Annotated in this window: 48 protein-coding genes, 2 tRNA genes, 2 pseudogenes and 1 riboswitch; of the genes and pseudogenes, 13 read left to right on the plus strand and 39 right to left on the minus strand. The window is 63.7% G+C overall.

The window, feature by feature from the left end; genetic code table 11:
- Positions 1-3,421, minus strand: a 3,421-nt coding sequence (locus AC1D14_RS19125) for an nSTAND1 domain-containing NTPase (protein ID WP_476969020.1), incomplete at its 3' end; no start/stop codon positions are given.
- Positions 3,422-4,006: 585 nt separating this feature from the next.
- Here AC1D14_RS19125 and AC1D14_RS19130 point away from each other — a divergent pair.
- A complete protein-coding gene (locus AC1D14_RS19130; protein ID WP_476969021.1) occupies positions 4,007-5,176 on the plus strand; it encodes a patatin-like phospholipase family protein in 1,170 nt (389 codons plus the stop codon).
- A gap of 18 nt (positions 5,177-5,194) precedes the next feature.
- Positions 5,195-5,584, plus strand: a complete 390-nt coding sequence (locus AC1D14_RS19135; protein ID WP_230119605.1) for a hypothetical protein — start codon at positions 5,195-5,197, stop codon at positions 5,582-5,584.
- Positions 5,585-5,900: 316 nt separating this feature from the next.
- Here the strand turns inward: AC1D14_RS19135 and AC1D14_RS19140 are convergent, their stop codons facing one another.
- Positions 5,901-6,650 (minus strand): hypothetical protein, encoded by a 750-nt coding sequence (locus AC1D14_RS19140; protein ID WP_476969022.1) that lies wholly within the window; start codon positions 6,648-6,650, stop codon positions 5,901-5,903.
- A 932-nt stretch (positions 6,651-7,582) separates the two neighbouring features.
- Positions 7,583-7,840 (minus strand): GNAT family N-acetyltransferase, encoded by a 258-nt coding sequence (locus AC1D14_RS19145; RefSeq protein ID WP_354962164.1) that lies wholly within the window; start codon positions 7,838-7,840, stop codon positions 7,583-7,585.
- A gap of 17 nt (positions 7,841-7,857) precedes the next feature.
- On the opposite strand from AC1D14_RS19145, the gene AC1D14_RS19150 reads away from it, so the two are divergent.
- Positions 7,858-8,043, plus strand: coding sequence for a hypothetical protein (locus tag AC1D14_RS19150; protein ID WP_230119607.1), 186 nt, complete (start codon positions 7,858-7,860; stop codon positions 8,041-8,043).
- 28 nt (positions 8,044-8,071) lie between these two features.
- Here AC1D14_RS19150 and AC1D14_RS19155 read toward each other — a convergent pair whose 3' ends face one another.
- Together AC1D14_RS19155 and AC1D14_RS19160 are read right to left on the minus strand one after the other, a co-directional pair.
- On the minus strand, positions 8,072-8,380 hold the full coding sequence (locus AC1D14_RS19155; RefSeq protein WP_230119608.1) for a hypothetical protein: 309 nt from the start codon (positions 8,378-8,380) through the stop codon (positions 8,072-8,074).
- 600 nt (positions 8,381-8,980) lie between these two features.
- Positions 8,981-9,346, minus strand: a complete 366-nt coding sequence (locus AC1D14_RS19160; protein WP_354962162.1) for a WD40 repeat domain-containing protein — start codon at positions 9,344-9,346, stop codon at positions 8,981-8,983.
- A gap of 152 nt (positions 9,347-9,498) precedes the next feature.
- On the opposite strand from AC1D14_RS19160, the gene AC1D14_RS19165 reads away from it, so the two are divergent.
- Positions 9,499-10,008: a hypothetical protein gene (locus AC1D14_RS19165; protein WP_230119609.1), complete on the plus strand. Its 510-nt coding sequence runs from the start codon at positions 9,499-9,501 to the stop codon at positions 10,006-10,008.
- 437 nt (positions 10,009-10,445) lie between these two features.
- Here AC1D14_RS19165 and AC1D14_RS19170 read toward each other — a convergent pair.
- The 11 genes and pseudogenes from AC1D14_RS19170 to AC1D14_RS19220 all read right to left on the minus strand — a co-directional run.
- Positions 10,446-11,184: pseudogene (locus AC1D14_RS19170) on the minus strand (IS3 family transposase); the annotation flags it as partial.
- Between the two features lie 477 nt (positions 11,185-11,661).
- The gene (locus AC1D14_RS19175) at positions 11,662-12,177 is read right to left on the minus strand and encodes a hypothetical protein (RefSeq protein ID WP_476969023.1); all 516 of its coding nucleotides are present in this window, start codon (positions 12,175-12,177) and stop codon (positions 11,662-11,664) included.
- Positions 12,123-12,704, minus strand: coding sequence for a hypothetical protein (locus tag AC1D14_RS19180; RefSeq protein ID WP_476969024.1), 582 nt, complete (start codon positions 12,702-12,704; stop codon positions 12,123-12,125). Before AC1D14_RS19180 ends, AC1D14_RS19175 begins: the two co-directional genes overlap by 55 nt.
- A gap of 11 nt (positions 12,705-12,715) precedes the next feature.
- Complete coding sequence (locus AC1D14_RS19185; RefSeq protein ID WP_476969025.1) at positions 12,716-13,123, minus strand: hypothetical protein; 408 nt, start codon at positions 13,121-13,123, stop codon at positions 12,716-12,718.
- Between the two features lie 541 nt (positions 13,124-13,664).
- On the minus strand, positions 13,665-14,639 hold the full coding sequence (nrdF, locus tag AC1D14_RS19190; protein ID WP_024368367.1) for a class 1b ribonucleoside-diphosphate reductase subunit beta: 975 nt from the start codon (positions 14,637-14,639) through the stop codon (positions 13,665-13,667).
- A gap of 90 nt (positions 14,640-14,729) precedes the next feature.
- Positions 14,730-16,895, minus strand: a complete 2,166-nt coding sequence (gene nrdE / locus AC1D14_RS19195; RefSeq protein WP_476881399.1) for a class 1b ribonucleoside-diphosphate reductase subunit alpha — start codon at positions 16,893-16,895, stop codon at positions 14,730-14,732.
- A gap of 26 nt (positions 16,896-16,921) precedes the next feature.
- Entirely contained in the window at positions 16,922-17,350 is a 429-nt protein-coding gene (gene nrdI / locus AC1D14_RS19200) for a class Ib ribonucleoside-diphosphate reductase assembly flavoprotein NrdI (protein ID WP_230119642.1), read from the minus strand.
- A gap of 111 nt (positions 17,351-17,461) precedes the next feature.
- Positions 17,462-17,707: a glutaredoxin-like protein NrdH gene (nrdH, locus tag AC1D14_RS19205; protein WP_056625338.1), complete on the minus strand. Its 246-nt coding sequence runs from the start codon at positions 17,705-17,707 to the stop codon at positions 17,462-17,464.
- A gap of 468 nt (positions 17,708-18,175) precedes the next feature.
- Entirely contained in the window at positions 18,176-19,501 is a 1,326-nt protein-coding gene (locus tag AC1D14_RS19210) for a class I SAM-dependent methyltransferase (RefSeq protein ID WP_230119613.1), read from the minus strand.
- Positions 19,498-20,223 carry a DUF1365 domain-containing protein gene (locus AC1D14_RS19215; RefSeq protein ID WP_476969026.1) on the minus strand — a complete coding sequence of 242 codons (726 nt, stop codon included), beginning with the start codon at positions 20,221-20,223 and terminating at the stop codon, positions 19,498-19,500. Before AC1D14_RS19215 ends, AC1D14_RS19210 begins: the two co-directional genes overlap by 4 nt.
- A complete protein-coding gene (locus AC1D14_RS19220) occupies positions 20,220-21,578 on the minus strand; it encodes an NAD(P)/FAD-dependent oxidoreductase (protein ID WP_230119615.1) in 1,359 nt (452 codons plus the stop codon). Before AC1D14_RS19220 ends, AC1D14_RS19215 begins: the two co-directional genes overlap by 4 nt.
- 124 nt (positions 21,579-21,702) lie before the next feature.
- Between AC1D14_RS19220 and AC1D14_RS19225 the strand changes: the two genes are divergently transcribed.
- Together AC1D14_RS19225 and AC1D14_RS19230 are read left to right on the plus strand one after the other, a co-directional pair.
- Entirely contained in the window at positions 21,703-22,620 is a 918-nt protein-coding gene (locus tag AC1D14_RS19225; protein ID WP_230119616.1) for a LysR family transcriptional regulator, read from the plus strand.
- Positions 22,621-22,665: 45 nt separating this feature from the next.
- Positions 22,666-23,175 (plus strand): DUF2004 domain-containing protein, encoded by a 510-nt coding sequence (locus AC1D14_RS19230; protein WP_476969027.1) that lies wholly within the window; start codon positions 22,666-22,668, stop codon positions 23,173-23,175.
- 145 nt (positions 23,176-23,320) lie between these two features.
- Here AC1D14_RS19230 and metE read toward each other — a convergent pair whose 3' ends face one another.
- Positions 23,321-25,651, minus strand: coding sequence for a 5-methyltetrahydropteroyltriglutamate--homocysteine S-methyltransferase (metE, locus tag AC1D14_RS19235; RefSeq protein ID WP_476969028.1), 2,331 nt, complete (start codon positions 25,649-25,651; stop codon positions 23,321-23,323).
- 62 nt (positions 25,652-25,713) lie between these two features.
- Positions 25,714-26,679, minus strand: coding sequence for a methylenetetrahydrofolate reductase (locus AC1D14_RS19240; RefSeq protein WP_230119619.1), 966 nt, complete (start codon positions 26,677-26,679; stop codon positions 25,714-25,716).
- A 516-nt stretch (positions 26,680-27,195) separates the two neighbouring features.
- Between AC1D14_RS19240 and AC1D14_RS19245 the strand changes: the two genes are divergently transcribed.
- Positions 27,196-27,393, plus strand: a complete 198-nt coding sequence (locus AC1D14_RS19245; RefSeq protein WP_230119620.1) for a hypothetical protein — start codon at positions 27,196-27,198, stop codon at positions 27,391-27,393.
- Positions 27,394-27,428: 35 nt separating this feature from the next.
- Here the strand turns inward: AC1D14_RS19245 and AC1D14_RS19250 are convergent, their stop codons facing one another.
- From AC1D14_RS19250 to AC1D14_RS19265, 4 genes are all read right to left on the minus strand, one after another.
- Positions 27,429-28,682, minus strand: a complete 1,254-nt coding sequence (locus tag AC1D14_RS19250) for an ROK family transcriptional regulator (protein ID WP_230119621.1) — start codon at positions 28,680-28,682, stop codon at positions 27,429-27,431.
- Positions 28,683-28,804: 122 nt separating this feature from the next.
- On the minus strand, positions 28,805-29,950 hold the full coding sequence (locus AC1D14_RS19255; RefSeq protein WP_476969029.1) for a class I SAM-dependent methyltransferase: 1,146 nt from the start codon (positions 29,948-29,950) through the stop codon (positions 28,805-28,807).
- Between the two features lie 679 nt (positions 29,951-30,629).
- Positions 30,630-30,932, minus strand: coding sequence for a DUF4193 domain-containing protein (locus tag AC1D14_RS19260; protein ID WP_230119623.1), 303 nt, complete (start codon positions 30,930-30,932; stop codon positions 30,630-30,632).
- Between the two features lie 167 nt (positions 30,933-31,099).
- Positions 31,100-31,450: a zinc ribbon domain-containing protein YjdM gene (locus AC1D14_RS19265; protein ID WP_476969030.1), complete on the minus strand. Its 351-nt coding sequence runs from the start codon at positions 31,448-31,450 to the stop codon at positions 31,100-31,102.
- A gap of 130 nt (positions 31,451-31,580) precedes the next feature.
- On the opposite strand from AC1D14_RS19265, the gene AC1D14_RS19270 reads away from it, so the two are divergent.
- From AC1D14_RS19270 to AC1D14_RS19280, 3 genes are all read left to right on the plus strand, one after another.
- Complete coding sequence (locus tag AC1D14_RS19270) at positions 31,581-32,153, plus strand: hypothetical protein (protein ID WP_476969031.1); 573 nt, start codon at positions 31,581-31,583, stop codon at positions 32,151-32,153.
- Between the two features lie 283 nt (positions 32,154-32,436).
- Complete coding sequence (locus AC1D14_RS19275) at positions 32,437-32,697, plus strand: helix-turn-helix transcriptional regulator (RefSeq protein WP_230119626.1); 261 nt, start codon at positions 32,437-32,439, stop codon at positions 32,695-32,697.
- Positions 32,694-33,944, plus strand: coding sequence for a type II toxin-antitoxin system HipA family toxin (locus AC1D14_RS19280; RefSeq protein ID WP_230119627.1), 1,251 nt, complete (start codon positions 32,694-32,696; stop codon positions 33,942-33,944). Before AC1D14_RS19275 ends, AC1D14_RS19280 begins: the two co-directional genes overlap by 4 nt.
- Positions 33,945-34,108: 164 nt before the next feature.
- Here the strand turns inward: AC1D14_RS19280 and AC1D14_RS19285 are convergent, their stop codons facing one another.
- On the minus strand, positions 34,109-34,603 hold the full coding sequence (locus AC1D14_RS19285) for a DUF805 domain-containing protein (RefSeq protein WP_230119628.1): 495 nt from the start codon (positions 34,601-34,603) through the stop codon (positions 34,109-34,111).
- A 256-nt stretch (positions 34,604-34,859) separates the two neighbouring features.
- Positions 34,860-34,935, minus strand: a tRNA-Ala gene (locus tag AC1D14_RS19290).
- A gap of 258 nt (positions 34,936-35,193) precedes the next feature.
- On the opposite strand from AC1D14_RS19290, the gene AC1D14_RS19295 reads away from it, so the two are divergent.
- Together AC1D14_RS19295 and AC1D14_RS19300 are read left to right on the plus strand one after the other, a co-directional pair.
- Positions 35,194-35,976, plus strand: coding sequence for a glycoside hydrolase family 16 protein (locus AC1D14_RS19295; protein ID WP_230119629.1), 783 nt, complete (start codon positions 35,194-35,196; stop codon positions 35,974-35,976).
- Between the two features lie 99 nt (positions 35,977-36,075).
- Entirely contained in the window at positions 36,076-37,212 is a 1,137-nt protein-coding gene (locus AC1D14_RS19300; protein ID WP_476969032.1) for a cytochrome P450, read from the plus strand.
- 87 nt (positions 37,213-37,299) lie between these two features.
- Here the strand turns inward: AC1D14_RS19300 and AC1D14_RS19305 are convergent, their stop codons facing one another.
- From AC1D14_RS19305 to AC1D14_RS19370, 14 genes are all read right to left on the minus strand, one after another.
- Positions 37,300-37,710 carry a hypothetical protein gene (locus AC1D14_RS19305; protein WP_476969033.1) on the minus strand — a complete coding sequence of 137 codons (411 nt, stop codon included), beginning with the start codon at positions 37,708-37,710 and terminating at the stop codon, positions 37,300-37,302.
- A gap of 961 nt (positions 37,711-38,671) precedes the next feature.
- Positions 38,672-38,860, minus strand: coding sequence for a hypothetical protein (locus tag AC1D14_RS19310; protein WP_230119632.1), 189 nt, complete (start codon positions 38,858-38,860; stop codon positions 38,672-38,674).
- 415 nt (positions 38,861-39,275) lie between these two features.
- Positions 39,276-39,348: transfer RNA gene (locus AC1D14_RS19315), tRNA-Ala, on the minus strand.
- 142 nt (positions 39,349-39,490) lie between these two features.
- On the minus strand, positions 39,491-39,892 hold the full coding sequence (rsfS, locus tag AC1D14_RS19320) for a ribosome silencing factor (RefSeq protein WP_230119633.1): 402 nt from the start codon (positions 39,890-39,892) through the stop codon (positions 39,491-39,493).
- 44 nt (positions 39,893-39,936) lie between these two features.
- Positions 39,937-41,331, minus strand: coding sequence for a hypothetical protein (locus AC1D14_RS19325; RefSeq protein WP_476969034.1), 1,395 nt, complete (start codon positions 41,329-41,331; stop codon positions 39,937-39,939).
- Positions 41,332-41,339: 8 nt separating this feature from the next.
- Positions 41,340-42,011: a nicotinate-nucleotide adenylyltransferase gene (gene nadD / locus AC1D14_RS19330; protein WP_476875678.1), complete on the minus strand. Its 672-nt coding sequence runs from the start codon at positions 42,009-42,011 to the stop codon at positions 41,340-41,342.
- Position 42,012: 1 nt separating this feature from the next.
- The gene (locus tag AC1D14_RS19335; protein ID WP_230119636.1) at positions 42,013-42,237 is read right to left on the minus strand and encodes a hypothetical protein; all 225 of its coding nucleotides are present in this window, start codon (positions 42,235-42,237) and stop codon (positions 42,013-42,015) included.
- Between the two features lie 100 nt (positions 42,238-42,337).
- Positions 42,338-43,687, minus strand: a complete 1,350-nt coding sequence (locus tag AC1D14_RS19340; RefSeq protein WP_230119637.1) for a glutamate-5-semialdehyde dehydrogenase — start codon at positions 43,685-43,687, stop codon at positions 42,338-42,340.
- 26 nt (positions 43,688-43,713) lie between these two features.
- Positions 43,714-44,811: a glutamate 5-kinase gene (gene proB, locus AC1D14_RS19345; RefSeq protein WP_230119643.1), complete on the minus strand. Its 1,098-nt coding sequence runs from the start codon at positions 44,809-44,811 to the stop codon at positions 43,714-43,716.
- A 64-nt stretch (positions 44,812-44,875) separates the two neighbouring features.
- Positions 44,876-46,465, minus strand: coding sequence for a GTPase ObgE (obgE, locus tag AC1D14_RS19350; protein WP_230119638.1), 1,590 nt, complete (start codon positions 46,463-46,465; stop codon positions 44,876-44,878).
- Positions 46,466-46,582: 117 nt separating this feature from the next.
- Positions 46,583-46,846 (minus strand): 50S ribosomal protein L27, encoded by a 264-nt coding sequence (gene rpmA / locus AC1D14_RS19355; RefSeq protein WP_003803426.1) that lies wholly within the window; start codon positions 46,844-46,846, stop codon positions 46,583-46,585.
- A gap of 60 nt (positions 46,847-46,906) precedes the next feature.
- The gene (gene rplU, locus AC1D14_RS19360) at positions 46,907-47,215 is read right to left on the minus strand and encodes a 50S ribosomal protein L21 (RefSeq protein ID WP_230119644.1); all 309 of its coding nucleotides are present in this window, start codon (positions 47,213-47,215) and stop codon (positions 46,907-46,909) included.
- Between the two features lie 329 nt (positions 47,216-47,544).
- Positions 47,545-49,098: a bifunctional hydroxymethylpyrimidine kinase/phosphomethylpyrimidine kinase gene (thiD, locus tag AC1D14_RS19365; protein WP_230119639.1), complete on the minus strand. Its 1,554-nt coding sequence runs from the start codon at positions 49,096-49,098 to the stop codon at positions 47,545-47,547.
- A riboswitch (TPP riboswitch) is annotated at positions 49,081-49,178 on the minus strand. (Overlaps the previous gene by 18 nt.)
- 78 nt (positions 49,179-49,256) lie before the next feature.
- Positions 49,257-52,658, minus strand: a complete 3,402-nt coding sequence (locus tag AC1D14_RS19370; protein ID WP_476969035.1) for an Rne/Rng family ribonuclease — start codon at positions 52,656-52,658, stop codon at positions 49,257-49,259.
- Between the two features lie 465 nt (positions 52,659-53,123).
- On the opposite strand from AC1D14_RS19370, the gene AC1D14_RS19375 reads away from it, so the two are divergent.
- Positions 53,124-53,807, plus strand: a complete 684-nt coding sequence (locus AC1D14_RS19375) for a vitamin K epoxide reductase family protein (protein ID WP_230119641.1) — start codon at positions 53,124-53,126, stop codon at positions 53,805-53,807.
- A gap of 86 nt (positions 53,808-53,893) precedes the next feature.
- Here the strand turns inward: AC1D14_RS19375 and AC1D14_RS19380 are convergent.
- Positions 53,894-54,182, minus strand: a pseudogene (locus tag AC1D14_RS19380) (IS30 family transposase); the annotation flags it as partial.

Genomic DNA, 54,182 nt, shown 5'->3' on the forward strand with positions numbered 1-54,182 from the left:
ACGCAACACTCGTCACCGCATCCCTGTGTCCGGTCAACGGTTTGCCAAGGGCCCGGCCCGTCTCCGCCTCCCAACGCCTTATCGTGCCATCGGTACTGCCGGAAACGATCCGGTGCCCATCGGGGCTGAACGCAACACTCGTCACCGCATCCCTGTGTCCGGTCAACGGTTTGCCAAGGGCCCGGCCCGTCTCCGCCTCCCAACGCCTTATCGTGCCATCGGTACTGCCGGAAACGATCCGGTGCCCATCGGGGCTGAACGCGACACTCGTCACCGCATCCCTGTGTCCGGTCAACGGTTTGCCGAGGGCCCGGCCCGTCTCCGGGTCCCACACCCGAACCGTGCCGTCATTAGCCCCCGAAAGAATCCGGTGGCCGTCGGGGCTGAACGCGACACTCGTCACCGCACCACGCTTGTTTCCGGTCATCGGCTCGCCGAGGGCCCGGCCCGTCGCAGCGTCCCACAGCCGCAATATGCCGTCATTAGCCCCCGAAAGGATCCGGCGGCCGTCGGGGCTGAACGCGACACTCGTCACCGCACCACGCTTGTTTCCGGTCATCGGCTTGCCGAGGGCCCGGCCGGTCTCCGGGTCCCACACCCTAACCGTGCCGTCATTACCCCCCGAAAGGATCCGGCGCCCGTCGGGGCCGAACGCGACACTCGTCACCGCATCCTTGTGTCCGGTCATCGGCTCGCCGAGAGCCCCGCCCGTCGCAGCATCCCACACCCGAACCGTGCCGTCATTACCCCCCGAAAGGATCCGGCGCCCGTCGGGGCCGAACACGACACTCGTCACCACCCCCGTGTGTCCGGTCATCGGCTCCCCGAGAGCCCGGCCCGTCGCAGCATCCCACTCCCGAACCGTGCCGTCATTACCCCCCGAAAGGATCCGGCCCCCGTCGGGGCCGAACGCGACACTGGTCACCACCCCCGTGTGTCCGGTCATCGGCTCCCCGAGAGCCCGGCCCGTCGCAGCATCCCACAGCCGCAATGTGCCGTCATTACCCCCCGAAAGGATCCGGCGCCCGTCGGGGCCGAACGCGACACTCGTCACCACCCCCGTGTGTCCGGTCATCGGCTCCCCGAGAGCCCGGCCCGTCGCAGCATCCCACAGCCGCAATGTGCCGTCGGCACCGCTGGCGACTATCCGGTTGCCGTCCGGGCTGAACGCTGTACTACTGATTTTGGTCGCCGTTTCTATGATTTTTTGCAGTTCACGGTTCATATTAACGGCGCTTAGTAATGCGCTTTCGCCTCCCGCTGTCGAGGCAATCGCTTGCGCGGCGAGGATGCGCTTTAGACCGTTTGCATCGCCGCCGCCGCGGGTCCCTTCGAGCATGGACAGCCCTTCCGATACAAGCCGAAGAGCAGTGGCCTCGCGGTCGCGCGCGGTGGCCTCGCGCTCTGCAAAGGAGGCCCACACGAAGCCAGCCGCGGCGACCATGGTGATAACGACCGCTGATGATAGGACGATCTTGAGTATGCGAGATCGTTTCCGTAAATCCGCGGCGTGCGTTGCGGCCACTTCCTGCTTGTCGCGGGCCGCCCGTAATTCGGCATCCTGCCGTTTCTTCTCAGTTGCGAGCCGTTCCTCTTCCCGGCTTCGGGAGGCGCGGAGGAACTCGCGGGCAGGGTCCAGCCGTTCCCGGAATCCTGGTCTTCCGAAGAGTGTCTCGGCACGAGTCAGCCTTTCTCCTTCGAAGAGCCACGCCTCATTGCGGCCGCTGCGTTCCCAAGCGGCTGCGGCGCGTTCGAGGTTGTCGGCCTCCTTGAGGTCCTCCTGCTCGCTGGCCAGCCACCCGGCCAGATCCTGCCATTGGCGCAGCAGGCTCTCCAGAGCTACTTCGATCACGGTCTCCCCGAGGCGCTCGTCCCCGACCAACAAACGCCGGGCCACCATGGCATCTATGAGTGGCCGGGCGTCGTTCGGTAGATCGGACAGGCGGGCGATCCGGCGAACCGGCTGGTCGTTGTCTGGGTTGATGGTCGCCAGCCAGGGAATGAACGCAGATTTCAGCAGCTCCAGCTGGCCCCGCCGCACTGCAGGGCCCGGCGACAGCAGGGTGTCGATCTCGTGTTGCACCACCTGCTGCATTCCACCCATCGCATGGTATTCGGCAAGACGGAGATCCCCGTCGCCGCCGTAGTCCTGGTACAGGCGTGCCAGGGTCAGCGAGAGCAACGGAAGGGTGTCCGCGCCCTGAATGCTTTCTTCCAGCAGCCGGTCCACTAAAACAGTCTCTACTTCCAGTGGTCTCCCCGCGCCGGTGGCACGGGCTGCCGGGCCAAGGATGACCTCCCTAAACCGTGCGACCGGCATAGGTTTGAGCTCGTCGAAGACGACGCTCTTAAGCCCGGCCAGCTCAGGTGCGGTCTGCAATGGTTCGTAGAAGTCCGAACGGACCGTTGCGGCAACAATTAACGCCGGCACGGTCCCGACTTCGTGGTCCAGCAGACCGGCAAGCAGATCAAGGAACCGGTGCGCCTGGGGGCCGGCATCGGCACTGAAGAGCTCCTCGGCCTGGTCCAGCGGTAGGACCAGGGTGGGCGGCGACGCCCCGACCGGCACCTCCAGCAGCCGTTCGGCGGCCGCCTGCCGGGCTTCGGCCAGCCACTCCTTCAGTTGTGCCGTGTCGACGCGAGTGCACGCATCCTTGATAGCTCCCAGGGTGGGGGTGTCCAGTCCCAGACGGATGCGACTGGCATGGACCGCGCAGGCGAGGCCGCGGTCCCCGGTGAGCGGGTTGCGCTCGGGGCGCACGGTGTTCAGCACCAGGAACTGCCGGTCCTCACGCCGCAGCCGCGGCACCAGCCCCGCCCGCAGGAACGAGGACTTGCCCGCACCCGACGGACCCAGGATCACGAACAGCGACTCGACACCGGAGCTGCGCATGGTGCGCAGTGCATCCAAACCGCGCACGATCTGTCCGTCCCGGCCGAAGAATACCGCCGCGTCGGCTTCCTCGAACGGTTCCCACCCCCGAAAGGGGGACCGCCCAGCATCCTGCGGCGGCGGCCAGGCGAAGTGCTCGGCCCCGATCCCTGCACGGCGCAGCCCCTGGTGCAGCCGCCGGAGGCCGTCCGTGAGAAAAACAACAGGACTGCATTGACCGTCAATTGGAATTTCGGTGGTGGGTCCGTTGCCGAAGAGGTCGCAGCGCTGCCATTCGCCGGTGACGCCTTCCTCCTCCAGAGGCTCTAGCCGGGCACACAGAATCAGCTTTCCCAGATTCTCCGCGGTCCGGTACTCGGCCATGCATTCGCGGGAGGCCTCCCAGCTGGCAGAGAGCAGGCAGATCACCACCTCGCACCGCTCATTGGCCCGGAGCAGGGCCTCCTTCCACCGCTCACCGGGCGAAATACCCGTCACTGGATCAAGGTCCAGGAATATCTCGTCCGCAAGACCAGGGTCCTGCCGCACCAACCACCGCTTTAACGCAACCGCCTGCCAAGTGTCCCGGCTGGAATGACTCAAGAAAACACGTGACATGCCTGCACCGTAATCCACTGCTGTAAAGACGAACGGCTTCGCATCAGAAACGTCCTATGATCCGGCCGGCACCGCTGTAGAACCACACGCCGACGAGGTTGGCGCCGGCCGCCTTGTGCTGCGTACACAATGTCTCCTGCCCGTGGAAGCGAATCACCCAGCCACCCGAAGTTCACTGCCGCAGCTCCGCGGCCCCTCGGGCCAGCCTCCGTCCCGTCGGTCCGAGTATCAACGATCCGGCGGCTGCCTATAGTCAATAGTCCTCCCCGCGTGTCACGCGCTTCAAGGGTCATGGATCCGCACAATGGAGCATCTCCGGACGCCAAAGTACGCTTCCAATTGGAAGGACCGGAGCCGGCTTCGTGGAGTCTAGCCTGTAACGAACGCACCTTCGCGGATCGGCAGCCCCAGCCCTGAGGACGGTTTCCGCCCGATGGTCAAGCGCACGGCCCTGACTACCAAACCGTGTCCAGCTAGCATGGTGTTACGCAGCTCGACATGAGAAGAGGCGTCCAGATGCCTTATCGCATACTGAACCGGGACGAGCACTTCCGCTGTGATGGCAGGCCCAAGCGCATTCTTGCACTTGACGGTGGCGGGTTGCGGGGCGTGTTGAGCCTCGGAATACTGGAAAAGATAGAGGACCTCTTGCGGGAACGCCACGGCAGCGGTGATGACTTTCGTCTTTGCCATTACTTTGACCTGATAGCGGGCACGTCCACCGGGGCGATCATCGCGGCGGCTCTCGCCCAGGGCTTGAGCGTCGGCGAACTCACTGAGAAGTATTTCAGCCTCGGGTGGCGGGTGTTTGAGAAAAGCCGGTTGCGCCAAGTTCTTCTCCGCGCCAGGTACGACGAGCAGGCCCTGGTTGCGGAGTTGAAGGATGTCTTCGGTACGGACACCACCTTGGGCGGCTCCGAGCTGCTGACCGGATTACTGGTGGTCATCAAGCGCTTGGACAGCGGCAGTCCGTGGCCGGTGAGTAACAATCCCAGCGGCAAGTATTTTGTTGCCGGGGCCAGCGGCAGGATGGGTAACCGGGACTATCCTCTCTGGCAGGTTGTCCGGGCCTCCACGGCTGCGCCGTCCTTTTTCGAACCGGAAACCATCACCATCACGGGCGGACGCAATGTGAGCCCGGTGACCGGCAGCTTCGTCGACGGTGGTGTCAGTCCCTTCAACAATCCTGCCCTGCAGGCGCTCATGTACGCCTCTTTGGAGGGCTACCGCGTGGGCTGGGAGACCGGTGCCGAGAAGCTGCTGCTGGTATCGGTCGGCACAGGCGCGGCGGATCCTGCCGTCAGCCAGGCAAAGCTGACCGCAAGTCACGCCGTGCGGGCGCTGAAGTCCGTGCTGCAGGACTGTGCCGTGCTGCAGGAGACGATGCTGCAGTGGATGTCCGCCAGCCCTACCGCGAGGATGATCGACCGGGAATTGGGGGAGCTGGAGGGTGATCTTCTAAACGGTGCCCCGTTGATGAGTTACCTGCGTTATAACGTGGACCTGCGTCCGGCGAGTGTCCGCAGCCTGGACGGAACCCTTGCCGCAATGGACTTCGTCACCTCGCTGAGCGCCATGGATGTCCCCGGAAATATGGAGGTCCTCCACCGGCTGGGCAGGCTGGCCGCGGCACGGGATATGCGGGAAACTGATTTTGGTGGGGTTTTTGACCTGCCGCAGGCGTGAACGGAAAGGGGACTTTTTATGAGGGAGCTCCGTCGCTACAGGCGCCTTCCGGACCAGTACGTGGTCGCCATTCCTTTGCGCCTGGACACCGAAGGATTCAGCTACCGCAAGTGGGGCGGCGAACAGCAGTGCAAACCCGGGGACTGGCTGGTGGACGACGACGGCGACATCCACACAGTCGACGCTGATGTCTTCGCCGCCACCTACCTCCAGCTCCATCGGGGTGCTTATGTGAAATGCACCCCGGTCTGGGCTGAGGCTGCCCCAGAAGCCGGCAGCGTGGTGACCAAGGAAGGCCGCACACACTACAACAGGGGCGACGTCGTCGTGTTCAACAACGAAGACGGCACCGATGGCTACGCGATGACCGCCGAAAGATTCGAATCACACTACGAACCCGACGAATAGGGAGTTCCCTGGCTGGAGTTCCCGCACTCCGCTCCTGTTTGCATGTCACACCGCACGACGCCTAATCCGGTTAAGTCGGCGAGGACGCCCTAGGCTCCATCCGTGGTGCCTCACGTCAAGATGCTCGTGAAACGGTTGTGCGTGCCTCACGTATTTTTGCTCGCGTGGGAGACGGGCGCATTGCCTGGGTCTTGTCGGCGGCGGGTTGATGAGCTGGAGCTGGATGTCCGTGATTCCGCGGGTGAGATTGGCGGGATTTGTTGCGTTGAATAGGGCCTCGAGTTCGGCGGCTTTCCCTGGTGTGAGCACACCGGAGTCAGTGACCCGCTGGTAGGGGGTTTGGGGCCGATCGTAGCTGCGGGTCTTGTGCCCGTTCCGGTTCTCCCTCCAGCCGGCGGCCTTCTTCGTGGCGGTGAACATGTTGAACCGGATCCGCACCAGGGCGTAGAGCTCGTTCAGGAGCTGCAGTTCCAGGGTGGTGTCGTACCGGTAGTGGAAGGCGTGCCGGCGCACGATGCCCCCATTTTTTCTGCTCCACATGGGCGTTGTCGTTGGACTTGTAGGGCCTGGCCCGGGTGAAGTAGATGTCCCGTGCCGTTGCCCAGCCGACGATGGCATGGTTGATGAACTCCCCGCCGTTATCGGTGTCCAGGCCTGTGAGCGGGAACGGCAGACGGTCCGCGATCGTTGCCCCGGAGACGGCCATCAGCTGGTCCGGGACTCCGGGGCTGAACCGCACGTTCTTCAGCTCACCGCAGGCCTCCAGCTTCGGCAGCCACGGTCCCATCGTCGCCGCGAGATACTTGCCCGAGGGTATGCCGGCCAGCCGCCAAACCCTGATCAGCGCCGTCAGCGTGTCATATCCATAGGTCCGGGGCCGAGGCTTCCGCCGCGCCTTCCGGACCGGAGTCTTACGCTTCAGCGCCGTGGACAGGGCGCGGCGGGCATTGGCCCGGGACCAGCCAGTGACAGCGACGAGATCATCCAGAATCTGCCCCTTGCCCTTTTTCGTCGCCCGCGCATACTCCCCCGCGGACGCCCTGGTGATCTCCCTGCGCGCTGACAACGACAACCCCTGGCCCATCCATCATGGTCCCAGCAGCACCCGGAGCCGGACCCGTTTCGCGAGCATTTCCAAAATGAGGCACGCACCCCATTTCGCGAGCACTATTCGTGAGTCTCGTCGAGGGCTATCGCCGGCGACCCGCAAGAATTAAAATCATGTATGGAGTTTCTGGTGAGCGTGAGCTGCCTCGTAGGGAAATCACCTGAAACCCAGGAACTCCGTTAGGCTGCTGGGATTCCTCTATGGAAAAGCTGCAGGCGTCTAGTCCTCTGAGTTCATCCTTCGACAGATCGACGAATCGGGATTGGTGCCTACAATCAATCTGTTCCGCCAAGCGCTCGGAATTGCGGGCCAGTTGCGCTCCTGCAAAGCTCTAATCAAGCCAGAGAGCGCCACGGGCTTTTGCGCGGCTGTTTGATGCACCGCGGCGTGGATGCGGGGACGTCCTTTTCCGGCTCCCGCGGAGAACACACCCCGGCCCCGTCGGAAAGCGTTTTATCCCCCGCGTTTCTGGCGATATTTCAACGTCGATAACCGGCGTTCCAGTAGTTCAAAACTTTGCAGAATCTGTAATTGCGATGAATCGGCAGGGTACCGACGGGGTTGCGAAACGCTCTGGCACTTGGAACGCCCAGCATCTCCAGCCGCTCACCGTCCCATAACTTCGAGCACGTCGAACACGGTTCGGAGCAGCGGCGGGGCGACGCTGCATGCCGTGATCCAAAGTCCCGCGACCTGGATCCGGGTGCCTTGCCAGTGCCTTGTTCGTTCACCTGAGACCACCTGCTCCTTCGACTGCGGTGACCGAGGATCTGGAAGGTTGTTGCGCTTGCGACTTCCAGGGCCGAAATGAGTGCAGGAATGTGTACAGTCGTCTCAAAACTAGGCTTTGCAGTCGCAACTTGCGTCTCTCTGGCTTCGGACAATATGTATCAGCGGCTCATCTGGATTAGAGGAATTCCTTCCCAGTCTTCGACGACCTTTCTCGTACCATTGGGGCTAAAGCCGTTACGTCGATAAAACGCTTGGGCTCGCGGGTTGTCTTGGGCCACCCACAGCATCGCATTTTCCGTGCCAATGGTGGCCTCCAGGAGCCGTTGTCCGAGCCCAGAACCGTGATAAGCGGAGAGTAGATAGATGCCCCAGAGCTCGGTGACTGAGCTTGTGCCGGGGGTATGGAGCCAGAAAATCCGATCAGGCGTCCGTCATGCACGGCGACCCAATGCCGGGCAGCATGTGGTCCCGTGAGAATTTGGGACCACTGCGCAATGCGGTCCGCGGGGTTCTGCTGCTCGAAGAAGTTTGCCGACAGCAGGCCAGCATACGCTTCGCGCCGGCACCGGGGGTGAAGGTCCCCGAGCTCTTCGGCATCGCCGGGTTCTGCATGGCGTAAGTCCAATTCTGTTTCCATCGACTAATTTCTATCGGCCGATGTTCTTTATTTCAAGGTGTTTCGTCATGGCGTCTGCAGCATCGTTCCACCGTGTTGCGAGGGCCTGCGGGCTCAATGGCTGAAACAGGCTGTTCAGGACCTTCTCGACCGCGTCATACGCGGCATCCCTGACCCGCTCCTGCGCGGCCAGGCTGCAGGAGCCCGGCATGGTGTTTGATGCCGGGGTTCTAGGCTGTCGAACCCTCGCCGCGTTGACTGTGGCGGACCCGGGGCTGGTGGGGATGGCGAGAGCTGGTCCGCCGGGGAGGCCTGGGGCATCGCCGGCGCCGCGAAACATGATGCTTATCATTTTTGATGTTCCCGTGACTAGAAAGGGTCGGTTCCTGATTGATTGGAAATGGATAAACCTCGAGGGCCCAAGTTCCGGTTCCGGATCCGTGTAACCCCGTAGCTCTATGTTGCGTCCGCGTTGGAATTGGGCACTACCGTGCCAGCACGCTTTTCCGAGAAGCAGGGTCCCTGCAAGCGCCCGGCGGTAGTGTTCCTCAAGCAATCACGATGAGGTTTCGGGGCGACTTGAACTGGTCATTGCAGTGCGGTGCTCAGGTGGACCATTTACAGCATGGGAAGGCTCTCGTTTCCCCTGCCGGTGGAGGTTGCAGGCGTACCGGCCGTGATAGGAGGGGCCGGGCAGCGCGTGTGGTTCCCTGTTGCTGAGACATTCTTTTTGAAGCGCTGCAGTGCTACGAAAATTGGGACATTCGTCGCGCCCCATGTGAGGTGATTGGGCCCCCTTACTTTCCTGCATTCCTCAGGATATTCCTGCCGATACCTACCGCTGGGGCAGCCCGGTTTCCGCGACATGACTGGCCGTCGTGCTGCCAGCAGGAACGGCCATGCTCGGGCAAACCTCGATGAAATCGATGCCCGGTGAGACTCACTCACGCCACTGTTCGTGGCTGATGTTCAGGGTGAGCTTTGCACATAGCACGTCTGGCCAGACTGGGGGCCCTGGCCACAGCCGGACGGTGCCGTCGGCACTGGCGGAGGCAATCCGGTTCCCATCGGGGCTAAACGCCACACTGACCACCCTGTTCTTATGTCCAATCAGCGGTTCACCGATCGGTCGGCCGGTTGGCCGAGGGGCTGGCCAGTCTCCACGTCCCACTGCCCAGCTCGTCAATAGGGTTGTGCACGACAGGGGCGGATTCGGAACACCGTCGCCGCGGGGCGTTTCCGGGGAGCCTGCTTCTCGGAAACCGTGCTGGCACGGAAGTGCCCAATTCCCACGCCGACGCAACATGGAGTTACCGGATTAAACGAATCCGGAAACGGAACTTGGGCCTCTCGAGGTTTATCCAATTCCAACCAATTAGGACCGACACGGCTGCTGCCATCGCTATGTGACACATGAGCCAAGGACGTCCACCCGATCATCACCCAGGAGCGTTAATCATGTTTTCCAAAGGAACACCAACAAAAGAATCCCGCACTGCACGCCGCAAAATTGCTCTCATAGCCGCGGCTTCGCTCGCACTGACAACCGTTCCCTTCGCCTTGGCCGCCCCGGCCCAGGCAGCCACCACCAAAACTGTCTGCACGGTCAAAGCACTGAAGCCCGAATTCGCTGGATACACCATTTACAAGGTCACGAAGGTCAACTACAAGATAAAGGTGTACTGCGAGAAGGCCCGGGACGTGAACATCAAGCAAGAACGTTGGGAAGATGACTACACGTATTGGCCCCCCTTCGACGGCAACGATTTCTTGGGTGCATCGTCATGGAAATACCATGTTGGGGCCGGCAAGACGCTGATCATCAACAACGTCCGCACGCTCGTCAACGGGGAGCCCGGAAACGAGGAAGTCTTCCACAAGGCTGCCATCCAGGAAGGCTCGAGAGACCTTGACATCTGGACGGATTGGTCCAAGTGGAGCGTCAGCGCCAACCTCTCGATTTCGTAAATGCCTCACAGCACGGCGGTCTGGTGGCTGGGATTGTAGGTCGTCTCGGTTGGCTTGCCGGTGGAACCAAGCGGCCAACTGACCTTCGCGGGATTCGGGAATAGATCACGCTGTCTGTGACAGTTTGAGGTTTCGTTTGGTTGGTTGATCCAGGTTTTCTTGGGCGCGGGAATAAGAAAGAAGAGGGGCGGTCCACCAGGACCGCCCCTCTTCGGCCTATCTGGTCTGAGAATACGACAACAACTGGTCAATCCATCCCTTGGAACGCGCCAAACCACCGAGGACCTTCATCCGCTTGATCTGGGCCCCCGACCTGCGGAGACCGCGGTCAGACGCTCAGAGGATTCCGAAGCGGAGCTCATCGTCGAAGTCTTCACCCCGGCCCTAATCGTTCGACAGTTCAAGGCACTGGTTTGGCCCCGTTAGCAGTCCAGCGCCTATGCGATAGCTAATTGGTTTTCTTGCGTCCAGGTTTCCCAGTCGCGTTTCGGTGTCATGCCGTCCAGGGATCCGTGGGGCCGTTCATGATTGTAGATAGCTTTCCATTCCTCGGCCAAATACTTCGCTTCGGACATGGTGTCCATGATTTCTCCGGAGAGTTGTTCCCTTCTGAATTGGGCGTTGAAGGACTCGATGAAGCCGTTCTGGCAGGGTGCCGCGTCGATGAATGCGGTGTCGACCCCGGCGGTATTGCACCACTCGAGTAGCGCGGGCGGCAGTGAATTCCGGCCCGTTGTCACACATGACGTAGGTCGGAGCGGTGCCGGTTTCGTCGATGACGTCCTCCAGCACCGCGACCACGTCCGAGGCCTTGAAAGGCCGGCACGGAATGATGGCCAGCGCGGTGCGCGTGTATTCGTCGATGACGTTGAAGGACCGGATGTGCCAGCCGCAGGAGGTCACGTCGGACTGGAAGTCGAAGCTGACCACATGCATCGGATACTCGGCTATGAGCCGTTTCTGCTCCCCGGCGGGCCCGGTGCGGCGCTTCTTCCGCGCCCTGGGTTTACAGGCCAGCCCTTCATCGCGCCAGAGCCGGCGCACGCGCTTCCTGTTCAGCACCACGCCGTCCCACTCGGACTGGGCCAGCAGGTGCCAGCGGGCCTTCCGCCAGCCCCAGGCGGGGTGTTTCCCTGCGATAGCACGGAGGGCTGCCCGGAGATGGGCTTCCTCGAAGCCCGAGGAGTGCGTGTAGCTACATGCGCCATCGTTGCCACATATTCCTTTGCCAGCTGCTCTGGCTGGAAGGAACTCGATCGAACACGCTTGGCCTCAACAAGGACAAAAGAGCCTGGAGAAGTGATGAGAGCGTCTGGCTGCACCACCAGCTGGTTAGTTCCTGACCGGTTCGGCGCGAGCGTCATATCCCTTGGCAGGAATCGAAGTTCAGCTTCTTCGATCTCATTGACCAGCACATTCCTGGCGTGGTCGGCGCCTTTGTTGGACGACACGAGGCCAGCTCCACGCGCAGGAACAGGCGGGCGTCGAACAAGCCCTTGCCTACGCCGGCGGCCGGCTGGTCAAAAGGGCTCGTGCCCGGTTCTTTCATCGGCACGCAGGTTTTCGGAGCGCATCAAGCTTCCTGCGAGTCACCTTTATCGATAGTCAAATCTCGAATTCACCAAATTCACCTTGGATGAGGGCCAAGCGTTTTCAAAAGGCAGTGACGTCCGGAATTACGCAGCTAATGGCTCGGCGAAGTCGGTCGTCACGCGTACTCTGAATAGCGCGCGTAGTCCAAGCACTGAACACCTCGACCTTCCAGTTGCGGAGGTGGGACGATGCCAGTGCCAAAAGGGGCTTCTTGCGATCGTAAACCGCCAGCTGAGCGGCGAGGTCACCGGCGCTAACAGCGGCGGCTATCTTCGTTTCTATATCGGAGGCGAGCTCGGAGACGTCCAGCTCGCCCGTCCGGGCGGCGTAACTGGTAGTGAGGTCCGCGATCGACTTGTCCGCTGAGAAGTCAATCTGCTTGAGCATTCTGTCGATGCGTCGACGGCAATAGCTCAGGACAACCTCACTCACGTTTTTCTCGATCGTTGCATCGGCGAGGATTGCTGCCTTTAGCTCAGCGAGTTTCGTTTCTAACTCATTCCCTTCGAGGTCGTTCATCTCTAGGATCGCGCGCGAGACAGTAGGGAGCAGGAGAAGGTTCTCGATCTCCGCCACGGGCAGTATTTGGATGCCGTGGGCAGCGAGATTCGCACGGTCGCTTTCGTCGTGGCCGTCCGCGTCAACCATCCAGCGCACTGGATTCGGGTGAACGCTGCATTGCGCCGCATGGTGACGACCGAGTGAATCACGCCTTCGCAACCGCCGCGAGGCACGACCGTCCAGGCGGGATAACAAGCGCGGTAGAAGGCAAGGTCGAGGCTGCCCTGTTCGCCTTCGACGAAAAGGATCGGTTTGCGGCTGCCAAGAATCAATGGCACGAGATCCTCGCTGAAGCCTGCCGCCTCGGGCACGTTTTCGATGACCCAACCGGTAGTGGGTGCATAGCTCCGCACTACGTGCTTCTTGCCGGCGCGCGATGCTGCGAACTCTAAATCGTGCGTGATCAGGAGAAAGGCACAATCTGGACGCGCGGCTTCCAATTCGTCCCAAAGACGGCCGAGGATGGAGCGGTGAACGTGAATCTCGGGCTCGTCCATGATGAAGACTGAGCTGTGGTCGGCGACCAGCGTTTGGCCGATCATATAAAAACCGCTTATTCGCCGTCACTCATTTCAGTGACGCTGTAAGGCTCGCCGACTGTCTCGTCTGTAACGGGAGAAACCGTGATGTGGTCAGCCTTGATGTATAACTCGCGGTTTGGCAACACCCAATGGAAAATCGCTTTCAACTTGCGCATCAAAGTATCGCCGCTTGCGATCGGAACGCCATCCGCAGCGGCATTGTAGGCGCTAACAGCCGTATTCGCTTGCTCTCCGAAGAGCACTTGAAGTAGGGCGCCTGCATCGTTAAGTATGAAGCGAGGTTGAGCTCCGCCCCATCGTTGGTTGTCACGCGCTACTTCTAGGCTGCCATATTCGCTCGGTTTAGCGTATCCGTAACGGAGCTGACCTCGGGCAGCCTCCTCGCTGATTTTTTCGATTGACGGATCAATCGCTAGCATCCGCTGCGCCGAGATACGGTGCCTAGTGACCCCGAGCTGCCGTTCGCACTCAACCGCCAATTTTGTTTTACCGGACCTGTTGGCGCCAACGATAACTGTAGATAGACCTGCTCGAAACTCAATCGGCGTCAACGCGCCTGGAACTGATATGTCAGTGGGGAGCGGCAACGCTTTCTCCTAAAAGTGGCTTTTCGCCGTGTGGCCGGGGCGTGGTGTGTCGGTGCCCGGTAGAGTCGACGTTTCCAATGATGGAAGTTGCTACACTGGCCGCCCGAAGGACTCAATGCGTCCTACGCAACCTTCAACGCCCTTGGCCTGACCACAGTCTGCCACCGCGCGCAGCCTGCTCGAAGCGAACGAATTCGGACCCCAACTACACTCCCGATTGCGATGAGCCAGTTATCCGGTGAATCGCTAACTAGCTTCCGGTCTCACGCCTAATTGGAAGTCTTCCAACTAGGCGACGAGTTTCTTCCAAATAGGAAGCGATTCTTCCAATTAGGTCGACATCTCACAGCTTAGGTCGACATCTCACAGCAGACTAGAAGTCCCAGTCGTCATCCTCAGTGTTGACGGCCTTGCCAATGACATAAGACGAACCCGAACCCGAGAAGAAGTCGTGGTTCTCGTCCGCGTTCGGCGACAGCGCGGAGAGGATGGCCGGGTTCACGTCGGTGACGGAAGCCGGGAACATGGCCTCGTAGCCCAGGTTCATCAGCGCCTTGTTGGCGTTGTAGTGCAGGAACTTCTTGACGTCCTCGGCCAGGCCGACGGAGTCGTAGAGATCGTGTGTGTACTGGACTTCGTTTTCGTACAGCTCGAAGAGCAGCTCGAAGGTGTAGTCCTTGATCTCCTGCTTGCGCTCTTCGGACAGGCCCTCGAGGCCCTTCTGGAACTTGTAGCCGATGTAGTAGCCGTGCACGGCCTCATCGCGGATGATCAGGCGGATCAGGTCGGCCGTGTTGGTCAGCTTGGCCCGTGAGGACCAGTACATCGGCAGATAGAAGCCCGAGTAGAACAGGAAGCTCTCCAGCAGCGTGGAGGCCACCTTACGCTTCAGCGGATCGTCGCCCTGGTAGTAGTCCATGACGATCTGGGCCTTCTTCTGAAGGTTTACGTTTTCGGTGGACCAGCGGAACGCCTCGTCGATCTCCTTGGTAGAGGCCAGTGTGGAGAAGATGGAGGAGTAGCTCTTCGCGTGCACGGACTCCATGAAGGCGATGTTCGTGTAGACGGCCTCTTCGTGCGGGGTGATCGCGTCCGGGATCAGGCTGACGGCCCCGACGGTGCCCTGGATGGTGTCCAGCAGGGTAAGGCCGGTAAACACGCGCATGGTGAGCTGCTGCTCGTCTGGGGTCAGCGTCGCCCACGACTGGACGTCGTTGGACAGCGGGATCTTCTCCGGGAGCCAGAAGTTGTTGACCAGGCGGTTCCAGACGTCCACGTCTTTGTCGTCCTGGATGCGGTTCCAGTTGATCGCCTCGACGTGGCTAAGCAGCTTGACCTTTTCGGTCATGTCATCCCCTAAAAGTTGGGTTCTTCGTTAAGTTAAGCGTACGACGGCGGGCGGCTGCCCGCCGTCGTACTGTCACAATTTAGTTGAATCTTAAAGCATGCAGCTGACGCAGCCATCCACCTCGGTCCCTTCCAGCGCGAGCTGGCGGAGACGAATGTAGTAGATGGTCTTGATGCCCTTTTTCCAGGCGTAGATCTGGGCCTTGTTGATGTCGCGCGTAGTGGCGGTGTCCTTGAAGAACAGCGTCAAGGACAGGCCCTGGTCCACGTGCTGCGTGGCAGCGGCGTAGGTGTCGATGACCTTCTCGTAGCCGATCTCGTACGCGTCCTGGTAGTACTCCAGGTTGTCGTTCGTCAGGTACGGCGCCGGGTAGTACACGCGGCCCAGCTTGCCTTCCTTGCGGATCTCGATCTTGGACGCCACCGGGTGGATCGAGGAGGTGGAGTTGTTGATGTAGGAGATCGAGCCCGTCGGCGGGACGGCCTGCAGGTTCTGGTTGTAGATGCCGTGCTCCATGACGGAAGCCTTCAGCTCGCGCCAGTCATCCTGGGTGGGGATGTGGATGTTCTTGAACAGTTCCGCGACCTTGGCGGTCTGCGGGACCCATTCCTGGTTCGTGTACTTGTCGAAGAACTCGCCGGAGGCGTACTTGGACTTCTCGAACCCGCCGAACGTCTGGCCCGTCTGGATGGACAGCTTATTCGAGGCACGGACCGCGTGGTACACCACCGAGTAGAAGTAGATGTTGGTGAAGTCCAGGCCCTCTTCGGAACCGTAGTGAACCCGCTCGCGGGCCAGGTAGCCGTGCAGGTTCATCTGGCCCAGGCCGATGGCGTGGCTCTGGTCGTTGCCGCGGGCGATGGACGGAACCGACGTGATGTTGGACATGTCCGAAACAGCCGAGAGCGAGCGGATGGCCGTCTCGATGGTCAGGCCGAAGTCCGGCGAATCCATGGTCTTCGCGATGTTCAGCGACCCCAGGTTGCAGGAGATGTCCTTGCCGGTCTCGTCGTAGGACAGGTCGTCATGGTACGTCGTGGGCTGCGAAACCTGGAGGATCTCGGAGCACAGGTTGGACATGATGATCTTGCCGTCGATCGGGTTTTCCCGGTTCACGGTGTCCTCGAACATGATGTACGGGTAGCCGGATTCGAACTGGATCTCGGCGAGGGTCTGGAAGAACTCTCGGGCCTTGATCTTGGTCTTCTTGATCCGGGAATCGTCCACCATCTCGTAGTACTTCTCGGTGACCGAGACGTCGGAGAACGGCATCCCGTAGACCCGTTCGACGTCGTACGGCGAGAACAGGTACATGTCCTCGTCCTTCTTGGCCAGCTCGAAGGTGATGTCCGGGATCACGACGCCGAGCGAGAGGGTCTTGATGCGGATCTTCTCGTCCGCGTTCTCGCGCTTGGTGTCCAGGAACCGGTAGATGTCCGGGTGGTGGGCGTGCAGGTACACGGCGCCGGCACCCTGGCGCGCACCGAGCTGGTTGGCGTAGGAGAAGCTGTCTTCGAGGAGCTTCATCACGGGGATGACGCCGGAGGACTGGTTCTCGATCTGCTTGATGGGCGCGCCAACCTCGCGGATGTTGGTCAGCGCGAACGCCACGCCGCCGCCGCGCTTGGACAGCTGCAGGGCCGAGTTGATGGAGCGGCCGATCGACTCCATGTTGTCTTCGATGCGGAGCAGGAAGCAGGAGACCAGCTCGCCGCGCTGGCGCTTACCGGCGTTCAGGAACGTGGGGGTGGCCGGCTGGAAGCGGCCCTCGATGATCTCGTCAACCATCTGCAGCGCCAGCTGCTCGTCGCCGCGGGCCAGGTGCAGGGCCACCATGCAAACGCGGTCCTCGTAGCGCTCGAGGAAACGCTTGCCGTCGAACGTCTTCAGCGTGTAGGACGTGTAGAACTTGAACGCGCCCAGGAAGGTCTCGAAGCGGAACTTCTTCTTGTACGCGCGGTTGTAGAGCTCACGGATGAAGTTCATCGTGTACTGGTCGAGAGTCTCGCGCTCGTAGTACTGGTTCTTCACCAGGTAGTCGAGCTTCTCCTCGAGGTCATGGAAGAAGACCGTGTTGTTATTCACGTGCTGCAGGAAGTACTGGTGGGCGGCCTCACGGTCCGCCTCGAACTGGATCTCGCCGTTGGGACCGTACAGGTTCAGCATGGCGTTGAGCTCGTGGTAGCCCAGGCCCTTGTAGGCGGCGGGCAGTGCCGGCTTCTCCTGCTGTTCAACCGCACCGGCGACCGAATCCATGGGCGTGTCCCTTCCTTCGGACCTGGTTACTTCTGTGTCTGCGACAGTCGTGTCCAAAACTCTTCCAATCCTTTTTGTACACGGTCGACGTCTTCCGGCGTCCCCATGAGTTCGAAACGATATAGGTGCGGGACCTGGCACTTGGCAGCGATGATGTCCCCCGCCATGCAGTAGTTGTCCCCGAAATTCGTATTTCCCGCCCCGATGACGCCCCTGAGCAGGCTGCGGTTCAGCGGGTTGTTCAGGAACCTGATGACTTGCTTGGGTACGGAGCCTTCGCCGCCGGTTCCGCCGTACGTCGGGAGTACCAGCACAAACGGCTCGGAAGCCGTGAGCGGCTGGTCCTTCTGATGCAGCGGAATCCTGGCGGCGTCCGTACCCAGCTTGTCGATGAAGCGCTTGGTGTTCTCGGAGGACGAGGAGAAGTAGATGAGGTGACTGGATGTCCGGTTCATGGGCGTCGTATTCGCAACATCCGCTGCGAACGGCGCATCGGCAAGTGCCGGCGCTGCCATGGGGGTCACCTCATCTACGTAAAGTTCTTTGCCGGAAACGGCGGATGAAGCCTAGGCCACCGAAGCGGCGGCGCTCAGCGCCAGCTCTTCGATCTTGTCCGGGCGGAAGCCTGACCAGTGGTCCTGGTCCGTCACGACAACCGGAGCCTGCATGTATCCCAATGACTTCAGGCGCTCGAGGGCGTCCGCGTCCTGGGAGATGTCCACGCTCTGGTAGGTGATGCCTTTCTTATCCAGCGCGCGGTAGGTTGCGTTGCACTGAACACAGGCCGGCTTCGTGTAAACCGTAACGGTCATGGTCCCTGTCCCCTTTGTCGAAGTCACTGCTTCTGTACTCTTGACGTCTTGTCTTGCTTGAAGTCTTTGTTCATCGTTGCGGTGGACTCTGGCCTGGAACTGGAATCGGCCTGGAACTGAAATCCCTGTCCGATACTGGCTGCGCCGGTCTCCCGCTCAATCTGTATGTCGATACTACATGTAGTGCAAGGCCCCCAGCGGAACCCCTAGATGATGTATTACAAGTATGTCATTTAATGCACTTTTAATCCACAGGCAAGGGTCGCCAAAATGTCCGGATTTCCGGCTTTTTCGAGGACGAAATCCACACCCTGTGGAGTACTTAGACACATTTAAACGCCTGCGTGTCGTGCGGAAGACGGCGTGTCGAACGTGCCCGCGCAGGCCAGGAATTGTGGTCCGGGGCACGCAGAAGAGGCCCGAAAGCATGCTTCCGGGCCCCTCCTTGTGATTAAGGAAACGGCAAATCTAGAGCTGTGCCTCCCGGCGGTCCAGGACGATCTGCTGCACGTCCAGGTAGCCGGACTGGAAACCGGCCCGCGAGTAGCACAGGTAGAACAGCCACATCCGCTGGAAGACTTCGTCGAACCCGAGCTCCCGCACTTCGCGGGAGCGGACCAGGAACCGCTCCTCCCACAGCCGCAGCGTGGCCGCGTAGTGGTCACCCATCCCCCGGCGTTCCCGGACACGGAGCGTGGTGTGCTGCTCGGTGACGCTCTCGATCGCCCGCACGGAAGGAAGGAACCCGCCGGGGAAGATGTACTTGTGCACCCAGGTGTAGGCATTCCGCGTGGCGAGCATGCGGCCGTGCGGCATGGTGATGGCCTGGATGGCCACCTTGCCGCCGGGAGCCAGCACCCGGTCGATGGTCTGGAAGTAGACCGGCCAGTACTCATAGCCCACCGCTTCAATCATTTCGACGGAGACGACGGCGTCGTACTCGCCTTCCACCGCGCGGTAATCCTGCAGGGCCACCGTGACCCGGCCTGAGTAACCGGCTTCCTCGATGCGCTGCTGTGCCAGCGCCTGCTGCTCGCTGGACAGCGTCACCGTGTACACGGTGGCGCCGCGGGCAGCGGCGCGTAGGGCGAGCTCACCCCAGCCCGTGCCGATCTCCAGGAGCCGGGTCCCCTGGCCCACCCCGGCCTTGTCCAGCAGCCTGTCGATCTTGGCCTGCTGGGCGGAGGCCAGTGCATCCCAGCCGACTTCCGGCAGCGGGCCGGCTCCGGCGGCAAACAGCCCCGAGGAGTAGCTCATGGTGGTGTCCAGGAAGTTGGAGAAGAGCTCGTTGGAGAGATCGTAGTGGCGCGAGATGTTGCCCCGGGTGTTCTGCTCCGTGTTGCGTTCCTGGCGCGGCGCCCGCGGCAGGTAAAGGCTGCGCAGCTTCTGCAGCGGCACCGGGATGAGCGTGTCCAGAGAGGAGGCAAAGACCTCCAGGACGCCGGCGAGGTCGGACGCCTCCCAGTCCCCGGCCATGAAAGACTCCCCCAGCCCGATCAGGCCGTTATCGCCGATGCGGGCGTCGAAATCCTCCGGCCTGACCATGGTCATCACCGGCGAGCCGGCGTCCCCGGTCCCCAGCACGGACCCGTCGGGGTACTCAATGCGCAGCGGCAGCCGCCGGGCGGCACCCCTGAACAGCGCGCCGGCCGCCTTGCCGGCAAGGGCCGCCTTCGCTCCTGCAGGAGGACGGGCGACGCCGGGCCACACCTCGGCGTCGATGGCCGCCGGAGCAGCCGGGATCCGGAACGGACCGGATGCGTTTCCCTGGTAGGTCGGGTCTGTGAGTGTCATGAGACTGCCTCCTGTGATGGGTGGTGGGGGCGGTTGATGATGGGCAATCCGCGGGCCCAGAGTTTGATTCCCTGCCAATGGATCTGCAGCACAAGGCGGAGAGGTGCCAACGGAACGGCGAGCGCCGCGGCGAGGATGCTGCGCGGAGTGGCGGCCTGGCCTACCCCGGTCATGGCGGCGGTAAACGGCTTGCGCCCGGCACGTTCAAGCACCACCGCGACGGCGAGGTTCCCGTCAGGTTCAGGCAGGTTCATCCGGTAGCTGCCGTCCACCTCGTTGAACGGGGAGACGTAGAAGTCCTTGTCGGTCCTGGCACGTCCGGCCTCATCCGGATGCAGCAGGTAGCAGTGCCGTTCGCCATAGGTGTTGTGGACCTCGGCGATCACGGCGTGCAGCGCGCCGTCAGCGCCGTGGCACCAGAAGAGGCTGATGGGGTTGAAGACCTGTCCCAGCACCCTGGCGTTGGCCAGCATGGTGACCTTGCCGCCGTCGGGCTTCGCACCGTTAACGGCGAGGAAGCGGTCAACGTTCTCCCGGATGCTGGCCGCCGGGTCCCCCAGGTGGTCCTTGGCATGGAAGCCGGCGAGCGGACGCAGCCACCAGGGCAGCAGGGGCAACGCGTCAAGATCCACGAACCAGCTGTAGCTTCGGTAGGTGAAGGCGTTCTCCAGCGGATCCCGCCGCACGTGGCGGATGCTGGTGCGGTAGATGGCCGCCGTCATGGGACAAGCTCCGCCGGCCGCCCGGCTTCCAGCACCTCGTGCCGGTCAGCGGGCGCTTCCCAGTCCCGGCCCAGCAGCGCTGCCGCCCGAACCCCGGACGCTGCACCGTCCTCATGGAAGCCCCAGCCGTGGTAGGCGCCGGCGAACGCGAGCCGGGAATCGCCGAGTTCACCAAGGCGGCCCTGCGCAGTCACAGATTCCGGCGTGTACTGGGGGTGCTCATAGACGAGGTCCTGCAGTACGGCTCCCGGTTCGATAAGGTCGGATTCGCCAAGGCTCACGATATAGCTGCCGCCGTCGTCCGGGCTGAGCCGCTGGAGGCGGGTGAGGTCATAGCTGACCAGCACGTGGTCCGGGCGGGCCCCGCAGGAAGGAAGCCGGTAATTCCAGGACGCGCGGGCCGCTTCCGTGCGCGGCAGAACGGCGGGATCACGATGGAACTTGATGTGGTTCACAGAATAGGACATGTCGCCCAGGATCCTGACTTCGTCCGGCGTCGGCTCCGCCATCATGGCCAGTGCCTCGCGCGGGTGCGCGGCGATGACGGCGGCGTCGAACTCTTCGGTGCCGGCCGCCGTCGTGATTTCCACGCCGGATCCGGTGCGACGCACCGCCAGCACGGGGCTGCCGAGGCGGACCTCCTGCAAACCCGCGACCACGCGGTCAACGTAACTGCGCGAGCCTCCCTTCACGGTCTTCCACTGCGGCGAACCCTTAATGCCGAGCATGCCGTGGTGATCCAGGAAGGTGAAGAGATACCGTGCCGGATAGGCGAGCGCGGTCGTCGGGTCGCAGGACCACACGGCGCTCACCACCGGCGCCATGAAGTGGGCTGTGAAGTAATCGCTGAACTTTTCCCGGTCCAGAAAGGCGCCCAGCGTTTCCTCGCCGCCGTCTTCTGGGGCGGCGGAGGACAGTAGTGCGCGCGCCTTTCGCCAGAAGCGCAGGATCTCGGCCAGCATCCGCAGGTACTGGGGACGCAGCAGGTTGGCTGGCCGGGCAAAGACGCCGGCGGCTCCCCTGGCCCCGGCGTACTCGAGGCCGCAGCCGTCGCACCTGATGCTCATGGTCATGTCCGAATCCTGCGTTTCGACACCCAGTTCGCCGAACAGCCGGATGAGGTTGGGGTAGGTGCGGTTGTTGTGCACGATGAAGCCCGTATCCACGGCGAGCGTCCCCGAAGTCTGTGGGACGTCGTGGGTGTGGGCGTGGCCGCCGGGCCTGGCTTCCGCCTCGAAGAGGGTGACGTGGTCACGCCGACTGAGGATGTGCGCGGCCGTCAGGCCCGCCACCCCGCTGCCGACGACGGCGATGCGCCGGCTCTCGTCTCCACTCCGTGCTGGGCTGGGTGACAATCTTTGCTCCTTTGCTGAACAGCTGCCGCTGATTGACTACTCAGGGGCTATTCGGAGCCATCAGTCACACGGATGGGTGGGCAATTTTTTCGCTGGTAAACGGTACCGAGAGTAAGGTGAGCTGGTGGTTAACCCCGTACATTTGAGGACCTTGCTGGAGGTCACCAGGCTGGGATCCTTCGCGGCCGCGGCGAGCAGGCTCGGGTATACGGCCTCGGCCGTTTCCCAGCAGATGTCGGCCCTCGAACGGGACACGGGAGTGCACCTGTTCCAGCGTTCGGCACGGAGCGTGGTGCCCACCGATGCCGCCCTGGTGATGGCCCGCCACGCGGCCAAGGTCCTCACCGACATTGAGGCGCTGATGGCCGCCGCGTCCAAAACCCACGACACCACCAGCCAGGAGCTGAGGCTCGGAATCTTTCCCAGCCTTGCCACCTACGTCCTCCCGCGGATCCTGAAGAATCCGGCGTGGAAAGGTCTCGGCATCGACCTCCGGGTTTCCGTGGCCGAACCCGCCCAGACCATCCAGGGCCTGCGTACAGGCGGCGACGTGGACGTGGCGCTCGTGTACCAGGTGGGCCAGTCCGGGCTGGCGTGGCCGCACACCATCAACCGGCAGTGGATCGGCGACGACAACTTCCGGGTGGTCCTACCCACCGGATGGGGCTTCCGCACTGAGGCCAAAGTGGCCGCGGACCACCTCTCCGACATGCCCTGGATCATGCACCACCCGGGCACGAGCGACGCCACGGTGATCGAACGGCTCTTCGCCAGCTGCAACCTGCACCCCCGCGTGGTGGCCTACAGCGATGACTTCCACGCCAGCCTTGAAATGGCGGCCTCCGGGCTGGGCGCCGCACTGGTACCTGAGCTTGCGCTGCGCCACCGGCCGGCCGGCGTGGTGGTGCTGGACGTCCCGGAGATCAGGCTGGCCCGCAACGTCTTCGCACTGCTGATCAACGACAAGAAGACCGCCCGGGTTCAGCTCTTCGTGGACCTGCTGGCTGACACGCTGGGCAGCCTGGGGTCTCCAGATAAATAATCCCCGAAGCTGGAATGCACCGCTTTTCGGGTCTATGTTGAAGATATGACCACCAAGGTAGCGAGCCAGCACTTCGGAGAGATCGAGCTCAACCACGGCCGGGACCATAACGTCGCCGCGGAGCACGAGGTGGCTGGCCAACGCCTTGAGCTGGACCTCAACATCAACGCCCATGACCACTTCGATGAGGCGGCCATGCACAAGGTGGACTACCGTTTGCGCTACCTGCCCGAGCTCGTGGACGAGGTCCGGGAGATGATCGCGGAAGAGCTGGAGCAGGAGGGGACGAGCCCCCAGGAGTATCTCCGCTTCCACTGCAATGCCATCAAGGATGAGCACCTGCAGAAGGTCTTCGGCGTCTCAGACAAAAGCCAGCTCACCAATGCGGTGTTCCTGAAGGCTCTGAAGCTGGGCCACGTGGGAATCTACCCGGGCCAGCCCGAGCGCTACTTCGTCCTCGACTTCACACTGGGTTCCCATTTCACTGACGAACTGCTCGTGGCGTCTGCGGATGAGGACGGCGTGGTGGACGACGAAATCGTCTGGGAGTCCTGAACCCATCCCCAAGTCGAATCGATTGCTCCATAACGGCCCTTTTGAGGGCTCAGAACGGCGTTTGCTCAGCAATCGATGATTAGACGCCGACGGCGGGCGGTCACCAAAAAGGTGACCGCCCGCCGCCGTGCGTGGTTGCTGGTTCCTACTTTGCTGCTTCCAGCAGTTCCGCGCGGACCGTCTTGGTGGCTGCGACGAGGTTGCGCAGGGACTCTTCGGTCTCGGCGTAGCCGCGGGTCTTCAGGCCGCAGTCGGGGTTGACCCAGAGCTGGCGGGACGGAACGTGCTTGACGGCCGTGCTCAGCAGCTCGGTGACTTCCTGCTCGCCCGGAACGCGCGGCGAGTGGATGTCGTAGACGCCCGGGCCGACGCCGCGGCCGAAGCCGTGGGACTCGAGGTCGTGGACGACCTCCATGCGGGAGCGTGCAGCCTCGATGGAGGTGACGTCCGCGTCCAGTCCGTCAATGGCGTCGATGATGGCGCCGAACTCGGAGTAGCACAGGTGGGTGTGGATCTGGGTGGCGTCGGCGGCACCGGCGGTGGCCAGGCGGAACGAGTTCACGGACCAGTCCAGGTAAGCGGCCTGGTCGGCCTTGCGCAGGGGCAGGAGTTCGCGCAGGGCAGGCTCGTCCACCTGGATGACCTTGATGCCGGCGGCTTCGAGGTCGGCGATCTCGTCGCGCAGCGCCAGGCCGACCTGGTTGGCGGTTTCGCCCAGCGGCTGGTCGTCGCGGACGAAGGACCACGCCAGGATGGTGACCGGACCGGTGAGCATGCCCTTCATCGGCTTGCTGGTCAGCGACTGGGCGTACTCGGCCCAGGCCACCGTGATGGGGGCGCTGCGGGTGACGTCGCCCCAGAGGATGGACGGGCGGGTGCAGCGTGAGCCGTAGGACTGGACCCAGCCGTGGACCGTGACGTCGAAGCCTTCGAGGTTCTCGGCGAAGTACTGCACCATGTCGTTGCGCTCGGGCTCGCCGTGCACCAGGACGTCGTAGCCGAGCTCTTCCTGCAGCTCGACGACGCGCTTGATCTCGTCCTTCATGAGCTGCTCGTACTGCTCGTTGGTGAGGTCGCCCTTGTTGTTGCGGGCACGGGCCGAACGGATTTCGGAGGTCTGCGGGAAGGAGCCGATGGTGGTGGTGGGCAGCGGCGGCAGGTGCAGGGCCTCTTCCTGGGCGGCTTCGCGGACCGAGTACTCGGAGCGGTTGAAGTCGGCCGGGGTCAGGGCGGCGGTACGGGCCCGGACGTCGGCGCGCTGGACGCCCTCGGCGGCGGCGCGCGAGGCGATGATGCGGGTGGCCTCATCGATGGCCGGCTGCACGGCGGCGGCGTCGGTGAGCAGACCGGCAAGGGTCACAACCTCAACGGCCTTCTGGTCGGCGAATGCCAGCCAGCTGCGGAGCTGCTCGGACAGCTGTGCCTCTTCCTCGACGTCGTGCGGGACGTGCTGGGTGGAGGTGGAGGTGCTGATGGCCAGCTTGGCCACCGACTTCTTCAGTTCGGCGATCTTGTCGGCAGAGGCTGCAAGATCGTTGCGCCAGATGTTGTGGCCGTCCACGACGCCGGCAACCAGGGTCTTGCTGCCCAGTGCCGCCAGTGCTGCGGCGGACGGGACGGCGCCCTTGAAGACGTCGATGTGCAGGGCGTCGATGTTGGTGGCCGCGAGGGTGCCGAGCTGGCCGTTCAGGGCGCCGTACGGGGCGGAGACGAACAGCTGCGGGCGCTGGCCGGCCGCGGAGAGGACTTCGTAAGAGCGGGCAACGGCGGCCTGGATCTCCTGCGCGGAGGTTTCCTGGTCGACAACCAGGGCCGGCTCGTCCAGCTGGACCCAGCTGGCGCCGGCAGCGGCCAGCTTCTCGAGCAGCGCGGTGTAGATGGGGAGTACATCCTCGAGGCGCGACAGCGGGCTAAAGCCGGCCGGGGCGTCGTCGGAAGCCTTGCTGAGCAGCAGGAAGGTGACGGGCCCCACGATGTAGGGACGGGTCTCCACACCGTTGGCCAGGGCGTATTCGAACTCTTCAACGATGCGGTTGGAGGTCAGCGCGAAGTTGGTCTCCGGGCCGATTTCCTGCACCAGGTAGTGGTAGTTGGTGTCAAACCACTTGGTCATTTCCAGCGGCTGCTCGTCCTTGTTGCCGCGGGCCAGGGTGAAGTAGCCATCGATGTCCAGCTGGCCCTCAGCGTTGAGGAGGTTGCCGAAACGGGCCGGCACGGCGCCGAGGTGAGCAGCGGCGTCGAGCACCTGGTCGTAGAAGGAGAACGTGCCGGGAACGGCGGCCGCTTCGGTCAGGCCCAGGCCCTGCAGGCGCTTGGCCGTGCCCAGCTGGATTTCCTTGGCTGCGGCGTCGAGGGCGGCGGCGTCGATCTTGCCGGCCCAGTAGGCTTCGACGGCCTTCTTGAGTTCGCGGCGGCGGCCGATGCGGGGGTAGCCGAGGATTGAGGCGGACGGGAACGGGGTGTTCTTCTCAGTCATGTGAATTTCCTTGAATGGGTGGGAAGGCGTGCAGGTCTTGGGGTGGGGTCAGCTGGCCGTGGTCAGCTGGCGAGCTGGCGGCGGGCGATCGCGTTGAGGCGGCTGGCCGAGCGTGCCGGACGGACGAGCGAGAGCTTGTCCAGTACCTCCAGCGCGCTCTGGTGTTCATTGAACGTGTACAGGTGCAGGCCGGGGGCTCCGGCATCCAGTGCGGCGTTGGCCAGGTCCACCGTGGCGCCCACACCGATGCGCAGGCGCTCGGCATCGGAATCCGCCGCGGCCAGCCGCTCGATGAGCTCCGGAGCCGGTTCGACGCCGGTCAGCTCGCCCAGCCGCTTCAGCCGGCGCAGGCTCGTGAGCGGCATGACGCCTGGGATGATGGGGATCGTGACTCCGGCGCGGCGGGCCCTCGTGATGAGGTCCGCGTACTGCTCGGTGCGGAAGAACACCTGGGTGATGGCGAAGTCCGCGCCTGAGCGCTGCTTGGCCAGCAGTACCTCGACGTCGTGTGCCTCGCTCGGGGATTCCGGGTGCCGGGTGGGATAGGCCGCCACGCCGACTGCCACCTTGCCGGCGCACAGCAGCGCCGACCGCCGCTGCTCAACCCGCCGGATCAGTTCGATCAGGTCCTGAGCGTAGCGAAGGGAGCCGCTGACCGGTTCACCGCTGTCCTTGGGCTGGTCGCCGCGCAGGGCAAGGATGCCGCGTACTCCGGCGTCAAGCAGCTCGCCGATGATTTCGGCAAGTTCCGACGGCGTGTTTCCGACGCAGGTCAGGTGGGCCAGAGGGCGGAGGGTGGTTTCCAGGACCAGGCGGTTGATGAGTTCGACCGCGGTGTCCCGGTTGGAGCCGCTGGCACCGTAGGTGACGGACACGTAGTCGGGGTCCGTCGTCTCCAGCTCGCGGATGGTCGTCCACAACGTTTCCGCAGCCGCGGGCGACCGGGGAGGGAAGAGCTCATACGACAGCGCAACAGGGGCGGTGTCGGAAAGATTTGGATGGGTCTCAATAAGGCTGGGTGGTGACATTTGCGTCCTTGGCTATGGGCCATTGAAAGCGGCACTGCCGTGGCGGTGGCCCGTGCAGTGTGCGGTCAATGAATTGAGTTTGGGGAACACGGAACGTACTTCGGCAGGGCGCAGCCGCGACTGTTACGCCTGAATAAAAGCAGTCCGTGAGCAAATGTCAGGCCCACATGGGGGCACCCACACCCTCCTTGGCTGCCGACGGGCGGCAGGACCACAGCGGAGGATCGCTGACACGTTACCTCGGTAACTTGTATAGAACTTTAGAAGCCAGTTGGGGGCCGGTTCAAGTCGGCATCGAATTAAGACGCAGTCTTACGCCTCCGGTTGTGCCCTGCACAGAACATTCTTCGCTCAAGGCGCCCGCCTGGGCCAGATGGCATGACAGCGGTCAACCGGGGCGTATCAGCCCGGATGGTCCGGACGACGTTGGTCCCGGCGTCGTCCAGTCCCGCTTCCGGCGCCGCAGAAGTAGCCGTTACCCTCCCTATGCAGGGGGAACGGGTCTATTCTTTTGCCATGATCCAGCTACCAGCCAGCTATCAGGAATATCTCGTCGGCAAGGACCCAAGCTTCGTTGACATGGTCCGTCCGATCCTCATGCAGTCCGCCGCCGACAAGCTCCATGGCGTGCGTGTGCTGTTCATTCCGAAGGGGCACCAGGCGCACCTTGACGACACCATTCCGTACGGAACGATTGTCGAGGACATCGATTAGGGCTGCCCCCGGCACTAGTCGGCCGGCCCGAAACCTCAGCCCTCCAGCAGCAGCCGCTGCGCCCGCGGAGCCAGCGTGTGCTCGAGGACGAGGCACGCAGCGCCCACGGCCCCCACATCCTCCCCCACACCCGTGCCCACCACTTCAATGCCATGGATGTTCCCCGCGTCGCTGTTCTGATTGATCAGTTCGGGAACCTGGTCCAAGTAGCGCCGTGACAGCGGAGCCCAGAATGGTCCGCCGAACACCACGCGGTCGACGTCGAGCGTATTGGCCACCACCGCCGCTGCCCGTGCCACGAGCGCCGCAGACTTGTCGATGATCGCAGCGGCCGCCCCGTTTCCCGCCTCGGCAGCCTCGCAGAGCAATGCAAAACCGTCCTGCACCGCAGGCCCGCTCGTCAACGGACTTGAGTTGTCCAGGATTCCGGCAGCCTGGGCTTCGGCCACGAGGACCTGGGGAATGCAAGAGGACTTTACGCAGCCACGAAGGCCGCAGTCGCAGGGCGGCCCGTCCGGATCAACGATGATGTGGCCGATTTCTCCGGCGTTACCCGACGTACCGCGGACCACCTCGTCGTTGAGGACAATGCCGCAGCCGATTCCCGTGCCCATGTACATGAAGATGAAACTGCCCGTGCCGCTGGGGCCGCCAGCCCAGGTTTCCGCCACGGCGGCGCTGGTCACGTCCTTGTCCATGAGCACCGACATCCCCGTGGCTTCGGCCAGCGCGTCCCGGAGCGGAACGCTGTCCCAGCCGTTCAGCAACGGCGGCTCCACCACGGTGCCGTGGTCATGGTTGATCGGACCCGGAGTAGCCACCCCGAGGCCGGCTATTTTGTCCCGGTCCACGCCGGAAGCGTCCACGAGTTGTTCGATCTCCGCGGCGATGGCGGAGATGACGGCATCCGGATTGCCGTCGTCCGGAGTCTTGATCTGCGAATGCTGAACCACTGCACCTGTGAGGTCCAGCAGCACGGAGGTTGCGACGGCGGGATCCAGGTGCACACCCACCGCATACATACCCGACGGATTAAGTCGCAGGATGGTCCGTGGCTTTCCTGGCCCGCTCCCCTCTTTCCCTGCCTCGACAATGAGGTTCTGGTCCAGCAGCCGGCGGGAAATGTTCGAGATGGTCTGCGGCGACAGGCCTACGATCTGCGCCAGCTCGACGCGGCTGAGGCCTCCTGAGGATCGCCGGATCGCGTCCAGGATGACTGTCAGGTTGAAGTCACCCATGCGGGGCAGGTTGGTTCCGCGCCGCGGTGTGGGCTGGCGGATCTCGGTCAATGAATCCCCTAAGCATCGTCGGTGCGTCACTATCGATGTCTGAATCGTACGTTACCTACCGGTATACGGGTATGTCCCACTCGCGGACCAAGGCGGAGGGCAGCCCGTGCCGGGGGCGACGCTTAGCTGCCGTGCAGTTTGGTGCTGGCAGCCACCGTGAATTTCGGGTTCCTGCCTTTGATGCGGGTCGGTCCAACCAGCCTTTCGAGAGCCGGCAAGTACGGCAGGTGGCTGTTGAAGACCGTCCACAGCTCACCGCCGGGAGCCAGCACCCGGGCCGCGGCCTCGAACATCTTGATCCCCGCACCGGCGTGGACGCTCGCTCCAAGGTGGAAGGGGGGATTTAGCAGGATGAGGTCGGCGCTGCCGGCCGGAACAGAGCTCATCGCGTCGTCCTGAAGCACAGTGATCTGCCTGTCCAGGCCATTCGCCGCTGCCGTGGCCGCCGCGGACGCAACTGCCGCCGCTGATTGGTCCGTGGCCGTCACCGCCGACTCCGGATGGGCTCGCGCATACATGGCCGCCAGGATCCCGGTGCCGCAGCCCAGATCCACTGCGCTGCCGGCCGCAGGGATCGCCGGAAGAAACTCCAGCAGGAAGCGCGTTCCGATATCCAGCCTGGTGCCGGCGAATACGGCACCGTGCGCACAGACGGTGAGATCCAGCTCGGCGTTGTACTCCATCACCGGATACGGCGACGCTGGCTGCCCGGGCATTGGCCCCGATGCCACGAGGAGCCGTGACTTCTGCCGCGCCAGCTGCGGCTGGACGGTTTCAAAATACCTCCCCAGCACCGCGTTCATGCCCAGGGACATGTGCTTAACCCGACCGCCGGCAAGCAGCACGGTCCCAGCGGACGCGTACCGCGCCACGGCGTCGGAAATTTCCTCGAGCTCGGCGAGCGTCTTGGGAAGCTGCAGCAGAACGATGTCCGCGCCGTCCAGCAGCGCTGCCCCCAGGGGCAGCTGCACAAACCCGGCGTCGACGCCGAGTGCAGCAGCATTGTTGCGGAGTGCACGCTCCCCCGTGATGAGATCCTGGTGCACCCGAACCCGCGCAGGCGGTGACGCACGGCCAGCGAGCAGCCCCAGCGCGAGAGCCCCGTAGCGGTCGCCGAGGACCGCAACGCTGCTCTCGGGCGTCAGGAAGTCGGCGGCCGTTTCCAGCAGCAGCGTGTCGGTGGCGTCCCATGCCTGCAGGTTGGTGGCCTCAACGTCCGGGTACCTCCGCAGCCTGCCCAGTAGGTGCCCAAGGCTGTTTTCCGTCACCTGATGCCGCCGCCTGTTCTTTACTGCCTGCCAATGCCGAATATGCCGTGCCCCTCGAGGGGCAGGCTACTGAGCAAACWTACCGCGAATTCGGTGCAGGCCGCCCGCCAAAACCCGCACCGTCACCGGCGGACGGGAATGAACCCTTCTTCGGAATGCGACATCAGACCTCCAGAAGCCGCTACCCACTTGCTTGCTTGCGGCAACGAACTTAGGCTTGACTCGTCGGAGAGAGTCGGCTGGGAGCTGTTCCGGAGACACCATGTCATGTTGGACGCCACCCTCTTACTGGGACGGCACCGGGCGTCCGGGGGATTTTTAATCCCGAAAGAACTCTCGCCGCAACCCTCGGGCTGAAGAAGTATCAGCCAGTACTCACTTCTTCACGGATCTCGGGGCTCTGGGCTTTCGGAAGCTCCATCCCCTCTTCTGTTCGATTTATGAGGGTCCGTTTTGGCGGCACGAACGCTTCATGACGGGAGAAGAGGTTCTGCCGGCGGCAACTTTCTGCGGCAACCCTGCCCGTGAAATTTCGGGGCAGCCGCAGCAAGTTCTGCCCCGAAGGCCTGAGAGGCACATACTCTTCGCAGTCATCTTCGTGATGCGGCCGCGGATCTGTCGCCGCGGCGGCACCGTGCATCATTCCGGATCCGGGAGCAGCCCGGCGCGTGGTTCCGCCTTAGCCTTCACATTCAGTGCAGTATGCGTGGCCGTCCTTCTCACGCGCAATTTGGGACCGGTGCCGGACCAGGAAACAGGAGTAGCAGGTGAATTCGTCCTCCGCCTGGGGTACGACCTGGACGACCAGTTCCTCGGCGACAAACTCTCCGCCCGGGGTGACGGCGCCGTCCATGGCGTCAGCCTCGTCCAGCTCGCGGACGACGCTGCGGGCGTCCGGGGCGTTCGCGGACTGAAGCGCTTCGAGGGACCTGTCCTGAGATTCTTTGACGTCGGATCGTACTTCGTCGTAATCGGTTGCCACTTGGTTCATTCTCTTCTCTGACGTTCTTATCTGACGGGAATGCAACATACACCATTTCACCGGCATTCCCCTATCACGAGGACATGGGGGGCGGAAGCCGGAAATGGCACACGACGGGCTTCGGCAGGGCTCGGTGACGTTTCCGTGGCTCGTACTGCGGTCGGTCCCTAAACCTTTTTCACCACACCGGACTTCAGCTGCATGGGACCCACACCGTCGATTTTGCAGTCAATGTCGTGGTCGCCCACGCCGTCCAGGAGGCGGATGCCGCGCACCTTGGTGCCAACCTTGATGACGGTGGAGCTGCCCTTGACCTTGAGGTCCTTGACCACGGTAACGGTGTCGCCGTCGGCCAGCACGTTTCCCACGGCGTCCCTGATGACCCGCTCCCCCGGCCCGTCCGCTTCAGCCGGCGCCGCTGACCATTCGTGGCCGCATTCAGGGCAGACCAGGAGAGCACCCATCTCATACGTGTATTCGCTTGAGCAATCCGGGCAAGGAGGAAGCGTCTCGTTCACGTTGCCTATCCTAATCCGCGCGTCAGGGGCAGCGGCTGTCGCTGCAATCGAACGAAGTCGAGATTCCTGGGCCGCTCCGGGCATAAACTTCCCCTGTAAGCATCGTTGGAGTTAACTCAAGGATGGCGTCATGACCGCGATCGATCCGGAATTGCTGACCTTCGAGTACAGGCTCCGGTATCGCGGCGCCCCCGGCCCCGAGCACGATCCGGCTGACCTTCCGATGCGGTGGGAAATCACCATTAGCGGCGGACACAACGAAGACGACGTCCAAGTCGGAAGCGCGGCCGTCTACCTTGTGCCAAAGGCAGGGATGCTCAACCTCGCCGTGGCAGCCGACGGAGCGGACCGGGAAATGGAGCTGGTCGCCGAGATGCTGACGAGTGACCGCCCGGACTTGGTGGCCGAGTATCTCCAGTACGGCGGTGACCTGATGGTCGTATCATCCCTGGAAATCCTTCCTGAATACCGGGGCGACAGGATCGGCTACTCGGCTTTGCACGCAATTATCGAGACGATCGGCAGGTCCGCTGACCTGGTTGTGCTTCATGCAGCTCCGGCGACCAGCGGAGCTTTTCCAGACGAAAAATCTCCTGAATATGAAGCGGCGACGACGGCCCTGAAAGCGTACTGGCTGGATTTCGGCTTCGAGGAAGCCGCCGGAGACTACCTGGCGATCGTCAAACAGAAGATCCTGGAATGATGCTTCCGGCGCGCGCTGGCAGGTTCCAGCACCTGCTAAGGCGGGGCGATTACTTTGGGCGCACCGGTGCCCGGGACACCCGGAACCGCGTTGCCCGTTGGCCTGTGCCTTGACGTCCCCATCACAAGATTCCAGTGCCCCTCGCCCCAGGAGATCGCAGGTCAGGCTTGGTCGGGTCGGAGCCGCACCCCACTAATAATGGGACATATATGTCGCATCTGCGAAGTAAGCTCGGATGTGCCAGATATGTCCCAAGCGCAGAAAATCCCTATATGATCAAAATATGTCACATTCGCCGGACTTGACCCCGTTCTATCGCGCTGTGGATGCCGTCTCTTTCGGACTGGCCATCAGCGATGCCCGCAAGGAAGCATCCCTGACGCAGCAGGAACTGGCCGACCGGATCCGCACCACCCGCCGCACCATCCACCGCCTCGAACACGGCGAAGCGGTGTCCATGATCGTCGCGATAGACGCAATCCGTGCCCTCGGCCGGGATGTGGCACTGATCCCCCGGTTCTCCAAGCTGCAGGTCAGGCCGTGACCCGCCGTAGCCTTGAGGTCTTTCTGCATGGACGCCCCATCGGGGTTCTCTCCGGCACGCCCTTGAGGCTGGCCTTCCAGTACGACCGGGACATCGTCGCCGAATATGGTGCATCGTCCATCCTGCTCTCCCTGGCGCTCCCGGTGACGCGGAAGAAACTGGACGGCCCCGCGGTCTTTAACTACTTCGACGGACTGCTGCCCGAAGGCCAGGTGCGCTCGCACCTGGCTGCCGCGAACCGGATCACCACACCGGATGCCCTCGGCCTGCTGTCCGTCCTCGGGGCCGACTGCGCCGGCGCGGTCCAGGCGCTGCCGCCAGGAACCGGGCCGGACGGGCCCTCGCAGGCGGCAGCCATGACGGACGAGGAGGTCCGCCATGTCGTTGAGTCACTGCCGACCTGGGATCTGCCCGCCGACTTCGCCATCACGGCCTCCCTGGGAGGCGTCCAGTCAAAGGTCCTCCTGAGCAGGCACGACGGCGGGTGGGCCTGGCCCGGACGGGGCGCGGTGTCCACGCACATCATCAAGCCCGAGCCGCTCGATTCGCCGATCCCCCAGCTCCTCACCTCCGAAGACTGGGCCCTCCGGGTCGCTGCGGCAGCAGGGCTGCCGGCAGCCCAAGCGCACCTGGAAACGTTCGGGGAACGGGACGCCATCGTCGTGACGCGCTTTGACCGCACCCCGGACGGGGGCAGGCTGCACCAGGAAGACTTCACCCAGGCCCTCGCCCTCGCGAGCACGGCCAAGTACGAGGGAACCACGGTCCCGCCGTCCCGGCTCACCCGAGTCGTTGCTGCCGCGTCACCGCACACCCGCCACCCWGACGATTTCCGACGTGACCTGCTCCGGGCCGTCACCTTCAACCTTGTCATCGGCAACGGCGATGCCCACTCGAAAAACTACTCGATCCTGATCCGGGACGGCGGCGAAGTGCTGCTCGCTCCCCTGTACGACGTGGCGCCCACGCTGTTGCTCTACCCGCCAAGCTCCAACGCCGGCCACGCGCTCGGCGGGCAGATCGGGCTGAATCACCTCACACTGGAACACCTCGTCCGGGAAGGAGCGGCCTGGGGCCTGGAAGCGGATGATGCCAGGGTCACCGCGCGATCTGCAATGGAAGCCGTCGGGCACGCTGCAGCGGCGACCAGGTCCCCCGATGACCGGCTGCAGTTCCTGAAAGACCTCGTGCCGGCCAGGGTTGAGGACCTCCTCACCGGCGGCACCGCCCGCCGGGCACTCCCCTGACTCCTCCGCTCGCCCGGGCAGCATGGGCTGACCCAAAAGTGGCGCAAACGAACTCTGTTGGCGGATTTCGGCACACTACCCGCCCTGGGCACACAAAAGGGGCCGCACCTCAGTGCAGCCCCTTTCGCGCTCTCCGACCGGAGGTCCTTGCGGACAGGTCCTGACTAGACGCTGCCGGGCTGGTCGAAGCGCTGACCTGCCGGGTTGGCGGGCAGAATCATGAACACCAGCAAGGCCAGTGCACCCAGGAACGGCACCAGCCCGAGGAGCACCAGCCAGCCGCTCATGTTCACGTCGTGCAGGCGCCGTACGGTGAGCGCGAGGGACGGAACGATGGTGGCCAGCGCCCAAATGACGAGCAGAATGTAGCCGACGATGGCACCAGGTCCGGGAGCCGGGGTGCTGCCGAGGCTAGAACTTGCCGGCGTGGCGGCAGCTCCCGCTCCTATGATGATGTTCACGATGATGCTTACGCCAACGGATACCAGGGTCCACCACCAGTATTCGCTGCGGCTGGCCCTCCCGGAGAACGTGGCGTACTTCTTGAAGAACCGGCGGACTGCTGCCGGGAAAGGCGCGCCATAGTACGGAGCCCAGAGTGGCGGTTCACCGCCTTGCCAGGGCTGCGCTTGCTGCTGCGGGTATTGCGGATAACTCAAGTTGTACCCCCATGTTTTCGAGTGAGTGAAACGAGCTCATCCTAAAGCTGCGACCTGGCGGAAGGGCGGTTCGTGGGACAAAATTTACCCTGTTGCGACGTTTCTGTGACTTGGCCTGGATTTCCTCAGGCGTCAGAAGGAGCATGAAGGTTCCGTGAAAAGTGGTCAAAAGGTGCCCACGTGTCAGAGCTGTGTCGAGTTTCGGCAAAGAAAAACCGCCAGAACCGGGCCGCAGCCCTGAATTCCAGCGGTTTCTTGGTGGAGCTGAGGGGACTCGAACCCCTGACCCCCTGCATGCCATGCAGGTGCGCTACCAGCTGCGCCACAGCCCCAAACCTTGTTCCTGCCGGTCTTTTGTGTCTCCCGGAAGCAACCTGAATAGCCTAATGCACAATTGGGCTGGAAGCCAATCAGGCCGTCCCCGTGCCCGGCACGGTGACTTCCCGCCGCGGCCTTTTTGAGTGGCTAAGCGCAAGCGGGGACCCGGACTCCAAGACTTTCCCAAGGTCTGTCCCGTAGCCTGAGTCCAGCGGAATGACCCGCATGCGTGTTGCTGGGGCGCTGTGGATAATGCAGAGCTGAGGAGAGCCATGCGTTTGAAGCGAAAGCTGGCAGCAGCGGTTATTGCTGCCGCCACGTTGAGTCTGGCGGCAGTGAATCTGAATGGGCGCGTGTCGGTACCGGCATCGGACCCGGGATTCGTAGCAACGGCGGCCACGGACGGAGTCCAGGCTGCAGTCCTGCGGGGATGGGGCCGGGTGGTGGCAGGCGACGAGTTTTCCTACGTCGGGGCGCCCAACCCGCAAAAATGGAAACTGTACGACGGGCTGGGGCACGCCGGCAAAGGGATCCGTAGCCCAAAGGCGTGGAACGTGGCCAATGGAGTGGCGACGGTCAGCGGTAACGTTTCCGGCACGACGGGCGGGATGTCGGCGATTTTCGCCCAACAAAAGTACGGCCGTTGGGAAACACGAATGAAGACCAGCGTGCGAGACCCGAAATACCACCCTGTCGTGCTCCTGTGGCCGAACGGCAACACTTCCCCGAACTGCGCTGAAGTTGACTACGCCGAGGCGCTCACCGATACCACCATGGTCAAATTTGCCCTGCACTACGCCTGCGCCGGACCATACAGCTATCAGACCCGGGGGGCACGGACGATCGACGTCACCCAATGGCACAACTACGCCGTCCAGTGGACCTCAACGGGGATCACCGGATACATCGATGGAATCCTGTGGTTCACCGACACGAATCCAGCCCATCAGCCGACCGTCGGGATGCACCAGACCCTCCAGCTCGACTGGTTCCCGAACGGAACGGCCACCAAACCAACCCAGATGCAGGTCGATTGGGTCCGCGTCTACCGGTGAGACGTGCAACGCGCGCCCCGACACTTCGTCTGCGCCCGGAAGACCGCGGGCGGAGCAGGGAGGCCAACCATGGACTTCAGACCGGATAATGAGCATCGAATGGACCCCTTCCCTCATTACAAGAGGATGAGGGAACGCGCACCTGTCCTCCACGACGAGTCATCCGGGAGCTGGCACGTCTTCCGGTATGACGACGTGCAGCGTGTGCTTTCCGAACATGCCACGTTCTCCTCAAGGATGGGCGGGGGCGATCCGTCGGAGACGGGCCAGTTGTTCGCGGCGAGTCTGGTCACCACCGACCCACCCCGGCACCGGCAATTGCGCTCCCTGGTGACTCAGGCGTTCACGCCGAAGGCAGTGGACGGGCTTGCTCCCCGTATCTCAACGCTCACGGAGGAACTACTGGACGGGATCGCTGCCATCGGTACGGCCGACCTTGTCGAGGAGTTGGCGTACCCGCTGCCGGTGATCGTGATCGCGGAGCTCATGGGCATACCCGCCGAGGACCGTGATCGCTTCAAGAAGTGGTCCGATGTCATCGTCAGCCAAACGCGGGCGGGAGCGGAGAGCGCCGACCACCGCACCACCAACCGGGACATGACTGAGTACTTCCTGGCCATGATCGAACAGCGTAGACGCCGCCCTGGAAGCGATTTGATCAGCAACCTGCTGGCAGCCGAGATCGAAGGCGAAAAACTGAGTGTCGCCGAGCTGCTGGGCTTCTGCAGTTTGCTGCTCGTCGCCGGCAATGAAACGACCACCAACCTGATCGGCAACGCGGTGCTTTGTTTCACGGAAGTGCCCGGCACGATCGAACGGCTCCAAGCGGAACCAGCGCTTTTGCCGCAGGCGGTAGAAGAAGTGCTGCGCTACCGTTCTCCCGTCCAGTCCATGTACCGGGTAGCGGCTACAGAAACTATCCTGGGCGGTCTCCAGATCCCCGCCGGAGCCCCGCTGGTGGCGTGGATCGGATCGGCGAACCGCGACGACCGGCACTTCCAGCGACCTGACCAGTTCGATATCGACCGCGGTCCTGTCCGGCATCTTGCCTTCGGACACGGCATTCACTTCTGTCTCGGTGCCCCTCTTGCCAGACTTGAAGCGAGGATCGCACTTGCGGCCGTTCTGTCCCGCCTGCCCAGACTGGTCGTGGCCGCCCAAACGCGCCTCGAGCGGGTGGAAAGCACGATCATTTACGGACTCAAGGAGCTCCCGGTCAGCTGGCAGGCAGCCTAACCACGAGGTTCCGGATGTCTCGAGCCGTTGGGCACGCGGCCAGCCGACGGGTGGCCGTTGGCGCCTTCTGCTCCTGCTCCAACGGCCTTACAGGCGGTTGAGTAATTCGGCCCGCCTGGTGTTGAGCTCCTCGTCGGAGATCAGACCCTGCCGCTGCAGGCGTACAAGTTCCTGGATCTGCGGCGCCACAGACGGGGATGCTGCGCTGGCCGCGTGTCGGTTGATACTGAGCACCCGGATGATGACTCCGGCAAGGACCAGGGCGATGCCCAGCACTATAAGGATCCAGGTCGGAACCGCAGAAGAGTCGACAATCCGATAGCACTCTGCCGCGGCACGGGAGCGGCTCCGAAGGGCGTCGAAGATTTCAGCGGCGCGGCTTTGCGGCATAAGCGCACTGCCGCAAAGCGGGCCGGCTTTCTGCAAGCCGACGATGATTCCGGTGATCGATACGGAGAATCCCGCGGCAATCAGCCAAACCCATCCTCGCCGAGTCATGGGGTCCGGCTGCACGGTACCTTCCATATCTCCCCTTTAAAAATCGCTAGTGGTGAAGGAAATCATATCGGCACCGGATAAAACAAAGCCGCTGGACCGGGCTGATGACCAGGTCCAGCGGCTTCTTCTGGAAAAGCAGCTACGAAGGCAGTGATGCCTCCGTTGAGGCCGCGCATCGGGTGCGCCACCACGGACGCCACAGACCAAGCGGCGACGCTCGGCACACGCAACCCGCCGAGCACTCTGGCGGCCAGGAACCGTTGCGCCGACTTCTCCGCTAAAGTAGCGCGGTGATGGCGGGGATAAAAACTTTGATCGGGGATGTGCAGGTCAGATTGCTGGGCCAGGCAGATGCTGAACTCATGTCCGCTGCCTAGCAACAGGCTTCGAGCAAATAGGCCTTGCGGCCGCCTACCTGAAGATTGCCGGGGTTTGGCAGGACCACCGACTCTACCAGCGTCTGATGTATTGAACGCCCCGTCAGGCCTTCTGGCGTGCGCTTACCGGCGGCCATCGTAGGGCTCCTGAGGGAACCGTAGGTCGAGAAGGCTGTCCGCCTACCTGCCTTCCCGCCAGAGTACGGCCGCCAAGCCGAGGGTGTGTTGCCGGGCCCGTCGCTGCTGGGGACGCCGGGCCCGGCCATCCGGAGCTTCGGACTAGCGGTTTGGTCCGCTCCAGGACATGTTCACTCTCGTCCGAGGGCCTTGTGAAAAAACGGGAGCTCCCCCTCAAATACGTGGTACTCGCCGACCCCCACGATGGGGGGGGTGAGCAACGTTCCGGACATTTGCAGCTGGCTGGTACAGCACCATGCGGACAGTGACTATTGGCCGCCAGCAAAAGCCGGCGGAGAGCCCTGAGCCGGTGAAGGTGTCGGCGTTCCGCCGGCTCTTCGGCCGATAGTCCAGACAGGCACGAAAGAGGGGCAACCATTGCGGCTGCCCCTCCTTCCGTTCTCGGATTAGACCTTCTCCCCGGTCCTGTCAGGAGCCTGCTCGGGTTCCTGGACCGTGAACTCCCTGCGGCGCCAAGGGAAGGCCCAGAACTTGAAGTCCTTTGCCTCCACCCGGCGCTCCGGGCGCTCGTCAGCATCCCGTGTGGCGTCTTTCCTGGCGTCGCGACGGAAATCCTTGCTGTATGAACCGCACATCACTGACCTCCTAAAAGCGCTGCCCCTTAATCGTCCTCCGATCCAGCCGGCACGTCGAGAGGCCGGAAGCTGATTAATGCCGACAGTGGACGGCGGTTGGGCCCTCAGTTCAAACCGCCGAGCTGCACATGGAACAGGAAAGGCTTTATTCCGCCCACAGGCCCCTCACGACACCTCAGATGACGCCCGTACCAAGATGAAAGGGGCACCATGGCACACACACCATCGGTTCTGGGCCGGCTAAAGGAGCGACAAAAGACCTCTGGTGCCGGAATCTACGCTGCGCTGCTTGCCGCGCCGTCGATTGCTGGTGTTCGCGTCTTCAAAACACGGGCAAAACACGGAGGCGTGCTGAATGTCGGCAAAGAAAAACCGCCGGAACCGGGCCGCAGCCCTGAGTTCCAGCGGTTTCTTGTGGAGCTGAGGGGACTCGAACCCCTGACCCCCTGCATGCCATGCAGGTGCGCTACCAGCTGCGCCACAGCCCCTAATTTTCGCTGCTCCGGCACCTTCAGCGTTCGCCTCAGGGCCCGACCTTTTGTTCGGATCTCTCCGAAGCAACTCAAATATCTTAGAACAGCGATTCCGAAAATTCCAAATCGGGCATATTGGCCACTGTTCGGGCCAGCCCTACTCTGATTCGGAAGTCGCGGCGGCCTTGGCGGAGGTGTCGTCGCCGAGCTGCAGGTCCACGACCGGGCAGTCCTTCCAGAGTCGCTCGAGGGCATAGAAGACGCGGTCTTCCTCGTGCTGGACGTGGATCACTACGTCGGAGTAATCCAGCAGGACCCAGCGGCCGGCCGAGCGGCCCTCGCGGCGGACCGGGCGAAGGTCCTGCTTGATGAGCTCCTCTTCGATGCCGTCGACAATGGCGTTGACCTGGCGTTCGCTGGGCGCGGAAGCGATCAGGAAGACGTCTGCGAGGGCAAGGCGCTCACTGACGTCCAGGGCAACGATGTCCTGGGCAATCTTGTCCGCCGCGGCCCTCGCTGCGTGTCGGGCTGTGGTGATGGATGAATCGGATGCAGTCACGGGACTCCTTGTTGTGGTGTAAAACCTGGTGGTTATTGCTGAAGTCAGCGCGAGAGGCCGCTGATGATCATGATGATTCCGGTAATGAGGGCGATGGTCCCGAGGGCCACCACTCCCAACTGGAGGAGCCGGAGCCGGTGGGCCCTGCCGAGACCGGCCGTTGCGGCATCGAGCGGATCCAGTCCGTAGGCGGACTTCGCTGACACAGGCGGCAGCCCGGCAAAATCCTCATTCAACTCCGCATCCCAGGCGGCGTTCGTCTGAGGAGCTGCGGCTCCGGACGCGGCCCTTGCTGCCGCCTCGGCACGGGCGATCACCCGCGAGCGTCCTGTCGATGGCGTGCTGCCGCCTGACCGCGGCTTCTTGGTCTGGCGTGCAGCCCGTGAGGGAACGCGCGGCCCCGGGCTGGTCACCACCGGAACATACGATGTGGCCGGCCGCTTCATGACGGGGCGGTCCACTCCCGGAACCTGGACAAATTCCAGGGGCGTTACCATGGCCAGGTTGCTGGCCGTGGACGGGCCGTTCTGCGGCTGGGTCGGGGCGTTCTGCGGCTGGGTCGGGGCGTTCTGTTCGGCAAGTTTCTGTTTGGCCATGGCACGCTTGTTGAGAACGGCAGCGCGTTCAGCGAGGGCTATCTGCTGAGCCAGGATCTCGGGGTCTACGGCTTCCGGGTCCGTGGCAGCGATGTGCTCCATCTTGGCGAGCTGGTTCTTGGCCTGTTCGGCGATGAGGGTGCGGGCCTCAAGTGCCTGTTCGACAGTCATGCCCTCGGGCAACTCGTCCCCAGCGGACGCCCCGGCCGACGCCGGCGCGGCCTTCGGCTGCGCGGGCGCCTGCGGTTGGGCTGGGGGCTGAGCTTGAGCAGGCGCGGCAGGTGCCTGCGCTTGCGTGGAACCCTTCTTTTGGGCGGGAGCCGGGCCGCCAGCAGCGGGCGGGACCACGGGCATGGCCGAGGTGACAGCCTGTTCCAGCTGCATCAGCCTGAGCTGGCGGCGAGTGGGCGGTCCGCCTCCGGACAGTTGCCCTTCTTTTTCCGCGAGCTCTTTGATGGTGCGGAGCGCGGCACGGTCCCTCGCCCTGATCTGGGACGAGCGTTCAGCCGCTGAGCCTGCGGGGACGGAATCCACGGGCCCCGGCGCGACGCGGCGGACACGCCCAGATTCGGAGGATGGACGCGTTGCATCAGAGGCGCGGGCGCCATCGGGATTGCCGGGAGTGTCCGCGGGACGTGGAGCGCCGGCGGCCCTGGACGCTTCCGCTGCGCGGGGATCAGCCGGCTGCTTGGACGAAGGCTGTTTCGGGGAAGGTTGCTTTGAGGCAGGGGCTACCCCGCCGGCACGCGTGGTGCTGGCGTCATCCCGGTTCTTACCCAGGGCTTCATCTCTGGCCTTCCGTAATTCACGGCGGCTGCGGACGGGTGGCTGTTCCTGACTCATTTAAGAACTCATTCAGTGCTGTCGGGATCGTCTGTCTCGGTAAGCGCGGAGCTGCCTTGCTGGGTCCGCGGCGCGGCGTAAAGTCCGTATTTCGCGATGTACTGAACCACGCCATCCGGCACCAGGTACCAGACCGGATTGTTGGCCGCCACGCGTGCGCGGCAGTCCGTTGAGGAAATGGCCATGGCCGGCACCGTGAGGAGGCTGACGTCCTTTCGGCCCATGCCGTCCAGTTCGTGCCCCGGCCGGGTGACGCCCACGAAGTGGGCCAGCGACCACAGTTCGTCGATATCTTTCCATGACAGGATCTGAGCCAGKGCGTCCGCACCGGTGATGAAGAACAGGTCGGCGTCGGGACGCTGGGTCCGCAGATCCCGCAGCGTGTCGATGGTGTAGGTGGGACCGGGACGGTCCACATCCACGCGGCTGACGGTGAACCGCGGATTCGACGCCGTGGCAATCACGGTCATGAGATAGCGGTGTTCCGGCTCGCTGACCTTCTTACTCGACTTCTGCCACGGCTGGCCGGTCGGAACGAAGACCACCTCGTCCAGTCCGAACTTGGCGGCTACCTCGCTGGCCGCCACCAAGTGGCCGTGATGGATGGGATCGAACGTCCCGCCCATCACGCCCAACCTCAGCCGGCGTTGCGGACCGCCGTGATGCAATGCGGTGGAAATGTTAGTGGCCCTGCCCGTGATCGTGCTTGTTGGGGTGCTGGCGGTGCGGATCCGAATGTTCGTCCACCGGGGAGTGGCGGTTGCCCAGGTTCGAGTAGGACAGCGTGATGAACATCAGAACCAGCAGGATGCTAAAGATCGACACGCCAAAAACCCACGGTTCAGCCCACAGGGGGGCCCGTTCTTCGTGTTCGGCAACTGACACGGCGATCTGCTGGAGCAGCATTTTCTCCCCTAGGACTGAAAGGATGACGACGGCGGAAATTCCCGCCGTTCCGGACTTCTGTACTATGTTACCGCGTTGTTAGCCACGGCTACCGCGGTTGTTAACCGCGCACTTGGCCTTCGCCCTGCACGATCCACTTGGTGGTGGTCAACTCCGTGAGGCCCATCGGACCCCGTGCATGAAGCTTCTGCGTGGAGATGCCGACCTCGGCACCCAACCCCAATTCGCCGCCGTCGGTAAAGCGCGTGGACGCGTTCACGATCACCGCCGCCGAGTCAATTTCCGCAATGAAGCGTTCGGCGTTCGCGAGGTTGTTGGTCAGGATGGCCTCGGTGTGGCCGGTGGTCCAGGTACGGATATGCTGCACCGCTTCGTCCAGGCTGTCCACCATGGCCACCGCCAGGTCCAGGTCCATGTACTCGGTGGCCCAGTCCTCGTCGGTGGCCGGCACGGACTCTACGGATGCGGGCAGCACGGCGCGGATCCGGTCATCGGCATGCAGACGGACGCCGGCCTTGCTGAGCGCCTCGGCCACCGCCGGTAGGACGGTGGAGCCGGAGTGGACCAGCAGCGTTTCCACGGTGTTGCAGACACTGGGCCGCTGGGTCTTGGCGTTGAGGAGGATCTCCACGGCCATGTCCTCGCCGGCAGACTCGTCGATGAAGATGTGGACGTTGCCCTCGCCTGTCTCGATGACCGGGACGGAGGAATTGTTCACGACGGTCTGGATCAGTTCACGGCCGCCGCGGGGAATCAGCACGTCAACACGGCCGCGGGCACGCATGAGCACATTGGCCCCTTCGCGTCCGAACTGGTCGACGCTCTGGACGGCATCCGAAGGAAGGCCCACGGAGTCGAGAGCTTCGCGCAGTACGAGGATCAGGGCCTCGTTGGTGGCAGCCGCCGCTGAGCCGCCGCGCAGGATCACGGCGTTGCCGCTCTTCAGCGCGAGACCGGCGATATCAACTGTCACGTTGGGGCGGGCTTCATAGATGGCCGCAACCACGCCCATGGGGACGTTGATCTGACGCAGGCGCAGGCCGTTCGGCAGCGTCTGGCCCCGGACAACGTTGCCGACGGGGTCGGGCAGGCCCGCGAGATTTTCGAGGGCGCCTGCGAGGGCGTCGATCCGGGCGTCGTTGAGCGTCAGCCGGTCAAGGAGGGCGGCCGTAGTTCCGTTCGCGCGGCCGGCTTCCACGTCCTTGGCGTTCGCGGCAAGGATCTCGGCCTTGCGCTCCAGCAATGCGCTTCCAATGGCACGAAGACCCTTGTCCTTCAGGGCGCGGTTGGCCCGGGACATGCTGCGGGCCGCGTGGCGGGAACGGTCGGCGATCGCGTAGACGGCCGCCTCGACCTCTGCCGGTGTCGGCTGGGAGTTTTCCGGCATGGAAGGGACCTGCGTAGCGTCGGTGGATGTCTCTGCTGCTTGGTTCATCAGTGCCTCAGTCATCATTCAAGTCTAGGCGAGTGCGGCCGTTAGACCAGAACCAGGTCATCAACGTGAACAACCTCACGGTCAAAGCCGCGCCCCAGGGACTCCCCCAGCTCCACGGTGGAGCGGCCCAGCATCTGCGGCAATTCGCTGGCGGAGTAGTTGACCAGGCCGCGCGCAATGACCGTGCCGTCGGCAGATACCATTTCGACGGCGTCGCCGGATTCAAAGGTGCCTTCAACGGCCGTGATGCCCGCCGGGAGCAGCGAGGTGTGGTTGTCCCGCACGGCGGTGATGGCGCCGTCGTCGAGTATTAGCCGGCCCTGCACGTGCGCGAGGTGCGCGAGCCACATCATGCGCACGGACTTGCGTCCGCTGTTGACGGAGAACCAGGTTCCCACGTCTTCGCCGGCAAGGGCCGCGGCCGCATTCGCGGTGGAAGTTACAAGCGCGGGGATGCCGGAATCTGCAGCCATTGTGGCGGCTTCCACCTTGGTCTGCATGCCGCCGGTTCCCACCCCGGCTTTGCCGGGACTGCCGATGGATACACCTTCAAGGTCCTGCGGGCCGTCTACCTGCGGGATGCGCTTGGCGCCCTTCGAGGGCGGACCGTCATAAAGCGAGTCGACGTCGGAAAGGAGCACCAGCGCATCGGCGCGAACCAGGTGGGCAACGAGGGCGGAGAGGCGGTCGTTGTCGCCGAAGCGGATCTTGTGGGTTGCGACGGTGTCGTTCTCATTGACCACGGGCACAACGCCGAGGTTCAGCAGACGGTTCAGTGCGCGAAACGCGTTCTGGTGATGGCTTCGCCGCATGAGGTCATCTGCAGTCAAAAGCACTTGGCTGACGGTGACACCGTGCGCGCCGAAAGCCTGTGTGTAGCGGGCCATAAGGAGGCCCTGGCCCACGCTGGCAGCTGCCTGCTGCGTGGCGAGGTCGCGCGGACGCTTGGCCAGGCCAAGCGGTGCCAGTCCTGCCGCGATGGCGCCGGAGGAAACCAGGATGATTTCGGCGCCCGCGTTGCACTTGGCCGCCAGCGCGTCAGAAAGTTCGGTCAGCGCCTCCTCCGAGATTCCGCCCTTGATGCTGGTAAGCGACGACGATCCGACCTTGACTACGATGCGGCGTGCCCTCGCGAGCATCCTGCGGTCGTCGGTTCTGGTTTCCTCGATGACTACTGCGGAATTGTCGGTCACGTGTGCGGGTTCACTCCTCATTGTCGGTGTTCAGTCCACTCTCCTTGAGAGGCCGTGCGGCACGGCGTCCACTGACTGACTCAGTCCAGATTCCGGCCTTGCGCTCAGCCTCCAGCTCGGCGCGTGCCGCGGCCTTGGCTTCACGGCGCTCGACCTGCTCATCGCGCTTCTGTCCACGCGTCGGCCGGTCTCCGATGTCAGCGAAACGGACGTCAGTACCGCGCGGCGCGGCGAGCAATTCCGCGCCCGCCATCATGGTGGGCTCCCAGTCGAACACCACGCCGTCGTCCTCACCGATCACCACTGTGTCGCCGGGCTTGGCACCCTGCTTGAACAGTTCGTTTTCCACACCCAGTTTGGCAAGGCGGTCGGCCAGGTAGCCAATGGCTTCCTCGTTGGTGAAGTCGGTCTGTTTGACCCAGCGCACAGGCTTCTCGCCCAGGACGCGGAACAGCGGCTCCAGGTTCTTCTCCTCGCGGCGGATCTTGAAGCCGGCCTCGTTGACCGCACGGGGGCGCAGGACAGGAGCGTGCACCTTGGGCGGCGTGGCCGCCACCGTGTCCCGGGCGGCCTTGACGATCTCGGCCATGGCGAAACCAAGCTGGCGCAGGCCCTCGTGGCTCGTGGCTGAGACTTCGAAGACGCGGTAGCCTCTGGACTCCAGCTCCGGGCGGACGAACTCGGCCATGTCCTTGCCGTCGGGCAGATCGACCTTGTTCAGTGCCACCAGCCGGGGCCGGTGGTTGAGCGGGACAACTTCTCCGTCGGTGCCGGCGTAGCTCATGTCAACGGCGTACTTCTCAAGCTCGGCTTCAATAATGGCGAGGTCGGAGAGCGGGTCACGGTCAGATTCGAGCGTACCGCAGTCCAAAACGTGCACCAAAGCCGCACAACGCTCCACGTGGCGGAGGAAGTTATGGCCCAGGCCCTTGCCTTCGCTGGCACCCTCGATGAGTCCGGGGACGTCTGCGATGGTGAACCGGACCTCGCCGGCCTGGACCACGCCGAGGTTGGGGATGAGCGTGGTGAACGGGTAGTCGGCGATCTTGGGCCGGGCAGCGGACATCGCGGCAATCAGGCTGGATTTGCCCGCCGAAGGGAATCCGACCAGGGCAATATCCGCGATGGACTTCAGTTCCAGCACGATGTCGCTGGAATCACCCTCGATGCCCAGCAGTGCGAAGCCGGGGGCGCGACGCTTCTGCGAGGACAGCGAGGCGTTGCCAAGGCCGCCGATGCCGCCGGCAGCCGCAATGAATTCGGTGCCTTCGCCGACGAGGTCGGCGAGGACTTTGCCGTCCTTCGTCTTGACCACGGTGCCGTCCGGGACGGGCAGGATCAGCGTTTCACCGTTCTTGCCGCCGCGCCAGTCACCCATGCCCGGGCCGCCGTTGGTGGCGTGCCGGTGCGGGGCGTGGTGGTAGTCCAGCAGCGTGGTGGTCTGCAGGTCCACGCGCAGGATGACATCGCCGCCGTTGCCGCCATTGCCGCCGTCGGGTCCGCCGAGCGGCTTGAACTTCTCACGGTGAACGGAGACACAGCCGTGGCCGCCGGTACCGCCGGATACGTGCAGTACTACCCGGTCTACAAAGCTCGCCACGGTGAATCTCCTCTGTGCTTAATCTGACTGTCTTGGACACCCAAATTGATTGTAATGCGGTTAAAAGAACGGTGGAGCGGGCCATCATGGCCCGCTCCACCGGTTCAGATCCTGTTGTTACTCTGCAGCTGCAGCAGCAACGATGTTCACGACTCGACGGCCGCGGCGGGTGCCGAATTCGACAGCGCCGGCCTGCAGTGCGAACAGGGTGTCGTCGCCGCCACGGCCAACGCCTGCGCCGGGGTGGAAGTGGGTTCCACGCTGGCGGACGATGATCTCGCCTGCGGAAACTACCTGGCCGCCGAAGCGCTTGACGCCGAGGTACTGGGCGTTGGAGTCACGACCGTTGCGAGTGGAGCTCGCGCCTTTTTTATGTGCCATTTGGAATGCCTGCCTTTAAATTCTGGGGAATCTGCTGAAAACCTGAACAGTAACCAGTGGTTACTTGATACCGGTGATCTTGACCTTGGTCAGTTCCTGACGGTGACCCTGGCGCTTCTTGTAACCGGTCTTGTTCTTGAACTTCTGGATGACGATCTTCGGACCACGAAGGTCCTCAAGGATCTCAGCCGTAACAGTTACCTTGGCCAGGTCCGCAGCTGCGGAGGTGACCTTGTCACCGTCTACCAGGAGCAGTGCGGGCAGCTCAATGGTGCTGCCAGCTCCACCGGCGACGCGGTTCAGGGTAACGAAGTCTCCAACGGAAACCTTCTCTTGGCGGCCGCCTGCGCGGACAATCGCGTACACCACTTGGGAACTCACTTCTCTCGACGTTTATTACTAAATTTGCGTGCGGAACCTGGGTCCAATTGTTTGGCCTGGCTCTCGCTGTGCCTCAACGCCGTGGATTCCCCGGGGGAACCCGTGAGCTATCCCAAGAACAATTCCGATTGGATCGTTCCGGGGTCATAACCCAAGTGTTGGCGTAAGCACCGAAGATCTAGACTACGCTAATTTCGCCTTCGGCCGCAAATGAGGCTGGTTTCGGCGGGCTGTCCGTGATAGGCGCCACAAGGGCTGCCGCACCGCCTGCCGTAACCGTGCGCATCTATCGTACCGGCTGCCGCGCCCGCCGCCACTCAGCCGTGGCGGCGTGGCGCGTCGAAGAAATCCACTTCGTAGCGGCAGGACTGCCGGAAGGCCGTGAGCATCTGGGTGCGTTCCCAGTCAGACGCCGCGCGCCCGGCGGCATCGGTGATCCCGATGGCCTGCCGGGTGGCCGCGGCGAAGTCCTCGTCGGCGTAGGTGCGCAGCCACTCCGCGTACGGATGCTCTTCCGGGGCGCCCGCCGCCGCAAATTCGGCGTGGAGGCTCGCCCCGACGTCGGCATAGAGCCAGAAGCACGGAAGCACCGCCGCCACCAGCACGGCATAGCTTCCGGATGCCGACGCAGCCAGCAGGTGGTCCACATATGCCTTGGTGACCGGGCCCAGCTCCGCCCGCACCCTCCGGGTGCTGAGCCAGCTGCGGTGCAGCTCCGACTCGACTTCGAGGCACTGCTGCGCGGAACGCGCCCAAAAGAGCTGCTCGGCCTCGGTGGGGGCAAGGGCGCTGGCCCGCGCCAGGACGCGTGAATACCCGTTGAGGTAGATGGCATCCTGGGCGAGGTAGTACGCAAACTCGTTTTCCGACAGGGTGCCTTCCACCAGGCCGCGGATGAAGCCCAGGCCGTAGATCGCTTCCAGGTCGGGTGCGGCTTCGGCGTGGAGCATCCCGGCATAGCTGCCTTCGCCCGCCACCGTCAGGTGGTGGAAGTGGTGGACAGGTCCGTTACCGTGCCCCACGTCGAGCCTCCCGGACGTGCGGAGGGCCCCCTCAAGCCACGGCTTGACGGTACGCAAGGACAGCTCCCAGTCCCCTAAGCGCGCCTGCACCGTAGCCATGGCTGAGGACAGCGAGCACCCTGTGCCGTGGCTGTTGCGCGTCGGAACCCGCTCGCCGTCCACCACCACGACGTCAGCCGACAGCACACCACCGGTGTTCACGAGGGCGTCCGGGCAATCAGCACCGTCCAGATGCCCTCCCTTGACCAGGACTGTGGCCCCGGTTTCGGCCGACAACCGTTTTCCCTGCTCGAGCGCGTCGGACCAGGTGGCGGCTTCCGGTTCCCCGAGCAGCATGCCCAGCTCGGCAAGGTTGGGCGTGATCAGGTCGGCCAGCGGCAGAAGTGCCCGAAGTGCAGACTCGGCGGACTCCCGCAGGAGCCGGTCCCCGCTCGTTGCCACCATGACCGGGTCAAGAACCACGACGCCGGGACGGACCTTCTCCAGCCAGCTGCGGACCGCGGTGATCACCTTTTCGTCGCCCAGCATCCCGATCTTCACGGCGTCCACAGTGATGTCGTCGCTGACCGCTGACAGCTGCGCGGTGAGGAAATCCGCCGGCGGAACGTGGACGGCACTGACGCCGCGGGTGTTCTGCGCGGTCAGCGCCGTGATGGCGGCCATTCCATAGCCTCCGTTGGCCGCGATGCTCTTCAGGTCCGCCTGGACGCCGGCGCCTCCTGAAGGGTCCGAGCCGGCGATCGCCAAGACCCGGGGAATGTCCCGGCCGGTGCGCGGGGAGAATTTGAAGGCGGCAACGGAGGAATCAACCGCGGGAGGCAGGACAGATGCTGAGGACAAAGGAGACATCCCTTCGCCGGTGCTAACCGGTCAGGTTCAACGGGTTTGGATCTCAGCCGGCACTTTGCTCGGCACCCCGTGTCAGTCCCCCAGCCTAGCGGCTTACTCCCAAAACCCAACGGGCCGGTGCTGCGATTGCAGCACCGGCCCGTTGGAAGGGAGTCGACTCAGAGCTCAGACGCGGGTACGCCTACGCCAAGAATGATCGGCTCGCTGGCCGGCTTGGCGGCAGCCACCTTCTCCGCTTCCGGAGCCTTGGCCTCATGCGAGTGTCCGGCCACTGCTGCCGGCGCCGTCTCATGGTGTTCCACGGACGTCTCGTTGGCTGCGCCCTGCGCACGGCTTGCGCTGCGGTTCCGGCGCGGACGTCGGGCCCGGGTCTGCACGGCCGAGTGATCCGCGAACCGGTCGGCGTCGTTCTCCGCAACCGCCGGAGCGGGACTCGCCCCGGTTCGCGCCGGGGCAGCTACCGCAGTGGCAGGGCCGGCTGCAGCCGGATCAACAACAGCAGGTACCGGGGCCGCCGTCGGCTCCTCCGCAGCGGGAGCAGCAGGCTCGCCAAGGTGCGCGAAGGCTTCCTCAAGCCGGTCCAGGGTCAGGGCAGGCGTTTCGGATGCCAGCTCGTCGGCGTGCTCGACGAAGGGAAGCACCACCTTCTCGCCCCCGAACGTCAGCACGGCGCCGGGACGGCCGGAAATGCTTTCCGTCTCCGGGCTGCGGTGCACTGCCGGGCTCTCCGGAGCGGAGGCCGCCGGCACGGGAGCAGGCCGCGCCGCATCGCCGGAGACACCGTGGTGGGCGGCATCCTCATGCAGGTGGGCTGCGTGTGCCGCTGCCGCTATGTTGGCGAGGGCCGCCCGGGTGGCTTCGGCCTTGGCATGGCGCTCGGCCTCGTTTGGCTCGTGATGGACAGCGGCGGGAGCAGTAGGCGCGGACTCGGCCGGAACCTGGCCGCCCTTACCGCGGCGGCGGCTCTTTCGCTCCGGGCGCACGGCGGGCTGGTGCTCCGCTCGAGGGATGTGGTGCTCGGCGGCAACGACATTGGCCCGGCGGTGCTCGACCGGCTCGTCGTGGGTGACGATGCCGCGGCCGGCGCACGCCTCGCACTGCTCGCCGAAGACTTCCAGCAGCCCGGTGCCCATCCGTTTGCGCGTCATCTGCACGAGTCCCAGCGAGGTCACCTCCGCGACCTGGTGCTTGGTCCGGTCGCGGCCGAGGCACTCAACCATGCGGCGCAGCACGAGGTCGCGGTTGGATTCGAGCACCATGTCGATGAAGTCGATCACGATGATGCCGCCGATGTCGCGGAGTCGGAGCTGCCGGACGACTTCCTCGGCCGCCTCCAGGTTGTTCTTGGTGACCGTCTCTTCCAGGTTGCCGCCGCTGCCGGTGAACTTGCCGGTGTTGACGTCAACCACGGTCATGGCTTCGGTGCGGTCAATCACGAGGGAACCGCCGGACGGCAGGAACACCTTGCGGTCCAGCGCCTTGTGGATCTGCTCGTCGATCCGCCACGCCGCGAAGATGTCGGTGTCCTTGGTCCACTTCTCCAGCCGGCCCACCAGGTCGGGTGCCACATAGGTGACGTAGGCCTCGATGGTGTCCCACGCTTCCTCGCCGGAAACGATCAGCTTCGAGAAGTCCTCGTTGAAGACGTCGCGGACCACCTTGATCGTCAGGTCCGGTTCGCCGTAGAGCAGTTCCGGGGCGAGGACCTTCGTGGAGCTGGACTGGCTCTCGATGCCCTCCCACTGCGCCCGGAGGCGGTTGATGTCGTGGGTGAGCTCTTCCTCGGACGCACCTTCGGCCGCGGTGCGGACGATCACGCCGGCATTTTCCGGCAGGCGGTCCTTGAGGATGCGCTTGAGGCGGTTGCGTTCGACGTCGGGCAGCTTGCGGGAGATGCCCGTCATGGAGCCGCCGGGCACGTACACAAGGTAGCGTCCGGGCAGGGAGATCTGACTGGTGAGGCGTGCGCCCTTGTGGCCCACGGGATCCTTGGTGACCTGGACCAGGACGGCATCCCCGGACTTCAGGGCGTTCTCGATCCGGCGCTGCTTGCCTTCGAGGTTGACGGCCTCCCAGTTCACTTCACCGGCGTAGAGCACGGCGTTGCGGCCGCGTCCAATGTCGACGAAGGCGGCTTCCATGGACGGCAGCACGTTCTGGACCTTGCCCAGGTAGACGTTGCCGATGAGGGAGTCCTGCTGCGTCTTGGACACGAAGTGCTCGGCCAGCACGCCGTCTTCGAGGACGCCGATCTGGATTCTGTCGTCGCGCTGGCGCACGATCATTTGGCGGTCCACGGATTCGCGGCGGGCAAGGAACTCGGCCTCTGTGATGACGGTGCGGCGGCGGCCGGTGTCGCGGGATTCGCGGCGGCGCTGCTTCTTCGCTTCCAGCCTGGTGGAGCCCTTGACGCTGGTTACGCGGTTGTTGACGGCGGGTTCACTGGGGACACGTGGAGCGCGGACACGGGTCACGGTGTTGGGGGGATCGTCATCTCCCCCGCCGGTGAGCTCAAGGTCCTGGTCACCGCGGCGGCGGCGGCGGCGCCGGCGTGAGGTCACGCCTTCTTCGGGCTGGCCGGCGTTCTCTTCGTCGGTGTCGTCGGCTGCGTCGGCTCCTTCGGAGTCGCCTTCGGCGTCGTCGCGGTCGGTGATTTCACTGCGGCTCCGGCCGCGGCGTCCGCGGCTGCGACGGCGGCGGCGTCCGCCGTCGTCCTCCAGGTCACCGTCCTCGCCGCTTTCGGCGTCAGTTTCCTCCGCTGCAGCGGGCGCCGCTGCGGGGCGGATCACTGTGTTCAGGTCAGGAGCCTGGAAAATGATCGATGTGACCGACGCGGGCTCCAGGAAGAGCGAACCGGCAGGAGCGGCCTGCGACGGTGCCTCCTCGGCCTCTGCGGCCTCGGCTTCCGGGGTCGCCGCGGCGGCTGCAGCCTCAGCCTGTATTTCCGTGACGGGTGTTTCTTCAACCCGTGTTTCGGACGCCGGAGCTTCGGCCGCGGCGGCGGGTTCAGCCGCCGCTTCCGCGGTCTGAGGGGCGACGGTCTCGGGTTCCACGGCCTTGGGTTTGGTGGCGCGGCGGCGGCGCACCGGCTTCACCTCGGCGGCAGGTTCCTCAGTGGCGGATTCGACGGCGGCAGCTTCGGCGGGAGGGGAGACTGCACCGCCCGGAAGCGTTGCGTCTGCGCCCGTGACCTCCGTGGCGCCTGTGTCAGCACCTGCATCGCCGGCGAAGGCGGGCAAGGGCTCGTCGGCAACCTTCTTGCGGGAGCGCGTGCGCCGCACCGGGGCCTTGGCCTCGGCAACGGCAGCTTCCACTGCCGCCACTTCGGCATGCGCGGCATCTGCCGGGTCCAACACAGCGGGCTCAGCCGACAGTGCGGGTTCAGCCAGGGCGGGCTCCTGCAGTTCCGGTTCCGGCAGCGAGAGCGGGGCTTCCGGTTCCTTTACCTTCGGCGCTGCCTTGCGCCTGGTTCGGGTGGCCTTCTTGGGAGCCTCCGCGGCTACTGCTTCTGCACTGGCAGCCGGTTCTTCGTTAACGGCTATTACCTGGTCATTATCCATATGTGGCAACACTCCTGCCCCTGACATGCCGCCACATCCGGCACCCGTTGGGGCACATATTGTCAAAACCCGCGGGCGTTGACAGAAGTCAATTGGATACCCTCAGGTTCGCACCGGCAGTGGGGTGCGGCAGCCCTGAAAGGCCGGCGGGAATGCTACTGGAACCCGTTGTTTCTGCAATCCACAACTAGGTGCCGTCCAATGGAATGCGGGAGGCCGGATTTCCGAATCCGGAGCCTGCACTGCTTCTCATTGGCGGTCTTGGGAACAAGCCACCGGACCGGAACTCGAATGTGGTTCGCGCTCCAGCCACGTTCATTCTCTCACACCACCGTACAAAAACGCCGTAATTATGTGACAAAGGCGGTCAAGGGACCCGCGGACGGCTGGCTGCCCCAAGCTTGCACCCAGTTCGCGGCGATACAATCTGGGCAGGAGCACCCCCAGACAAAGGACGCCAGCCCCATGCCCAGCATTTCGTCTTCCACCGGCACGGATTCCGGACACGCTTACGCCGACGAATCCGGACGAACTCCGGCGACTGCCGGCACCTCCCTGCCGGCCATGACCCGTGACCGTCCCTTCGGGTGGCTGCTGGTCATCACCGGCATCGTGGGGTGGCTCGCGTCGGGCACCCTGGTGCTGGAGAAACTTGAGGTGCTCAAGGACCCCAACCACACCACCGTCTGCGATGTGAATCCCTGGATCTCCTGCGGCCAGGTGATGCAGACTCCCCAAAGTTCGGTCTTCGGCTTTCCCAACATGTTCATCGGCATCGTCGCCTTCGCTGTCACCATCACGGTAGGGATGGCGCTGCTGGCAGGGGCGAAGTTTGCACGGTGGTACTGGCTCGGGCTGCAGGCCGGCATCACGCTGGGTTTCATCTTTGTAGTGTGGCTGTGGTCCCAGGCACTGTACGTGATCCACATACTCTGCCCGTTCTGCATGGTGGTCTGGGCAGCCATGATTCCGCTGTTCGTCTGGGTGACGGTACGCAATATTGTCCAGGGCGTGATCCCGGTGCCTGCCGGGGTGGCCAGGATCCTCGGCGACGCCGGGTGGATCATCACTGCGCTGCTTTACGTGGCGGTCATCGCGACGATCTTCTTCGCCTTCATCCAGGTGTTCGTCGGAACCTCCGGCTTCTAACCCTCCCCCTGCCGTCAAGCGCGAGCGAACACTTGAGGCCCCGTTTTCCACGGGCGGTTTCTAGGGGTCGTTGCAACACCTGTTGGTTAGGTGGTTAGTAGTAAAGCACGTAAACGCTCGGCTGGGGTTTCCGAGCGTTTTACGTGGCCGGCCGTTGAGTTTCTGAGCGACGAGTTCGAGGTCTTCGGGACCGTAGACGGACAAATCCGTGCTCTTGGGGAAGTACTGGCGCAGCAGCCCATTGGTGTTCTCATTCGAGCCGCGCTGCCAGGGGCTGGCGGGGTCGCAGAAGTAGACGTTCATGTCCGTGGCCATGGTGAAGGATTTGTGGGCTGCCATTTCGGAGCCCTGGTCCCAGGTCAGGGAGCCTCGCAG

The sequence above is a fragment of the Arthrobacter sp. P1_B11 genome (genome assembly GCF_056406715.1).

Coding starts and splice junctions, on each gene's coding strand:
- AC1D14_RS19130 (WP_476969021.1), top strand. CDS start 4,007: ATGCCTTATCGCATACTGAACCGGGACGAGCACTTCCGCTGTGATGGC.
- AC1D14_RS19135 (WP_230119605.1), top strand. CDS start 5,195: ATGAGGGAGCTCCGTCGCTACAGGCGCCTTCCGGACCAGTACGTGGTC.
- AC1D14_RS19150 (WP_230119607.1), top strand. CDS start 7,858: ATGCACGGCGACCCAATGCCGGGCAGCATGTGGTCCCGTGAGAATTTG.
- AC1D14_RS19155 (WP_230119608.1), bottom strand. CDS start 8,380: ATGTTTCGCGGCGCCGGCGATGCCCCAGGCCTCCCCGGCGGACCAGCT.
- AC1D14_RS19160 (WP_354962162.1), bottom strand. CDS start 9,346: ATGTTGCGTCGGCGTGGGAATTGGGCACTTCCGTGCCAGCACGGTTTC.
- AC1D14_RS19165 (WP_230119609.1), top strand. CDS start 9,499: ATGTTTTCCAAAGGAACACCAACAAAAGAATCCCGCACTGCACGCCGC.
- AC1D14_RS19180 (WP_476969024.1), bottom strand. CDS start 12,704: ATGATCGGCCAAACGCTGGTCGCCGACCACAGCTCAGTCTTCATCATG.
- AC1D14_RS19185 (WP_476969025.1), bottom strand. CDS start 13,123: ATGCTAGCGATTGATCCGTCAATCGAAAAAATCAGCGAGGAGGCTGCC.
- nrdF (WP_024368367.1), bottom strand. CDS start 14,639: ATGACCGAAAAGGTCAAGCTGCTTAGCCACGTCGAGGCGATCAACTGG.
- nrdE (WP_476881399.1), bottom strand. CDS start 16,895: ATGGATTCGGTCGCCGGTGCGGTTGAACAGCAGGAGAAGCCGGCACTG.
- nrdI (WP_230119642.1), bottom strand. CDS start 17,350: ATGAACCGGACATCCAGTCACCTCATCTACTTCTCCTCGTCCTCCGAG.
- nrdH (WP_056625338.1), bottom strand. CDS start 17,707: ATGACCGTTACGGTTTACACGAAGCCGGCCTGTGTTCAGTGCAACGCA.
- AC1D14_RS19210 (WP_230119613.1), bottom strand. CDS start 19,501: ATGACACTCACAGACCCGACCTACCAGGGAAACGCATCCGGTCCGTTC.
- AC1D14_RS19215 (WP_476969026.1), bottom strand. CDS start 20,223: ATGACGGCGGCCATCTACCGCACCAGCATCCGCCACGTGCGGCGGGAT.
- AC1D14_RS19230 (WP_476969027.1), top strand. CDS start 22,666: ATGACCACCAAGGTAGCGAGCCAGCACTTCGGAGAGATCGAGCTCAAC.
- metE (WP_476969028.1), bottom strand. CDS start 25,651: ATGACTGAGAAGAACACCCCGTTCCCGTCCGCCTCAATCCTCGGCTAC.
- AC1D14_RS19240 (WP_230119619.1), bottom strand. CDS start 26,679: ATGTCACCACCCAGCCTTATTGAGACCCATCCAAATCTTTCCGACACC.
- AC1D14_RS19245 (WP_230119620.1), top strand. CDS start 27,196: ATGATCCAGCTACCAGCCAGCTATCAGGAATATCTCGTCGGCAAGGAC.
- AC1D14_RS19270 (WP_476969031.1), top strand. CDS start 31,581: ATGACCGCGATCGATCCGGAATTGCTGACCTTCGAGTACAGGCTCCGG.
- AC1D14_RS19275 (WP_230119626.1), top strand. CDS start 32,437: ATGTCACATTCGCCGGACTTGACCCCGTTCTATCGCGCTGTGGATGCC.
- AC1D14_RS19295 (WP_230119629.1), top strand. CDS start 35,194: ATGCGTTTGAAGCGAAAGCTGGCAGCAGCGGTTATTGCTGCCGCCACG.
- AC1D14_RS19300 (WP_476969032.1), top strand. CDS start 36,076: ATGGACCCCTTCCCTCATTACAAGAGGATGAGGGAACGCGCACCTGTC.
- AC1D14_RS19305 (WP_476969033.1), bottom strand. CDS start 37,710: ATGACTCGGCGAGGATGGGTTTGGCTGATTGCCGCGGGATTCTCCGTA.
- AC1D14_RS19310 (WP_230119632.1), bottom strand. CDS start 38,860: ATGTGCGGTTCATACAGCAAGGATTTCCGTCGCGACGCCAGGAAAGAC.
- AC1D14_RS19325 (WP_476969034.1), bottom strand. CDS start 41,331: ATGAGTCAGGAACAGCCACCCGTCCGCAGCCGCCGTGAATTACGGAAG.
- AC1D14_RS19335 (WP_230119636.1), bottom strand. CDS start 42,237: ATGCTGCTCCAGCAGATCGCCGTGTCAGTTGCCGAACACGAAGAACGG.
- AC1D14_RS19340 (WP_230119637.1), bottom strand. CDS start 43,687: ATGACTGAGGCACTGATGAACCAAGCAGCAGAGACATCCACCGACGCT.
- proB (WP_230119643.1), bottom strand. CDS start 44,811: ATGCTCGCGAGGGCACGCCGCATCGTAGTCAAGGTCGGATCGTCGTCG.
- rpmA (WP_003803426.1), bottom strand. CDS start 46,846: ATGGCACATAAAAAAGGCGCGAGCTCCACTCGCAACGGTCGTGACTCC.
- thiD (WP_230119639.1), bottom strand. CDS start 49,098: ATGTCTCCTTTGTCCTCAGCATCTGTCCTGCCTCCCGCGGTTGATTCC.
- AC1D14_RS19370 (WP_476969035.1), bottom strand. CDS start 52,658: ATGGATAATGACCAGGTAATAGCCGTTAACGAAGAACCGGCTGCCAGT.
- AC1D14_RS19375 (WP_230119641.1), top strand. CDS start 53,124: ATGCCCAGCATTTCGTCTTCCACCGGCACGGATTCCGGACACGCTTAC.